General features: G+C 71.5%; 49 protein-coding genes and 2 pseudogenes (1 of these 51 cut by a window edge). 21 read left to right on the top strand and 30 right to left on the bottom strand.

The window, feature by feature from the left end; all coding sequences use genetic code 11:
* Positions 1-49 precede the first annotated feature (49 nt).
* The 3 genes from ABZT17_RS16435 to ABZT17_RS16425 form a co-directional block, all read right to left on the bottom strand.
* Entirely contained in the window at positions 50-1,837 is a 1,788-nt protein-coding gene (locus ABZT17_RS16435; RefSeq protein ID WP_356349071.1) for a hypothetical protein, read from the bottom strand.
* Between the two features lie 399 nt (positions 1,838-2,236).
* Positions 2,237-3,871, bottom strand: a complete 1,635-nt coding sequence (locus tag ABZT17_RS16430; protein WP_356349069.1) for an amidohydrolase — start codon at positions 3,869-3,871, stop codon at positions 2,237-2,239.
* A 10-nt stretch (positions 3,872-3,881) separates the two neighbouring features.
* The gene (locus tag ABZT17_RS16425; protein ID WP_356349067.1) at positions 3,882-5,384 is read right to left on the bottom strand and encodes an APC family permease; all 1,503 of its coding nucleotides are present in this window, start codon (positions 5,382-5,384) and stop codon (positions 3,882-3,884) included.
* Between the two features lie 126 nt (positions 5,385-5,510).
* Between ABZT17_RS16425 and ABZT17_RS16420 the strand changes: the two genes are divergently transcribed.
* A complete protein-coding gene (locus ABZT17_RS16420) occupies positions 5,511-6,254 on the top strand; it encodes a TetR/AcrR family transcriptional regulator (protein WP_356349064.1) in 744 nt (247 codons plus the stop codon).
* Between the two features lie 100 nt (positions 6,255-6,354).
* Positions 6,355-6,747 (top strand): VOC family protein, encoded by a 393-nt coding sequence (locus ABZT17_RS16415; RefSeq protein ID WP_356349062.1) that lies wholly within the window; start codon positions 6,355-6,357, stop codon positions 6,745-6,747.
* Positions 6,748-6,836: 89 nt separating this feature from the next.
* On the opposite strand, the gene ABZT17_RS16410 is transcribed toward ABZT17_RS16415, so the two are convergent.
* Both ABZT17_RS16410 and ABZT17_RS16405 read right to left on the bottom strand, forming a co-directional pair.
* Positions 6,837-7,145, bottom strand: coding sequence for a DUF4235 domain-containing protein (locus tag ABZT17_RS16410; RefSeq protein ID WP_356349060.1), 309 nt, complete (start codon positions 7,143-7,145; stop codon positions 6,837-6,839).
* Between the two features lie 42 nt (positions 7,146-7,187).
* The gene (locus tag ABZT17_RS16405; RefSeq protein WP_356349057.1) at positions 7,188-8,201 is read right to left on the bottom strand and encodes a glutathione S-transferase C-terminal domain-containing protein; all 1,014 of its coding nucleotides are present in this window, start codon (positions 8,199-8,201) and stop codon (positions 7,188-7,190) included.
* A gap of 258 nt (positions 8,202-8,459) precedes the next feature.
* Here ABZT17_RS16405 and ABZT17_RS16400 point away from each other — a divergent pair, with 258 nt between their 5' ends.
* Positions 8,460-9,371 carry a cation diffusion facilitator family transporter gene (locus ABZT17_RS16400; RefSeq protein WP_356349089.1) on the top strand — a complete coding sequence of 304 codons (912 nt, stop codon included), beginning with the start codon at positions 8,460-8,462 and terminating at the stop codon, positions 9,369-9,371.
* Positions 9,372-9,530: 159 nt separating this feature from the next.
* On the opposite strand, the gene ABZT17_RS16395 is transcribed toward ABZT17_RS16400, so the two are convergent.
* Positions 9,531-9,983, bottom strand: a complete 453-nt coding sequence (locus ABZT17_RS16395; protein WP_356349055.1) for a nitroreductase family deazaflavin-dependent oxidoreductase — start codon at positions 9,981-9,983, stop codon at positions 9,531-9,533.
* Between the two features lie 216 nt (positions 9,984-10,199).
* Here ABZT17_RS16395 and ABZT17_RS16390 point away from each other — a divergent pair, with 216 nt between their 5' ends.
* From ABZT17_RS16390 to ABZT17_RS16370, 5 genes and pseudogenes are all read left to right on the top strand, one after another.
* Positions 10,200-11,399, top strand: a complete 1,200-nt coding sequence (locus ABZT17_RS16390; RefSeq protein WP_356349053.1) for a cytochrome P450 — start codon at positions 10,200-10,202, stop codon at positions 11,397-11,399.
* Between the two features lie 14 nt (positions 11,400-11,413).
* The gene (locus ABZT17_RS16385; RefSeq protein WP_356349051.1) at positions 11,414-11,608 is read left to right on the top strand and encodes a ferredoxin; all 195 of its coding nucleotides are present in this window, start codon (positions 11,414-11,416) and stop codon (positions 11,606-11,608) included.
* Between the two features lie 67 nt (positions 11,609-11,675).
* A pseudogene (locus ABZT17_RS16380) lies at positions 11,676-11,909 on the top strand (DUF1348 family protein); the annotation flags it as partial.
* Positions 11,910-11,918: 9 nt separating this feature from the next.
* Complete coding sequence (locus ABZT17_RS16375; protein WP_356349049.1) at positions 11,919-12,461, top strand: flavoprotein; 543 nt, start codon at positions 11,919-11,921, stop codon at positions 12,459-12,461.
* A 70-nt stretch (positions 12,462-12,531) separates the two neighbouring features.
* A pseudogene (locus tag ABZT17_RS16370) lies at positions 12,532-13,005 on the top strand (aldo/keto reductase); the annotation flags it as partial.
* Positions 13,006-13,027: 22 nt separating this feature from the next.
* On the opposite strand, the gene ABZT17_RS16365 reads toward ABZT17_RS16370, so the two are convergent.
* Genes ABZT17_RS16365 through ABZT17_RS16350 form a run of 4 tightly spaced genes read right to left on the bottom strand, consistent with a single transcriptional unit; the run spans position 13,028 to position 16,616 of the window.
* Positions 13,028-13,783 (bottom strand): SDR family oxidoreductase, encoded by a 756-nt coding sequence (locus tag ABZT17_RS16365; protein ID WP_356349046.1) that lies wholly within the window; start codon positions 13,781-13,783, stop codon positions 13,028-13,030.
* Positions 13,783-14,295 carry a nuclear transport factor 2 family protein gene (locus ABZT17_RS16360; RefSeq protein WP_356349044.1) on the bottom strand — a complete coding sequence of 171 codons (513 nt, stop codon included), beginning with the start codon at positions 14,293-14,295 and terminating at the stop codon, positions 13,783-13,785. Before ABZT17_RS16360 ends, ABZT17_RS16365 begins: the two co-directional genes overlap by 1 nt.
* On the bottom strand, positions 14,292-15,470 hold the full coding sequence (locus ABZT17_RS16355) for an acyl-CoA dehydrogenase family protein (RefSeq protein ID WP_356349041.1): 1,179 nt from the start codon (positions 15,468-15,470) through the stop codon (positions 14,292-14,294). Before ABZT17_RS16355 ends, ABZT17_RS16360 begins: the two co-directional genes overlap by 4 nt.
* Before the next feature lie 27 nt (positions 15,471-15,497).
* Positions 15,498-16,616, bottom strand: a complete 1,119-nt coding sequence (locus tag ABZT17_RS16350; protein WP_356349039.1) for an acyl-CoA dehydrogenase family protein — start codon at positions 16,614-16,616, stop codon at positions 15,498-15,500.
* Between the two features lie 108 nt (positions 16,617-16,724).
* Here ABZT17_RS16350 and ABZT17_RS16345 point away from each other — a divergent pair, with 108 nt between their 5' ends.
* Positions 16,725-17,546 carry an enoyl-CoA hydratase/isomerase family protein gene (locus tag ABZT17_RS16345; protein WP_356349036.1) on the top strand — a complete coding sequence of 274 codons (822 nt, stop codon included), beginning with the start codon at positions 16,725-16,727 and terminating at the stop codon, positions 17,544-17,546.
* 24 nt (positions 17,547-17,570) lie between these two features.
* Positions 17,571-18,071, top strand: coding sequence for a MaoC/PaaZ C-terminal domain-containing protein (locus ABZT17_RS16340; protein WP_356349034.1), 501 nt, complete (start codon positions 17,571-17,573; stop codon positions 18,069-18,071).
* Here ABZT17_RS16340 and ABZT17_RS16335 read toward each other — a convergent pair.
* A complete protein-coding gene (locus ABZT17_RS16335) occupies positions 18,050-19,450 on the bottom strand; it encodes a family 1 glycosylhydrolase (protein WP_356349032.1) in 1,401 nt (466 codons plus the stop codon). The two genes, ABZT17_RS16340 and ABZT17_RS16335, sit on opposite strands and share 22 nt — an antisense overlap.
* Positions 19,451-19,582: 132 nt before the next feature.
* Complete coding sequence (locus tag ABZT17_RS16330; RefSeq protein ID WP_356349029.1) at positions 19,583-20,449, bottom strand: crotonase/enoyl-CoA hydratase family protein; 867 nt, start codon at positions 20,447-20,449, stop codon at positions 19,583-19,585.
* Between the two features lie 95 nt (positions 20,450-20,544).
* On the opposite strand from ABZT17_RS16330, the gene ABZT17_RS16325 reads away from it, so the two are divergent.
* Genes ABZT17_RS16325 through ABZT17_RS16315 form a run of 3 tightly spaced genes read left to right on the top strand, consistent with a single transcriptional unit; the run spans position 20,545 to position 23,486 of the window.
* On the top strand, positions 20,545-21,312 hold the full coding sequence (locus ABZT17_RS16325) for an enoyl-CoA hydratase/isomerase family protein (protein WP_356349027.1): 768 nt from the start codon (positions 20,545-20,547) through the stop codon (positions 21,310-21,312).
* Between the two features lie 18 nt (positions 21,313-21,330).
* Positions 21,331-22,467 carry an acyl-CoA dehydrogenase family protein gene (locus ABZT17_RS16320; RefSeq protein ID WP_356349025.1) on the top strand — a complete coding sequence of 379 codons (1,137 nt, stop codon included), beginning with the start codon at positions 21,331-21,333 and terminating at the stop codon, positions 22,465-22,467.
* Positions 22,464-23,486, top strand: a complete 1,023-nt coding sequence (locus ABZT17_RS16315; protein WP_356349023.1) for an LLM class F420-dependent oxidoreductase — start codon at positions 22,464-22,466, stop codon at positions 23,484-23,486. Before ABZT17_RS16320 ends, ABZT17_RS16315 begins: the two co-directional genes overlap by 4 nt.
* Before the next feature lie 3 nt (positions 23,487-23,489).
* On the opposite strand, the gene ABZT17_RS16310 is transcribed toward ABZT17_RS16315, so the two are convergent.
* The 10 genes from ABZT17_RS16310 to ABZT17_RS16265 all read right to left on the bottom strand — a co-directional run bounded on the left by ABZT17_RS16310 (position 23,490) and on the right by ABZT17_RS16265 (position 34,446).
* Positions 23,490-24,266 carry an FCD domain-containing protein gene (locus ABZT17_RS16310; protein WP_356349019.1) on the bottom strand — a complete coding sequence of 259 codons (777 nt, stop codon included), beginning with the start codon at positions 24,264-24,266 and terminating at the stop codon, positions 23,490-23,492.
* 85 nt (positions 24,267-24,351) lie between these two features.
* Positions 24,352-24,945 carry an ATP/GTP-binding protein gene (locus tag ABZT17_RS16305; RefSeq protein ID WP_356349016.1) on the bottom strand — a complete coding sequence of 198 codons (594 nt, stop codon included), beginning with the start codon at positions 24,943-24,945 and terminating at the stop codon, positions 24,352-24,354.
* Positions 24,926-25,294 carry a DUF742 domain-containing protein gene (locus tag ABZT17_RS16300; RefSeq protein ID WP_356349086.1) on the bottom strand — a complete coding sequence of 123 codons (369 nt, stop codon included), beginning with the start codon at positions 25,292-25,294 and terminating at the stop codon, positions 24,926-24,928. Before ABZT17_RS16300 ends, ABZT17_RS16305 begins: the two co-directional genes overlap by 20 nt.
* 17 nt (positions 25,295-25,311) lie before the next feature.
* Complete coding sequence (locus ABZT17_RS16295; RefSeq protein WP_356349014.1) at positions 25,312-25,746, bottom strand: roadblock/LC7 domain-containing protein; 435 nt, start codon at positions 25,744-25,746, stop codon at positions 25,312-25,314.
* A gap of 2 nt (positions 25,747-25,748) precedes the next feature.
* Positions 25,749-28,397 (bottom strand): nitrate- and nitrite sensing domain-containing protein, encoded by a 2,649-nt coding sequence (locus ABZT17_RS16290; protein ID WP_356349011.1) that lies wholly within the window; start codon positions 28,395-28,397, stop codon positions 25,749-25,751.
* A 117-nt stretch (positions 28,398-28,514) separates the two neighbouring features.
* Positions 28,515-28,964 carry an OB-fold domain-containing protein gene (locus ABZT17_RS16285; protein WP_356349009.1) on the bottom strand — a complete coding sequence of 150 codons (450 nt, stop codon included), beginning with the start codon at positions 28,962-28,964 and terminating at the stop codon, positions 28,515-28,517.
* Complete coding sequence (locus tag ABZT17_RS16280) at positions 28,961-30,121, bottom strand: thiolase family protein (protein WP_356349006.1); 1,161 nt, start codon at positions 30,119-30,121, stop codon at positions 28,961-28,963. The genes ABZT17_RS16285 and ABZT17_RS16280 overlap by 4 nt, the downstream gene beginning before the upstream one ends.
* Positions 30,118-31,692 carry an AMP-binding protein gene (locus tag ABZT17_RS16275; RefSeq protein WP_356349004.1) on the bottom strand — a complete coding sequence of 525 codons (1,575 nt, stop codon included), beginning with the start codon at positions 31,690-31,692 and terminating at the stop codon, positions 30,118-30,120. The genes ABZT17_RS16280 and ABZT17_RS16275 overlap by 4 nt, the downstream gene beginning before the upstream one ends.
* 25 nt (positions 31,693-31,717) lie before the next feature.
* Positions 31,718-33,229 carry an aldehyde dehydrogenase family protein gene (locus ABZT17_RS16270; protein WP_356349002.1) on the bottom strand — a complete coding sequence of 504 codons (1,512 nt, stop codon included), beginning with the start codon at positions 33,227-33,229 and terminating at the stop codon, positions 31,718-31,720.
* Positions 33,230-33,303: 74 nt separating this feature from the next.
* Positions 33,304-34,446, bottom strand: coding sequence for an acyl-CoA dehydrogenase family protein (locus ABZT17_RS16265; RefSeq protein ID WP_356349000.1), 1,143 nt, complete (start codon positions 34,444-34,446; stop codon positions 33,304-33,306).
* A 101-nt stretch (positions 34,447-34,547) separates the two neighbouring features.
* On the opposite strand from ABZT17_RS16265, the gene ABZT17_RS16260 reads away from it, so the two are divergent.
* The 6 genes from ABZT17_RS16260 to ABZT17_RS16235 are packed head-to-tail and all read left to right on the top strand — an operon-like array spanning position 34,548 to position 39,916.
* Positions 34,548-35,303 (top strand): glucose 1-dehydrogenase, encoded by a 756-nt coding sequence (locus ABZT17_RS16260; protein WP_356348998.1) that lies wholly within the window; start codon positions 34,548-34,550, stop codon positions 35,301-35,303.
* A gap of 1 nt (position 35,304) precedes the next feature.
* The gene (locus ABZT17_RS16255) at positions 35,305-36,084 is read left to right on the top strand and encodes an enoyl-CoA hydratase/isomerase family protein (protein WP_356348996.1); all 780 of its coding nucleotides are present in this window, start codon (positions 35,305-35,307) and stop codon (positions 36,082-36,084) included.
* A gap of 27 nt (positions 36,085-36,111) precedes the next feature.
* Entirely contained in the window at positions 36,112-37,266 is a 1,155-nt protein-coding gene (locus tag ABZT17_RS16250; protein ID WP_356348994.1) for a CoA transferase, read from the top strand.
* A 31-nt stretch (positions 37,267-37,297) separates the two neighbouring features.
* Positions 37,298-38,209: an SDR family NAD(P)-dependent oxidoreductase gene (locus tag ABZT17_RS16245; protein WP_356348991.1), complete on the top strand. Its 912-nt coding sequence runs from the start codon at positions 37,298-37,300 to the stop codon at positions 38,207-38,209.
* Positions 38,206-38,739, top strand: coding sequence for a DoxX family protein (locus tag ABZT17_RS16240; RefSeq protein WP_356348989.1), 534 nt, complete (start codon positions 38,206-38,208; stop codon positions 38,737-38,739). Before ABZT17_RS16245 ends, ABZT17_RS16240 begins: the two co-directional genes overlap by 4 nt.
* 19 nt (positions 38,740-38,758) lie before the next feature.
* Positions 38,759-39,916 carry an acyl-CoA dehydrogenase family protein gene (locus tag ABZT17_RS16235; protein ID WP_356348986.1) on the top strand — a complete coding sequence of 386 codons (1,158 nt, stop codon included), beginning with the start codon at positions 38,759-38,761 and terminating at the stop codon, positions 39,914-39,916.
* A 46-nt stretch (positions 39,917-39,962) separates the two neighbouring features.
* On the opposite strand, the gene ABZT17_RS16230 is transcribed toward ABZT17_RS16235, so the two are convergent.
* The 8 genes from ABZT17_RS16230 to ABZT17_RS16195 all read right to left on the bottom strand — a co-directional run bounded on the left by ABZT17_RS16230 (position 39,963) and on the right by ABZT17_RS16195 (position 47,436).
* Positions 39,963-40,400, bottom strand: coding sequence for a glutaredoxin domain-containing protein (locus ABZT17_RS16230; RefSeq protein WP_356348983.1), 438 nt, complete (start codon positions 40,398-40,400; stop codon positions 39,963-39,965).
* Between the two features lie 103 nt (positions 40,401-40,503).
* A complete protein-coding gene (locus ABZT17_RS16225) occupies positions 40,504-41,619 on the bottom strand; it encodes an acyl-CoA dehydrogenase family protein (RefSeq protein WP_356348980.1) in 1,116 nt (371 codons plus the stop codon).
* Entirely contained in the window at positions 41,616-42,839 is a 1,224-nt protein-coding gene (locus tag ABZT17_RS16220; RefSeq protein WP_356348978.1) for an acyl-CoA dehydrogenase family protein, read from the bottom strand. Before ABZT17_RS16220 ends, ABZT17_RS16225 begins: the two co-directional genes overlap by 4 nt.
* Positions 42,840-42,855: 16 nt before the next feature.
* Positions 42,856-44,004, bottom strand: a complete 1,149-nt coding sequence (locus tag ABZT17_RS16215) for a thiolase family protein (RefSeq protein ID WP_356348976.1) — start codon at positions 44,002-44,004, stop codon at positions 42,856-42,858.
* Entirely contained in the window at positions 44,001-44,450 is a 450-nt protein-coding gene (locus tag ABZT17_RS16210; protein WP_356348973.1) for an OB-fold domain-containing protein, read from the bottom strand. The genes ABZT17_RS16215 and ABZT17_RS16210 overlap by 4 nt, the downstream gene beginning before the upstream one ends.
* A 1-nt stretch (position 44,451) precedes the next feature.
* Positions 44,452-45,363 carry an SDR family oxidoreductase gene (locus ABZT17_RS16205; RefSeq protein ID WP_356348971.1) on the bottom strand — a complete coding sequence of 304 codons (912 nt, stop codon included), beginning with the start codon at positions 45,361-45,363 and terminating at the stop codon, positions 44,452-44,454.
* Positions 45,364-45,394: 31 nt separating this feature from the next.
* A complete protein-coding gene (locus tag ABZT17_RS16200; RefSeq protein WP_356348969.1) occupies positions 45,395-46,114 on the bottom strand; it encodes a hypothetical protein in 720 nt (239 codons plus the stop codon).
* Entirely contained in the window at positions 46,114-47,436 is a 1,323-nt protein-coding gene (locus ABZT17_RS16195; RefSeq protein ID WP_356348967.1) for a phenylacetate--CoA ligase family protein, read from the bottom strand. The genes ABZT17_RS16200 and ABZT17_RS16195 overlap by 1 nt, the downstream gene beginning before the upstream one ends.
* Positions 47,437-47,595: 159 nt before the next feature.
* Here ABZT17_RS16195 and ABZT17_RS16190 point away from each other — a divergent pair, with 159 nt between their 5' ends.
* Together ABZT17_RS16190 and ABZT17_RS16185 are read left to right on the top strand one after the other, a co-directional pair.
* The gene (locus ABZT17_RS16190) at positions 47,596-48,675 is read left to right on the top strand and encodes an amidohydrolase family protein (protein ID WP_356348962.1); all 1,080 of its coding nucleotides are present in this window, start codon (positions 47,596-47,598) and stop codon (positions 48,673-48,675) included.
* A gap of 14 nt (positions 48,676-48,689) precedes the next feature.
* Positions 48,690-49,096, top strand: the beginning of a protein-coding gene (locus ABZT17_RS16185) for a GNAT family N-acetyltransferase (protein ID WP_356348960.1). Its footprint extends 2,044 nt past the window's final position; only the first 407 of its 2,451 coding nucleotides appear in the window; the start codon lies at positions 48,690-48,692; the stop codon falls past the right edge of the window.

Genomic DNA, 49,096 nt, shown 5'->3' with positions numbered 1-49,096 from the left:
GACCTCAGGCCGATCGAGAACTCCTGCACCCTCACGCCCTTCCCGAGGTCTACCTGTCCAAGGTGGCCACGGACGACGACCGCTTGAGGCTCGTCCCGTAGCACCGAAGAACCAGATCCGGACGACCTGTGACGCTCGTGGGACGGTAACCCGTGGCGTTCCAGATGAAATGCGGGTGGGCGCAGCCGAACATGTAGGAGAGCAGCGCGGTGTCCTCCCGCCCGGTCCGGGCGTCGTACAGCGTGTAGAACATCTCGGATCCGACGGCGCCGGCGTCCTGCTGGACCTCCCGGGCGCGGTCGGGGGACGCCGCGTCCATGGATGCCTCGACGGCGGCGATGTAGGTGCGTCGCAGGATCTCCCATGTGCTGTCGGTCCTGCCCAGCCAGGGGCCGTGCAGGGCTTCGAAGGCATGGAGTTCGGCGTCGAAGAGGGGCCATGTCCGGGGGAACTGGGCACGGCAGAGTGCGGACAGCTCGGCGGTCCGGGAGCTCAGTGCCGGTGCGGTGGGCCGCGGGCCGATGCTCAGGGTGGTGCCGTGGGTGAGGATGCCGGTGCACGGGTCGGGTTGCAGTTCGCACAGCGGGCAGTCCTCGGCCGGGGACAGGCCCTCGGTGATGCCGTCGAACCACAGGGCGTGCCGGCCCGTGAGTCCCATCCAGACGATGGTGCTGGTCATCAGCCAGGTGTTCCACATCGGTTCATGCGCCTCGGGCGTGCAGCCGTACTTGATGAGGGCGATGGTGCAGGCGGCGTAGAGCGCCTTGGTGTGGGTGGCCATGTCGGAGAGCCAGAAGTTGCTGATCTCGCCGGTGAGGGAGTCGACGCGTACGTCGGCCATGTCGTCGATGACGCGGCACAGCAGCAGGGAGGCGAGATGTTCCTCCTGCCAGAGTTCCGTGTCGGGTGAGACGTGCCAGAACAGGCAGTCCAGCATCTGCAGGGCTGAATAGGTGCTCTGGCTCAGCGGGTTGGTCTGGGGGAGCGTGACGCCACCCGCGTGGTGCTGTTGGAGCCAGTGCTCGTCGACGGACCGCTTGTGGGCCGCGTAGAGTCCGCCGACCAGGGCCCGTGCGCTGTTGGTGCTGAAATCCTCGGCCAGGCGGCCTTCCACGAGCTGGGTGATGTGCGCGGTGTCGATGGTGTCGATGACGCGCTTGTACTCGTGGAAGACGAGGATGTCGTCCTCGAAACGGTGGCGGAGGCCGAGGTCTCGTTCGAGGTCGTTCAGCTGCCGGACCCAGATCCATCCAGCGGTCAGGACGCTGTCGAGCTCCCGGCGGTAGGGCCAGGCCTTGACGGTGAGGGGACGCCCCGCGCTCTGCCGCCAGCCGTAGTCCTCCAGCGTGCGGGCCGGCGGTGTGGGCAGCCGGCGGCACAGCGGGCAGGTGCAGGAGGCCGCCTGCTCCTCCTCGCGCGGCGGGGTCGAGGCCCGGGTCCGCCAGGCTCCCTCCAGCATCACGCAGGTCAGCCGGCAGATCTCGACATCGGTGCTGACCTGGGGGAAGGCCGCTTCTATCAGGCCGAGGGCGGTCTCGAGCCGTTTCAGCCTGGCGTAGCCCTCCTCGTCGGGCGGGAGGAAGGCGGGTTGTGCCAGGTGGAGGGCTCCCTCCACCCGCAGTGTGGTGCCCCCGTCGCCGGAGCCGGGGGTGCCCAGCCGCTGCCGAGCGGCGTCGTGGGAGCTTCGGAACGGCTCCGCGGTCCCCTGGACGCGCTTCACCATGAGCCGGGCCAGAGCGTTTCCCGCCTCCGTGGGCTGGAGCTGGGCGCCGGGCTGCGCCGGAAGCAGGCTGTTGGCGGACGCCGCAGGAACAGCCCCCACGATTCGCGATCTCATGCTGGTCTCCCATTTAGCCGTGGTCATGACAACAAGTCGATCAACCGTGGTTGTCGACCGGTGTGTCCGAGTACTTCAGTACTTTCCGCGAGGGCCTCTCACGGCCCGTCAGGTGTGCGCGCTCGCCACCGGGGCCAGGGGGCCGGCGGTTGGCGTCGACCAGGGAGATGTCTGCTGATGGGGGGTGCGGACCGTGAGGTCGAGCGTGACGTCCTGAGGCATGCGCTTCCTTTCGGGAGACGGCGACACAGAGTCCCCGTCCTGCGCACGGGTGGCCGAAACGGCCACCCGCGCCCTCGAACTCAGCTTCTATGGCCGAAAGTTGAACCGAGAAGTGATACGAGGCTGCCCAGAGCGTAAATGATCTACGCGTGACCTCACCGTGATGTCCGTTACTGCCTAAGCCTCTTGAGCTGCGTATACTGCCTCCCCGCCCACATACGTCAGCGCGACACCCGTCTCCGCGATCGACTCGGGCGGCCCGTCGAAGGGGTCGCGGTCCAGCACCACGAGGTCCGCGAGCGCGCCCACCCGCACCGTGCCGGTGTCGTCGAGATGGTTCACCTGCGCCGATCCCGCGGTGTACGCGGTCAACGCCTCGGCGAGATTGATGCGTTCGCCGGGCAGGAAGACCGGGGCGCCGCTGTTCCCGGGGACCCTGCGGTTGACGGCGACATGGATGCCCTGGAGCGGATCGGGGCTGCTGACCGGCCAGTCGCTGCCGGCCGCGAGCCGGGCGCCGGAGCGCAGCAGCGCACCGAACGGGTACTGCCACGCGGCCCGTTCGGACCCCAGGAAGGGGATCGTCAGCTCGTCCATCTGCGGTTCGTGCGCGGCCCACAGCGGCTGGATGTTCGCCGTTGCCCCCAATCGCGAGAAGCGCGGCACGTCTTCGGGATGCACGACCTGAAGGTGCGCCAGATGCGGCCGGGTGTCACTCGGCCCGTTCGCCGCTCGCGCCGCCTCGATCGCGTCCAGGGCGTCGCGTACGGCCCGGTCGCCCAGCGCGTGGAAGTGGCACTGGAAGCCGAGCGCGTCCAACTCGGTGACGTACTTGGGGAGTTGGCCCGCGTCGATGAAGCTCTTGCCCCGGTTGGCGGTGGCGCAGCCGCATCGGTCCAGGTAGGGGTCCAGCAGCGCGGCCGTGCCGTTCTCGGCGACACCGTCCAGCATCAGCTTCACGCTGGTGGCGCGGAACCGGCCGTGGCTCAACCCGGCCCGCTTCTCGACGAGTTCGGGGATCTGCTCGGCGCCGTGCTCCCGGTCCCACCACAGCGCCCCCACCACCCGCGCGGTCAGGGAACCGTCCCGCGCGGCCGCCAGATACGCCCCCGACGGATCGTCCATGCCGAGGAAGTCCCCGACGAGCGCGTCCTGCCAGGCCGTGATGCCGAGCGCGTGCAGATGCCGCTGGGCGTGCAGCAGCGCCGCCAGCCGGTCGGCCGCCGTGGCCGGGGGAGTGAGCCGCCCGACCAACTGCATCGCCCCCTCCTGCAGTGTCCCGCTCGGCTCACCGGCCGCGTTCCGCTCGATCCGCCCGTCCGCCGGGTCGGGCGTGTCGCGGGTGACGCCGGCCAGTTCCAGGGCGCGGCTGTTGACCCAGGCGCCGTGGTGGTCGCGGTTGGGCAGATACACCGGCCGGTCGGGTACGACGGCGTCCAGCAGCTCCTTGGCCGGTGTGCCGCCCTCGAATGCTTCCATGGACCAGCCGCCGCCGAGGATCCACTCCCGTTCCTGATGCGCCTCGGCGTAGGCGCGCACGAGTGCCACCGTCTCCGCCGACGATGTCGCCTCCGTCAGATCGCACTGGCCGAGTTCCAGCCCCGCCGGTATCGGATGGACATGCGCGTCCTGGAAGCCCGGCAGCAGCAACCGGCCCGCCAGGTCGACGACTTGGGTGCGCGGCCCGGAGAGGCCGAGCACCTCGTCGCCTCCGACGGCGGTGATCCGGTCGCCGGTTACGGCCACGGCGGTCGCGGTCCGGCCCTCGGGAGTGAGGACCGGACCGCCGCTGAAGAGAAGGTCTGCGTGCATGTTCCGTTTCCTAGCCGGCGGTCGTCAGGAGGGCGGGTGCGTCGGCGTCCGTGCCCCGGCCGGTGCGGAAGTACGGCGATCTGCGCACCCACTTGGCCCAGGCAGCGGCCACGAACCCGGAGGCGATCATCGCCACGGGGGCCAGGAGCAGGAACCACCCGTTGTCCGCGCGGAGTTCGAGATGGTCGGTGGAGGAGTAGAAGGACCAGCCGAGATAACCGCCGAGTCCGAGCAGCGCGGCGGCGCTGAGCGCCGGCAGCACCACCGCCCGCAGCCCCTCCCGCCGGTTCTCCCGCAGTAGCGAACGGAAGCGTACGGCCGCCGCCAGCGCGGTCAGCGCGTACGACAGGGCGACCACGATGCCGACCGCGTTCACCGTGGCCATGATCATGTCGGCGAGCCGTGGAATCACCAGGGCGAGGGCCGCGACCGCCGCCGCCAGCACGCCGATCAGCAGGGTGCCGACGGCCGGAGTGCCGTAGCGGGCGCTGACCTTGGACCACACCGGTCCGAGCGTACGGTCCCGGCTCATCGCGAACATGCCCCGGGCCGTCGGGATCACCCCGGCCTGCAGGGAAGCCACCGCCGAGAACATCAGCGCGACCAGCGGCAGGGCGGCCAGTGGCTGCGAGGCCAGCCGGTCCCCGAAGTACGCGAGCCCCTGGGCGCCGTGACCCGCCAACTCCGGCTCGGACAGGACCCGTTGGAAGGCGATCGAGCCGAGCAGGAACAGGGCCAGCATGGTGAGCAGGGTGATGAAACCGGCGCGGGAGGCGTCCCGGGGCTCCCGCACCTCCTCGTTGACGCTGAACGCGGCCTCGAAACCCCAGTAGCAGAACACCGACAGGATCAGCCCCTGTGCGAGGGCCGACGCGGAGGGGATCGCGAACGGGTCGAACCAGCTCAGGCTGAAGGCGTGCGGGCCGGTGACGATGCCGTATCCGCAGAACCCGAGCAGGACGACGTACTCGAAGACCAGCAGCCCGGTCTGGAGGCGGGCGGCCGTGCGGACGCCGGTGACCGCGGTGACGGTGACCGCGACCAGCACGACGATGCCGACGGTGGTCGTCTGCGCCGTCGAACCCGGATCCAGGGCGAGTCCGGCGATCCGGTGCAGGCCCGCCTCCCCGGCCAGCTGGATCAGCGCCGATCCGGTGACCGCGGTGGTGTACGCGAGGAAGGCCACCGTCGCGACGATGTTCACCCAGCCGGTCATGAAGCCGAGCCAGGGGCTGAGCGAACGGCCCACCCACACATAGCCGTTGCCGGCGTTCGGCTCCACGCGGTTGAGGCGGGAGTAGGCGCCCGCGATGCCCAGCACCGGCAGGAACGCCAGCAGCATGATCGCGGGCAGATGGAGCCCGACCACGCCCGCCGTGACGCCGAGCCCGATGCCGATACTGGTGGTCGCGGCCGTGCTGGACGCGGCGATGGCGACGCCGTCGAGGACGCCGAGGGACTTGCGCAGCGCGGGGCGCGCCGGAGGGCCCGCGGTGAGGGGCTGGTCGGACATGGGCGGTTCTCCGCTCGCACCAGGGGGCCAGGCAGGCCCCGGTGAACGCACATGAAACTGCCCGGGCACTTAACAGGTCAACACTGTTGTCATAAGGTGCGGGCACCGGCCCCGAGGAGGCAGTCCATGAGCGAGCGAGTCGTCCCGCCCGACGCACGGCGGCGCAGGCGGCCCACCAAACAGGGCGTCGTCCTGTCCGACGAACTGATCGTCGCCACGGCCCTGCGACTGATCGAGGAACACGGCACCGAGGCGCTGTCCGTGCGCCGCCTCGGCCGCGCCCTGGGCGCCGACCCGAGCTCCCTGTACCGCTACTTCCGGCACACCGACGACCTGATGCTCGCCGTCGCCGACGAGCTGATCGGCCGCACCCTGCGCGTCTGGCGGCCCACCGGGGACTGGCGGGCCGATCTGCGCGAGCTCGGCCTGCGCATGCACGCGGGCGCGCTCGCCCACCCGCGCGCGGCGGTGCTCAGCTCCTACCGTGTCACCGGGCGGGCGTACGAGATCCAGGCCGTGGAGACGATCCTCGGCGTCCTGCGCGGAGCCGGTTTCCCCGGCCCCGAGGCCGTCCGCATCTACCACGTCTTCGTCGACCAGGCCCTCGCCTACGGCGCCCTGGACTCGGCGAGCATCGCCCTGCCCAGGGCGGCACAGGAGGCCGAGACGGCCGTATGGCAGGCGACGTACGCCGGACTGCCCGCCGAGACCCACCCGAACATCGCCGCGACGGCCCGCCACCTCGTCACCGACATGGGCGGCAGCTCCTATCCGGCCGCCCTGGACCTCCTCCTCACGGCCGCGGCGACGCGCCTGACGGAAATCCGGTCACGGGCCCAGGACAACAGCCGGACCGATCAAGCCGGTTGACCGGGGTACCGCCCGGCGAGTGAATCGGGCGGAGCGGGATATCCGAGGGGAGTGGGCGGCGGGGTACGGGCCCCGCGCCCCCCGACCGTTCGGAGGAGACATGCCGCTGGTTGAAGCGGGCTTCGTGGTGCTCGACTGCGCCGAGCCCGAGAAGCTCGCCGTGTTCTACAAGGAGCTGCTGGAGGCCGAGGAGACGGACGCGACCGCCAACCGCGTGGAGATCAGGGGCGCGGACGGCACCCGCATGGCCTTCCGCCGCGATGTGAACGCGACCCCGCCGAGCTGGCCGCGCCCCGAGAACTCCCTCCAGGCCCACCTGGACTTCGTGGTGGAGGACCTGGACGCGGTGGAGCGCAAGGTGGTGGAGCTCGGCGGACGCCCGCTGGAGACGAAGGACGCGTCCGGCCCGTTCGAGGAGCGTGGCTACGCCGACCCGGCCGGCCACTCCTTCACCGTGCGCCGCACCACCCCGACGGCACCCAAGCAGGGCTGAGCCGGAGGGGGCGTCCGGCGGATCGGCCCGGCGTCCGGGGACACGGTGTGTCCAGCCCGCCGGCCCGCTGCGCCGGACGCCCCCCGCCGTCAGTCCCGGCCCTCAGGATCGGCGGTCGGCCAGACGCCCGTGGAGCGCTCGATGGCCTTGGCGCCGCCCCGGTCCACCGCGCTGCGCACCACGGCGAAGATCGCCCCCTGCACCGCGGCGGCCAGCAGGATCTCCCCCCAGCCGCGGTCCCGGTCCAGGGCGTCGGGCGCGTCCTCCTCATGCCGGATCGCCATCCATGTCTTACGGAAGGCGAGCCCCGCCACGGACCCGCTCACCCAGCCCATCGCGAACCCCAGCGGCTTGTAGGCGAGGGGCAGTTTCAGCTTCTTCTTCTTGGTCTTGGCCACGTGGTCTCCTCGGTCGCACGGTCCGGTTGCTCACTCGCTCGGTCAGGGGCGCCCCCGCGCCGGCACCTCCTCACCCGCCGGCACCGGCCCGGGCGCCGTACCGTCGCCGAACGGCCGCCCGCCCAGCTCCTCGCGGTGATGCGGCGCGAGCCAGCCCGACAGATCGGGCCCGAGCGGCACGATACGGGTCGGGTTGATGCCCGTGTGGACCTGGTGGTAGTGCCGCTTGATGTGGTCGAAGTCGACGGTGTCACCGAACCCGGGCGTCTGGTACAGATCGCGGGTGTACGCCCACAGCACCGGGTGCTCCGCCAGCTTCCAGCGGTTGCACTTGAAGTGGCCGTGGTAGACGGCGTCGAAGCGCACCAGCGTGGTGAAGAGCCGGATGTCCGCCTCGGTGATGGTGTCACCGACGAGATAGCGCTGCCGCTCCAGCCGCGGAGCGAGCAGTTCCAGCCGCCGGAAGACACCGGCGCACGCGGCCTCGTACTCCTCCTGGTCCGTGGCGAACCCCGCCCGGTACACACCGTTGTTGACGTCCTCGTAGACGTCCGCCATCACCGTGTCGATCTCGTCGCGCAGGGTGTGCGGGTACAGCTCGGGAGCGCTGTCGCGGTGCAGGGCCGTCCACTCGGTGGCGAGGTCGAGGGTGAGCTGCTGGTAGTCGTTGGTGACCAGCTCACCGCTGGGTATGTCGACGATCGCGGGCACGCTCACCCCGCCCGGGTGACCGTTCTCCCGCCGCTCGTAGGCCTCGGCGAGGTAGCGGATGCCGAGGACCGGGTCGCGGCCGTCCGGGTCGAGGGTGAAGCGCCAGCTGCGGTCGTCCTGGACGGGGTCGGCGATCCCCATGGTCAGCGCGTCCTCCAGGCCCAGCAGCCGCCGGGAGATCACCGCCCGGCTCGCCCACGGACAGGCACGGCTCACCACCAGCCGGTAGCGGCCCGCCTCCACCGGCCACCCGTCCCGCGAGTCCGCGGTGATCCGGTCCGTGAAGTGGCTCTTGGACCGCTTGAACGGCTTCGTGCCGTACGTGTCGTTGCCCCCGCCGCCCATGGTTCCTCCCTGCGATGCACGAGCACTGACTACCGCGTTCCCCGAATTCCGTACCCCGCACGGTGTGAGCCGACCGCGGAGGGGCAGTCGGCGAAGGTGAGCGGGACATCGCAGACAGGCTCGGACACGAAGCCCACGACGACCTCGGCCCAGGAGCCGACGACCACCTCGGCCCAGGAGCCGACCACAGCCCCGGCCAGGGAGCCGACGAGCACCTCGGACCCGAAGGCCGACCGGCGCACACGCGTCACCGTCCTCGTGGCCCTCGCGGCGAATCTGGTGATAGCCGCCGCCAAGGCCGTCGGCGGCCTGGTCGCGGGGTCACCGGCGCTGCTGTCGGAGGCCGCGCACTCGGTGGCGGACAGCCTCAACGAGGTGTTCCTGCTGGCCGCCCTGCGCCGCAGCCGCCGCCCCGCCGACCAACGCCATCCCTTCGGCTACGGCAAGGAACGCTTCTTCTGGTCCTTGCTCGCGGCCGTCGGGATCTTCGTCATGGGCGGCTGCTTCTCCTTCTTCCAGGGCTTCGAGGCCTTCAGGAACGGCGCCGAGGAGAAGTTCAGCGGCTATGTGGTCGGCCTGATCGTGCTCGGCGTCTCCTTCCTCGCCGAGGCCACCTCCCTGCTGCGGGCCCTGCACCAGGTGCGCCGCCAGGGGGGCAGCGCCGGCCTGCGCGACCCGGCGCTGCGCACCGTGGTCGCCGAGGACGGCACCGCGGTGCTCGGCGTGACCCTGGCCGCCGTCGGCATGGCCCTGCACATGGTCACCGGGCAGGTCGCCTGGGAGGCCTCGGCCTCGCTCGCGATCGGCGGTCTGCTCGTCTACGTCGCCTACCGCCTCGGCCGCGAGGCCCGCGACCAGCTCATCGGGGAGGCCGCCGACCCCGCGGCGGCCGACCGGATCCGGGAGTTGCTGGAGGACCAGCCGGAGATCGACAGCGTGGAGGCGCTGTTCACGATGAAAACCGGCCTGGACCAGGCCCTGGTGGCCGCCCGCGTCGACCTGGTGCCGGGCCTGGACAGCGAGCGGGTCGAGGAGGTCGCCGACCGGATCAAGCGGACCGTCGCGGACAGCGTCCCGGAGGTGGACCAGATCTTCCTGGACATCACCGACCGGCCCGCCCGCGAGGCACGGGAAAGCCCCGCCGCGACGGGGGAGCGCGGCGGGGCCTGACGCACGCGTGCCCGGCGGATCCGGGTTCATGCGTACCTCGACGAAGATTTTTTTCCGAGCCCGCGCCGAGCCCGCGTCCGGCCCGCGCCGAGCTTGCTTCCGGGCCCGCGCACGAGCCGGTTGCGCGGGCCCGGGACACGGCTCTTCGGCCGGCCGGGGTCAGCCCTTCGCGGCGACCGGCTCCAGCACGAACACCGGGATCTGCCGGTCCGTCTTCTCCTGGTACTCGGCGTACGGCGGGTACGCCGCGACCGCCCGCTCCCACCACGCGGCCTTCTCCGCGCCGGTGACCTCACGCGCGGTCAGTTCCTGCTTGACCGGGCCGTCCTGCAGCTCCACCCGCGGCTCGCTCTTGATGTTGTGGTACCAGACCGGGTGCTTGGGCGCGCCGCCCTGCGAGGCGACGACGGCGTAACGGCCCTCGTGCTCCACCCGCATCAGCGGTGTCTTGCGGATCTTGCCGCTCTTGGCCCCGCGGGTCGTGAGCACGATGACGGGCATACCGGTGTCCAGCAGCGTCGTCCCCTTCGTGCCGCCGGAGCTCTCGTACAGCTCCACCTGGTCGCGCACCCACTGCTGCGGGCTGGGTTCGTACTCGCCCTCAAGAGGCATGGCATCCGTCCCATCGTCGGGTCGTCGGCTGACTGACACCCTCCCTCAACACCTCGGCGACGCGGAATCATCCATGTCCGGTTCGCTCGTGGTGAACGGCCATCTCCGGCCAGAATGCCCGCGCCACCGATCTGGCCGAACTTGTCGTCGTTCCTTAGGTGCCTGGGGCATCTAATGAAGATCTGTACGACGCACCCTTCGTCTGCGAGGTCTGCCATGACGGAAACGGAACCGGTCGCCTTCCCCCAGGACCGGACCTGTCCCTACCACCCGCCGACCGCCTACGACCCCCTGCGCGCCGACCGCCCGCTGACCCGGATCACCCTCTACGACGGGCGTAAGGCCTGGCTGGTGACCGGTCATGCCCTCGCCCGCGAACTCCTCGCCGACCAGCGTCTGTCCACGGACCGGGGGCACCCCGACTTCCCGGCGCCCACCGAGCGGTTCGCCGCGGTGAAGAACCGGAGGGTGGCGCTGCTCGGCGTCGACGACCCCCGGCACCGGGTCCAGCGGCGGATGATGGTCCCCAGCTTCACCCTGCGCCGGGCGGTCGAGCTGCGTCCGCGGATCCAGCGGATCGTGGACGGACTGCTGGACGCGATGATCGAGAAGGGGCCGCCGGCCGAGCTGGTGGGCGCCTTCGCGCTGCCGGTGCCCTCGATGGTGATCTGCGCGCTGCTCGGCGTCCCCTACGCCGACCACGACTTCTTCGAGGGCCAGTCGCGCCGGCTGCTGCGCGGTCCCGAGGTCGAGGACGTCCACGACGCCCGCGACCGACTCGACGCCTATTTCGAGGAGTTGATCGACCGCAAGCTGGGCGACTCCGAGCCCGGCGACGGCGTGCTCGACGAACTCGTCCACCACCAGCTGCGCGAGGGGGTGCTGGACCGGAGCGAGGTCATCGCCTTCGCCACCATCCTGCTGATCGCCGGCCATGAGACGACCGCCAACATGATCTCGCTGGGCACCTTCGCCCTGCTCCAACACCCGGAGAAACTGGCCGAGTTGCGTGCCGACCCGGAGCTGATGCCGTCCGCGGTCGAGGAGCTCATGCGCATGCTGTCCATCGCGGACGGGCTGCTGCGCAGGGCGACCGAGGACATCGAGACGGGCGGCGCGACCATCCGCGCGGGCGACGGCGTGGTCTTCTCCACCTCGGTCATCAACCGCGACGAGGACGTCTACGCCGACGCCGACACCCTCGACTGGCACCGGCCGACCCGCCACCATGTCGCCTTCGGCTTCGGCATCCACCAGTGCCTCGGCCAGAACCTGGCCCGTGCCGAACTCGACATCGCCCTGCGCACCCTCTTCGACCGGCTGCCCGGCCTCCGGCTCGCCGCCCCGGCCGACGAGATCCCCTTCAAGCCCGGCGACACCATCCAGGGGATGCTGGAACTCCCCGTGACCTGGTAAGAGGCCCGACGCCCATGCGCATCGACATCGACAAGGACGTCTGTATCGGCGCCGGCCAGTGTGCCCTGGCCGCGCCGAACGTCTTCACCCAGGACGACGACGGCTTCAGCACCCTGCTCCCCGGCCAGGAGGACGGCGCCGGCGACCCGATGATCCGAGAGGCGGCCAGAGCCTGCCCGGTCACCGCAATCACCGTGACCGACACCTGAGTCCGGTTCGCGGCCGGCGGCCGGCCTTCCGTGTCGCGTCCGGCCCTCCGGGGCCGCCTGGCAACGGGACCTCCGGGCGTACGACGGCAACCGCATCGCCGTCCGCTCCCGGTACGAGTGCCGGGACGCCGACGGCCAGTGGTGACGCTCCTACGGCAACGAGCTGGGGGAGTTCGACGAGCACGGCCTGATGACCCGCCGCGAGGCCGGCATCGACGACGTGCCGATCGAGGAGGGGGAGCGCCGCATCCACGGCCCCCGGCCGGACTCCGAGCGAGGCGAGTCCTTCCCGCTCGCATAGGGTTTCGGGGTGACCGACCAGGCGGAGCATCCCGGGAGCCCCTTCCTCTACGTCGTCGTCTGCGCCGCCGGCATCGCCGCGGACGTCGGCGAGCTGATCACCGCCGCGCAGGAGCGGGACTGGGAGGTCGGGGTCATCGCCACGCCCGTCGCCATGAACGGGTTCTTCGACACCGACGCGGTGCGGGCACAGACCGGCCGCCCCATACGCTCGGCCTGGCGCACCCCCGGCGATCCGCGCCCCTTTCCGCCGCCGGACGCGGTCGTGGTCGCGCCGGCCACGTTCAACACCGTCAACAAGTGGGCGGCCGGCCTCGCCGACACCCTCGCCGTGGCCACCCTCTGCGAGTCCTGCGGCCTCGGTGTCCCGGTCGCCGTCCTGCCGTGCGTGGCCGACGCGCTGGCGGCCCATCCCGCCTATCAGGACAGCCTGATCCGGCTGCGGGGCATGGGCGTGCGGTTCGGCGAGCCCTACTCCGGCGAGCCCGGGGAGGACGGCACACGGCCGGAGTTCGGATGGCGGACGGCGCTGGACCTGCTCGGGCGGCGATGACCTTCAGCCCTCCGGCACGACGACGTACGCTCCCCTCTGGTACCCCATACCGAAGGCAGGAGCGGCAACGATGCAGTACGTGAAGCTCGGTTCGACGGGCCTGGACGTCTCGAGGATCTGTCTGGGCTGCATGACCTACGGCCTGCCCGACCGAGGCACGCACGAGTGGACGCTCGACGAGGAGGCCTCCCGCCCGCTGATCCGGCAGGCGCTGGAGGCGGGGATCAACTTCTTCGACACGGCGAACGTCTACTCGGACGGCACCAGCGAGGAGATCGTCGGCAAGGCCCTGCGCGACTTCGCCGACCGCGACGAGATCGTGCTCGCGACCAAGGTGCACGGCCGGATGCGGCCCGGGCCCAACGGAGCGGGCCTGTCCCGCAAGGCGATCCTGACCGAGATCGACCACAGCCTGAGCCGGCTGGGCACCGACTACGTCGACCTGTACCAGATCCACCGCTTCGACCCGCACACCCCGGTCGAGGAGACCATGGAGGCCCTGCACGACGTGGTGAAGGCGGGCAAGGTCCGCTACATCGGGGCCCAGCTGACTTTCGCAACACGCCCTAGCCGATCAGGGTCCGACCGCCCTCCAACATCAGCGTGGCACCGGTCAGATAGGCCATGTCGTCGCTGACCAGCGCGGCCACCGCACGCCCGATGTCGGTCTCCGGGTCGCCCATCCGGCCCAGCGGGATGCCGGCCACCACCTGCTCGGCCTTCTCCGGATGGGCGGCGAAGTACTCCTCGGCCGCCGGGCTCAGCGCGGCCGGGCAGACGACGTTCACCCGGATCCCGTACGGTCCCCACTCCCGCGCGGCGACGCGGCTCAGCCCCCGGATCGCCTCCTTGGCCATCGCGTAGGACGCGAACCCCGTCTCGCCCAGCACGGCGGCCGACGAACCGAGGTTGACGACACTGCCGCGGCTCGCCCTCAGGTGCGGCAGCGCTGCCCGCATCGCGTGGAAGGCCGCCAACGGCCCGCTGCGGTAGGCGAGTTCGACGTCGTCGTACGACGTCTGCTCCAGACGGCGCTGTACGGAGCTCTGCGCGTTGTTGACGAGCACGTCCAGGCCGCCGAACTCCCGGACGGTCTCCGCCACCATGCGCTCGACGTCGGCTTGTTCGCCCACGTCCCCGACGACGGTGTGCACCCGCCCGCCGCGCTCGACGATCACCTGCGCGGTGTCCTTGAGTCTGCCCTCGGTCCGGCCCGTGATCACCACGGCCGCCCCCTCGGCCGCCAGCGCGAGCGCGATGCCCCGGCCCACGCCCTGTCCGCCACCGGTGACCAGTGCGGTCTTCCCTGCCAGCCGCCGCATCACGACTCCTTCCAGAAGGGTCCCCAAGTGGGGAAGGCGTCCGGCAGCGCCGGTTCCCCGGCGCCCTCCCAGCCGGCGAATCCCACCCGCTGGGGGCGTTCGGTCACGTCGGCCGCGTACCAGTGCTGCTCGCGGCGGCGGGAGAAGTACCACTCGCCGTCCACGCGCGCGTAGTCGTCGAGGTAGCGGATGGCCATGACGATCCACCGCTCCCCCACCTCGTGCTCGGCGCGGCAGTAGACGGAGCCGGTGGCCGTGTCGCGGCCGGTGAACTCGATCCGGTGGCCGCAGATCTGGTGGACGGACCGGCGAAAGCCCCGGACGAGGGGCTCGATGTACGCCCGCAGCGCCTCCCGCCCGTGACCGTGCCGGCCCATGTCCACGTCGGGCCGGAAGCAGCCCGTCCAGGCGTCGAGGTCGCGGGCGTCCACGGCGAGCGCGTACCGCACGGGCAGCTGCTGGATGGCGAGGTGGGACTCGACCCGGTCGAGTCGGTCCTCGATCGGGGTCATGGCCTCGGCTCCTTCGGCAGGCCCAGGATCTGCTCGCCGATGATGTTGCGCTGGATCTCGCTGGACCCGCCGTAGATCGTCTCGGCCAGGGACAGCAGGAAGGAGCGCTGCCGGGTGTCCAGGTCGTAGTCCGCGCCCACGATCTGTCCGGCGGGGCCCGCCAGTTCCTGTGCCAGGTGGCCGAGTTGCTGGTGCCGGGTCGAGGCGTACAGCTTGGCCGTGGTGGCCTGGGCGCCCGGGGTGCGGCCCGCGGTGAGCTCGGCGAGGGTGCGCAGATTGGTGGTGCGCATGACGCGCACGGAGATCCAGGCGTCGACGATGCGGCGGCGCAGCATCGGGTCGTCGAGCGCGCCGCGTTCCCGGGCCAGCTCGATCAGCGACTCGGCCTCGCGCTCGAAGGTGAGCTGCTGGGGCAGGAGCGTGGTGCCGCGTTCGATGCCGAGCGTGGCCATCGCGGTGCGCCAGCCCTGACCGACCTCGCCGACGACCATGTCGGCGCCGGTGCGGGCGTCGGAAAGGAACACCTCGGCGAACTCGTCCTGGCCGGCGAGGTTGCGGATGGGGCGGATCTCCACGCCGGGCTGGTCGGTGGGCACCAGCAGCATGCTCAGCCCCCTGTGCCGGACGGAGTCCGGGTCGGTGCGGGTGAGGACGTAGAGCCAGTCGGCGTGCATGCCGAAGGACGTCCACACCTTCTGGCCGCTCACCACCCACTCCTCGCCGTCGCGCTCGGCGCGGGTGCGGACCGAGGCGAGGTCGGAGCCGGCGCCGGGTTCGCTGAAGCCCTGGCCCCAGAGTTCCTCGACGGCGAGGATCGGCGGGAGGAACCGCTTCTTCTGCTCCTCGGCGCCCACCTTGAGCAGCATGGGGCCGAGCAGGTCGAGGGCGTTGCCGGTGGCCCGGTAGGGGGCGTTCGCGCGGGCGTACTCGTACTCGAAGACGATCTCCTCCAGGAGTCCGAGCCCTCGGCCGCCGTACTCCCGCGGCCAGCCCACGCCCAGCCATCCCCCGGCGGACAGTTCGCGGTCCCAGGCCAGGCGGACGTCCCAGGCCGCGCCGTCGGTGGGGCCGCCGACGCCCCGGTGCTCGGCGAACTCCCCCACCAGATGGTCCGCCAGCCAGTCCCGCAGTTCCTCGCGGAAGTCACGCACCGCGGGTCCGAAGTCCAGCTCCATGTCTGCTTCTCCCTGCTCTCGGAGGTCTCAGATGCCGAGCCGGGCGGCCAGCAGCTCCCGGTGGTACGACGGTGTGCCGAGCAGCACCTCGGAACTCTTGGCGCGCTTGAAGTACAGGTGCGCGGGGTGCTCCCAGGTGAAGCCGATGCCGCCGTGGACCTGGATGCTGTCGCCGGCCACCTTGGTGAACGCCTCCGAGCAGAAGGCCTGCGCCAGGGCGGCGGCGACGGCGGTCTCCGTGTCGTCCCCGGCGTCCAGCGCCCACAGCCCGGCGTACGCGGCCGAGCGGGCGGACTCGATCTCCACCAGCATGTCGGCGCACTTGTGCTTGATCCCCTGGAAGGAGCCGATGGGCCGCCCGTACTGCACCCGGATGCGCGCGTAGTCCACGGCGGCGTCGAGAGCGGCGGCCGCTCCCCCGACCTGTTCGGCGGCGAGCAGGACGGAGGCGGTGGCGAGGGCGCGTTCGAGAACGGGCCAGGCGGTGCCCTCGGCGCCGATCAGCCGGGCCGGGGTGTCGGCGAACTCCAGGCGGGCCTGCTTGCGGGTCTGGTCGAGGGTGGGGAGAGAGGTGCGGGTGAGGCCCGGCGCGTCGGCGGCGACAGCGAAGAGGCTGACGCCCGATGCAGTGCGGGCGGCGACCAGGATCAGGTCGGCGAGGAGGCCGTCGGGGACGTAGGTCTTGGCGCCGGTCAGCCGCCAGCCGCCGGGGGTGTCGTCGGCGGTGAGGCGGATGGCGGGCTCGTCCCAGCGGCCGCCGTCCTCGGTGAGGGCGAGGGTGGCGATCGTCGCGCCGGAGGCGATGCCCGGCAGGAGGTCGGCCCGTGCCTGGTCGTCGGGGCAGCGCAGCAGGGTCTCGGCGGCCAGGGCGACGGTGGCGAAGTACGGCTCGCACAGCAGCGCGCGGCCCGCCTCCTCGAAGACGACCCCGAGCTCGACATAGCCGAAGCCCGAGCCGCCGTACTCCTCCGGTACGGCGAGCCCCTGCAGGCCCAGCTCGCCGGCCATCCGCCGCCAGACGACGGTGTCGTGGCCGCGCGGGTCGGCCGCCAGCCGGCGCACGGCCGCCTCGTCGGAGTACTTGGCCAGGAAGGACCGTACGACCGTGCGCAGTTCGTCCTGTTCCGGGCTGAAGGTGAGATCCATGCCGGGCTTCCCGTCCTCGCTGCGACGCGGCTGCCGAACGCTTGCCGCTCCCCGCTCCATACAGTTAGATAATTATAGTATCCGCACTGATTGCACCAGGAGCGCGACGTGACCGATCCCTATGCCCCGTTCACGAGCCTGACCTTCGAGCGGCCCGCGCCCGGCGTGCTGCGCGTCGTGCTCGACGCCCCGAACCTCAACGCGGTGGACCCGCGGATGCACGGCGAACTGGCCGACGTCTGGCCGGTGATCGACCGGGACGAGCTGACCCGGGCGGTGCTGGTCCAGGGGGCGGGCCGGGCGTTCTCGGCGGGCGGGACCTTCGACTCGATCCAGGCCCTGACCGAGGACCACGCGGTGCGCGCCCGGGTGATGCGCGAGGCGCGGGACATGGTGTACGGCGTGATGAACTGCTCCAAGCCGGTGGTCTCCGCGATCCACGGGCCGGCTGTCGGGGCCGGGCTGGTCATCGGCATGCTGGCGGACATCTCGATCGCGGCCCGCACGGCGAAGATCGTCGACGGCCACACCCGTCTCGGGGTCGCGGCCGGGGACCACGCGGCCATCTGCTGGCCCCTGCTGTGCGGCATGGCCAAGGCCAAGTACTACCTGCTGACCTGCGAGGCGCTCACGGGTGAGGAGGCCGAGCGGATCGGTCTCGTGTCGAAGTGCGTGGCCGACGAGGAGGTGCACGCCGAGGCGCTGCGCGTGGCGAAGGTCCTGGCCGCCGGTCCCGCGAGCGCCATCAGCTGGACCAAGCGGTCCCTCAACCACTGGTACCGCACCGCCCAGCCCGCCTTCGAGGCCTCGCTGGGACTTGAGTTCTTCGGGTTCGCGGGCCACGAGGTCGTGGAGGGCCTGGCGGCCCATCGCGACAAGCGCGCACCGGACTTCACGGCCGTGGCCGAGAAGCACCCGCTCGACCTGTGACGACGCCACCGAAAGGACCGACACATGACCACGCAGGACACCACGACCGAAATCCCGCCACTGGTGAAGGGGCTGACCTATGAGCAGATGCCGGTCGGGCAGGTCTTCCGGACCGCCCGCCGGACCGTCACCGAGACCGACCTGGTCAACTTCGTCACCTGGGGCGGCTTCACCGAGCCGCTGTTCTGGGACGCCACGCACGCGGCCGAGGGCGGTTACACGGGCCGGCTGGTCCCGGGCGGCCTGACGTACTGCCTCGCCGAGGGCCTGGTCCTGCAGACGAACGTCCTGCACGGCACCGGCCTCGCCTTCCTGCACATGGAACTGACCGTGCACGGTCCGGTGTACGTCGGCGACACGCTGTACGCCGTCGTGGAGACCACCGGCTCGCGCCCCTCCAGCAAGCCCGGCCGGGGCGTGGTGACCAGCAGGATCACCGTGCGCAACCAGCGGGACGAGGACGTGCTGGTCTACCGCCCGGTACGGCTGATCCGCGGCCGGGACTACGAGGCGCCGGCGCCCTGAGCGGGGCTCACCAGGGTCAGGCCGGTGCGCGGGCCGTCGGCGGGCGGGGCGGCGAAGGCTCCCCCGCGCACCCAGTCGGAGGGCATCGCGGGCCGGGGCGCGAGGTCGTGGTCGGGGACGGCCATCGCGTACAGGCGGGTGTAGCGGAACTTGGCCTCCAGGTTGTCCAGGACCGACCAGTACTCGTAGCCGCACACCTCCACCCCGGCGTCGACGAGCCCCGCCAGCCAGGAGAGCCGGGCGCGCAGCAGGGCCCGGCGTCGGGCGTCGTCGCGGTGTCCCGACTCGTCGACCAGGTCCAGGTCGCCCATGCCGTTGTCGACGACGGACAGCGGGGGCAGCAGGTCCCCGTACAGGTCGCACAGGCCCGCGACGGCGTCGGCGAGCCCCTCGGGGATGATCGGCCAGCCGTAGGCGGTGGTCTCCACGTCGTCGAAGGGGACGATCGCGAAGCCGAGGCCGACGAGCAGCCGGTTGACCTCGTTGAGGGCGCTGCGGCACTTCGTACTCGGCAGCACCCGGGGCAGGTTCTCGGGCGCGGTGACGCGGAACGGCGTGTGCCAGGACACGGCCAGCAGGTCCTGTGCGGTGGTGATGACGTCCAGGTCGCCGGGGCGGACGCAGCCGGTGGCCGCGACGGGCGCGACGTCGTCCTCGGTCACCATGTGCTCGCCGAGCAGCAGCGGGTCGAGGAAGACGCGGTTGGTCCAGCTCTCCAGGCGCTCCAGGGCGAGCCGGTCGTAGGGGTCGTCGGTGGCCGGGTAGCCGCCCACGAGGGTGACCGTGGTCCCGATCCGGCCGACGGCTCCCGTGGCACGCAGTGCCTGGGTGGCGAGTCCGTTGGCGAGGAGGATGTGGTGGACGGCGGGGAGCCCGGCGCGGCCCGCGCCACGGCCCGGTGAGTACATTCCGGCCACATGGTCGGCGAGGGTGGGCCCGGCCAGGTCGGTGGAGGTGACCCAGCGTTCCACCCGGTCGCCGAAGCGGCGGCCCAGCTCGGCCGCGTACACGGCGAAGTGCTCGGCGGTGTCGCGGGCGAGCCAGCCTCCGGCGCCGTCCAGCCATGGCGGCAGCGTGCGGTCGACGAGGGTGAGAGCGGGCCGCTTCCCTTGGGCGAGCCGGGCGTCGAGCGCGCGCTCGCAGCGGTCCAGTGCCCGCCGGTCCCAGCTGCCCGGGCCGTCGGGCTGGAGCAGGGGCCAGCCGGCGACCATGCGGTGCGTGTCCGCGGTGACGCCGAGCAGCTGCCGGATGTCGTCGGTCCACTGCCCGAAGTGCCCGCCCCGCTCCTGAGCGGGCGGCGGCGGGGCCGCGACGGCGTCCGCGGTGGCGACCCCCCAGTCGACTCCGCGCAGCGATTCATGCAGGAAACCATCGCTCATGGTTACCGTCCAGGCGGTCAATGGTTTAGCGCATTCAACTGAATGTCCGCCGACCGGACGCTAACACTTCACGCAAAGCACGACAATGTTTCGGCCATATCTCGTCGGTATGTAAAGCCCGTGCCCGACGGGCTACTCCCCGAACGGCCGGAACTCCTCCTCCCGCCACCAGGGGTATACGGCCGGCAGGTCCTTGCTCACCAGGCCGGGGAAGGCGGGCGGTCGCTTGGCGAGAAACGACTCGACGCCCTCGACGGGGTCCGGGCCGCCGCCGATCTGGCTCATGATCCGCGAGTCCAGCCGGTGCGCGGTCATGGGATGGGACTCGCCGAGCATGCGCCACATCATCTGGCGGGACAGGGCGACGGAGACCGCGGAGGTGTTCCCGGCGATCTCCCGGGCGAGTTCGTACGCCGCCGGGAGCAGTTCCTGCGGCGGGTGGACGGAGCGGACCAGCCCGGCCGCCAGCGCCTCCTCGGGGCCGAAGACGCGGCCCGTGGCCACCCACTCCATGGCCCGCTGCATGCCCACCGCCCGGGGCAGGAACCAGCTCGCGGCGGACTCCGGCACGATCCCGCGACGGGCGAAGACGAAGCCGAACTTCGCCGTCGTCGACGCCAGCCGGATGTCCATGGGCAGCGTCATGCTCGCCCCGACACCCGCCGCCGGGCCGTTGATCGCCGCGATGACCGGCTTGGTGCTGGCGAAGATCCGCAGCGCCACCCGGCCGCCGGTGTCCCGGTGCCAGGCGCCCGCCTTGCGGTGGTCGAACGACGTACCGCCGGAGCTGACGTCTGCGCCCGCGCAGAAGCCGCGTCCGGCGCCGGTCACCACGATCACCCGCACCTCGTCGTCCGCGTCGGCCGCGTCCAGGACGTCGAGCAGGTCCTGCATCATGCGCGGGTTGAAGGCGTTGAGCTTCTCGGGCCGGTCGAGGGTGACCGTGAGGATCCGGTCGGCCAGTTCTGCCCGTACGGTCTCGTACTCCTGCTGCGGCATGCGCGTCCTCCGTCACTCCGCGACCCGGTTTCCAGAAAGCTTAATTAGTTATAGCATTCAACTCTAACGAGGATCCCTGGACGAGGGCGGCGAAGATGACGGATCTGGTGGTGACGGCCGTCGGGCCCATCCGGCTGGTCGAGTTGAACCGGCCCGAGCAGCTGAACGCGATGAGCGACGAACTGCACACCGGCCTCGCGTCGCTGTGGGGCGACCTCGCCGCCGATCCGGAGGCACGCGTGATCGTCCTGACGGGGCGCGGCCGGGCGTTCAGCGCCGGCGGCAACCTCGACACCATGACCCGGGTCCAGCGCGACGCCGCCTTCCGGCAGCGACAGGTCGACGAGGCGCGCGGGATCATCACCGGACTGGTCCGCTGCCCGCTGCCCGTGATCGCGGCCGTCAACGGCCCCGCCGTGGGCCTCGGTTGCAGTCTCGCCCTGCTCAGCGACCTCGTGCTGATCGCCGACGACACCTATGTCGCCGACCCGCACGTCCAGGTCGGCCTCGTCGCGGGCGACGGCGGCGCGTACGTGCTGCCACTGCTCGTGGGCCTCACCCGGGCGAAGGAACTGCTCTTCCTGGGCGACCGGGTGAGCGCCGAGGACGCGGTCCGGCTGGGCATCGCCAACCGCGCCGTGCCCGGGGACAAGCTCATGGACGAGGCCATGGACCTGGCCGGACGGCTGGCGGCCCTGCCCGCACAGGCACTGCAGGAGACCAAGCGCGCCGTCAACCGGCATCTGGAGCAGGCCCTCGGCACGGTGATGGAGCCGGCCCTGCTCGCCGAGCGGGAGACCATGCACGGACCGGACCACATCGCCGCCGTCGAGCGGATCATCGCCGCGCGCGGCCGCCGCTGAACCGCAGAGGAGCACGGGATGGACTTCGCGTTCAGCGAGGAGCAGGAGGAACTCGGCCGCACGGTACGGGCGTTCCTCGCGGACACCTCGCCGGAGACCGAGGTACGGCGTCTGATGGAGACCCCCGAGGGCTTCGACCGGGCGCTGTGGCGCCGGATGGGCACGGAGCTGGGCCTGCAGGGGCTCGCCGTGCCCGAGGAGTACGGCGGTGCCGGGTGCGGGCCGGTCGAAGTGGGCGTGGTGATGGAGGAGACGGGCCGTGCGCTGCTGTGCGCGCCCTTCCTGTCCTCGGCCGTCCTGGCGACGACCGCGCTGCTGCGCTGCGCCGACGAGGAGGCCCGCAAGCGCCTGCTGCCGGGGCTGGCGGCGGGAGAGCTGGTCGCGACCCTGGCCCTGACCGAGGACTCGGCACGCTGGGACGCGGCGGGGATCGGGCTCACCGCCCGTGAGTCCGGCGGGAGTTGGCTGCTGACCGGGCACAAGACGTTCGTGCTCGACGGTGCGGCCGCCGACGTCGTGCTCACCGTGGCGCGCGCCGCCGACGGGATCGGCGTCTTCGTGGTGGACGGCGACGCGCCCGGTCTGACGCGCGCGCCGCTGCCCACCCTGGACCCGACCCGCCGGCAGGCCCGCCTGGAGTACCGCGAGGTACCCGCGACCCGGCTGCGGACGCACGGCGACGGCTGGGACCTGGTCGCCCAGGTCCTCGACCGGGCCGCCGTCCAACTCGCCGCCGAGCAGGTCGGGGTGGCGTCCCGCGCGCTCGACATGGCGGTGGGGTACGCCAAGGTCCGCCATCAGTTCGGGCGGGCGATCGGCTCCTTCCAGGCCGTCAAGCATCTGCTGGCCGACGTCCTCCTGGAGGTCGAGTCGGCGCGGGCCGCCGCGCACTACGCCCTGCTCGCCGCCGAGAACGACGCCCCGGACCTGCCCGCCGTGGCGAGCCTGGCCAAGGCGTTCTGCTCGGACGCGTGTGTGCAGGCGACGGCGCAGAACATCCAGGTCCACGGCGGTATCGGCTTCACCTGGGAACACCCGGCCCACCTCTATCTGAAGCGGGCCAAGACGTCACAGCTGCTGTTCGGCGATCCCGCGTACCATCGCGAACTGCTCGCACAGCGCATCGGCATGGAAGCGGGCGAGGGAGCGGCATGAAGGTCGACGGCAAGCTCAACGTGTGGAGCACCGCGGAGGTCGTGGAGGAGGCCCGCCATCACGAGAAGGCGGGCTACGACGGGCTGTGGGCCTCGGAGTCCAAACACGACCCGTTCCTGCCCCTGCTGCTGGCAGCCGAGCACACCGACCGGCTGGAGGTCGGCACCGCCATCGCGGTGGCCTTCGCCCGCTCCCCCATGCAACTGGCTTACACGGCACACGACTTGCAGACGTACTCGGGCGGGCGGTTCTCGCTCGGACTGGGCAGCCAGATCAAGCCGCACATCGAGCGACGCTTCGCGATGCCGTGGAGCCGGCCCGCCGCCCGTATGCGGGAGTATGTCAGCGCGCTGCGCGCCATCTGGGCCGCCTGGAACGAGGGCGAACGGCTCAACTTCCGGGGCGACTTCTACTCGCACACGCTGATGTCCCCGTTCTTCTCCCCGCCGCCCGCCACCGGCGGCGCGCCCAGGGTGTTCGTGGCCGCCGTCGGGGAGGCGATGACACGGGTCGCGGGCGAGGTGGCCGACGGCCTGCTGGCGCACGGCTTCACCACCGAGCGGTATCTACGCGAGGTCACCCTGCCGACCGTCGAGGCGGGCCTCGCGTCCTCGGGCCGCACCCGCGCCGACTTCTCCGTCTCCCATCTGCTGCTGACCGCGACCGGCGGCACGGAGGAGGAGATGGCCCGCGCCATCGACGGAACGCGTGCCCAGGTCGCCTTCTACGGCAGCACGCCCGCCTATCGCGGGGTCCTCGACCTGCACGGCTGGGGCGAACTCGGCGACGAGCTGCACGCGTTGTCGACGTCCCGGCGCGAGGACAAGTGGGAGGCGATGACCGGGCTCGTCGAGGACGAGGTCCTCCACACCTTCGCCGTGGTCGCGGAGCCGGACCGGGTGGCGGGCGAGATCAGGCGCCGCTACGGGGCGCTGGTGGACCGGGTGTCCTTCTACACCGCCTACGAGACCCGTGCCGAGGTGTGGGAGCCGATCGTGGCGGAGCTGCGCGAGAGCTGACCGTCAGCCGAGCAGGTCCAGGACCGTGGTCATGGACCTGCTCTGCAGCAGATAGTCCTCCGCCTCCTGCAGATGCAGGTGCCACAGCTCCTCGGCGGCCTCGGCGCGGCGCGCGGCCACCAGGTCCACGAGCGCGCCGTGGGCCCGGAAGCCCCGGCGGTTGGCGCGGATGTTCTCCGGGCTGCCGGCGTCGAGGTCGACGTGGGACCAGTTCGCCTGGTCGATGATGTGGCGGACCATGCCGTTGAGGACACCGAGCGTCTCGTTGCCCGCGAGTTCGACGACCAGGGCGTGGAACTCCATGTGGGCGCGGATGAAGGCCGACGGGTCGTCCATCAGCCCCTCGGCCTCGGCGACGGCGGCCCGCAGCCTGCGCAGGTCCTCGTCGGTGCGCCGCTCGGCCAGCAGCCCGGCGCACGGCGCCTCGATGACCGTACGGGCGTCGTACACGTCCTTGAGGGTCGTACCCCGGTACTCCAGCACCAGACCGGCGTAGCGGGCGGCCACGGTGCCCTCGGGGACCTGGACCCGCGCCCCGCCACGGGCGCCCCGGCGCACGTCGATGAGCGACTCCGACTCCAGCACTCGGAACGCCTCGCGCAGGGTGGGCCGGGAGACGGCGAACTCCTCCATCAGCGCCGTCTCGGACGGCAGCGCGTCCCCCTCCACCAGCTCACCGCGCACGATCATGCGGCGCAGCCGTGCCGCGACCAGTTCCGCCATCTTGGGGACCCGGACCTGGGCGCCGCCGATCCCGCCGCGTCTCCCGGTCTCACTCATCGCGGGGACCACCTCCGTCCGGCCGGCAGGCGCGCGGCGCGCCTCAACCCGGTGGCCCCATACTAGAACTAGATAACTATTTAAGCTAGGTAATCGAGTTCGTCCGAATGAGGTGATCGGCCAGCATCACCAACAGATCGCGGCCGACCGACCGTTCGCGCATGTCACCCATCATCAGCGGGACGTCGGGATCGAGGTCGAGCGCCTCGCGTACCTCCCGCTCACCGCGGTCCCGACGCCCGTGGAAACAGTTGACACCGACCACGAAGGGGATACGGCGGCTCTCGAAGAAGTCGATGGAGGCGAAGCTGGTCTCCAGTCTGCGGGTGTCGGCGAGGACGACGGCGCCCAGGGCGCCGTGCACCAGGTCGTTCCACATGAACCAGAAACGCTCCTGGCCCGGCGTGCCGAAGAGGTAGACCACCAGCCGGGGACTGACCATGATGCGGCCGAAGTCCATGGCCACGGTGGTGGTCGACTTGCGCTCGACACCCTCGACGTCGTCGACGCCGACGCTGGCCACGGTGAGGTACTCCTCGGTCCGCAGCGGCGCCACCTCGCTCACCGCGCCGACCAGGGTCGTCTTGCCGACGCCGAAGCCGCCGGCCACGAGGATCTTGACGGCGGCGGGAGCCGCGCCCAGGGTGCGTGGGGCGAGGTCAGAGTCTGCGGAGGCCATCCCTCACCGCCCGAAGTAGGTTCATGTCCATGGTGCTTCCTGCCGCGACTGCGAGCGGCGGACGGGTGGCGACCCTGCCGAGGGCCACCAGGTCGTCTATCAGGATCTTCGCCACCGAGATCGGCAGGTCCAGAGCGGAGGCGATCTCGGCCACCGCCGCCGGCGCGCGGCACTGCCGGAGGATGGCGCGGTGCTCGGGTTGCAGGCCGCGCGAGGACCGGCCGGGAACCTCCGGCTCGACGGTGGTCACGAGGGTGATCAGGGTGAGGTCGTCACGGGCGGGGGCGGTGCGGCCCTGCGTGATCGTGTAGGGCCGGACGGACTGGGTGTCCGCGTCGTCCGCCTCCATGCCGTCCGTCCAGTGGCTCACTCACGTACACCGCCCTCGACGCCCGGCAGGACGACACGGGCCTCCGTGCCGAGGCGTCGGCCCACCTGCTGCATGAGGGTGTGCATGGCCACGGCCATCAGCTCGGCGTCCACCTCCTGGGAGGCGACGACGGCCAGGTGCGTGCCCCGGCCCGCGGCGGAGATGAACAGCCACAGGTCGGCCAGCTCGACGATCACCTGGTGCACCGGCCCGCCGTCGAAGAGGGTCCCGACCCCGCGGGCCAGGCTCTGCTGGCCGGTGGCCACGGCGGCGAGGCGCTCCGCGTCGCCACGGGCGATGGTGCTGGACTGGCTCACCACCAGACCGTCGTCGGACAGCACGATGGCGTGCCGGGTGCCCGGGACCTGTTCGACCAGGCCGTCCAGCAGCCAGTCGAGATCCTGATGAGTGGCGGTCGTGCGCAGTGTCATGGTCAGTCTTCCGTCGGGAAACTTCTGCGGGTCGGCAAGGTGTCGGCGGGGTCGTGGGCCGGGGTGGGAGTCGTACTCCTGGCCATGCGGGACTGGCGTTGGAAGGCGCCGACGGTGGCGCCGGAACGGGCCGGCGCGGGCCGGGGGACGGTCTCCCGCTCGTCGGGTCGCGTCCGCGTGACCGCGCCCGGGTCGCGCAGCTCGTCGACGAGGCTGGCCTGGCGCACGCGTTTGGGCAGCGGTTGCACCGTTCCGGGAGCCTCGGTCCACGGCTGCGCGCCGACGGCGTCCGGTGCCGTGCGGGTCGGCGGCGGGCCGAACGGCTGGGAGGGCAGACGCCTGCGCGGTGCGCCGGCGGCCCCCGGTGCGCCACTCGTCTCCGGCCCACCGCGCACGCCAGAACCGCCGCCCGTGCCCGGCCCACCGCCTGTGTCCGGCCCACCACCCGTGCCCGGCCAACCGCCCGTGTCCGGTGCCCCCCTCGTGCCCGGTACGCCCGGAGCGCCCGGCCGCCGGCCTGCGGGATGAGCACGCGGCCCGTCCCGCAGGACGGCCGGGGCGGACGGTACGCCGTCCGCGACCGGCCGGTGCGCCCCCGGGTCCGGGCCCCGCGCCGGATCCAGTACGACTGCGGAGGCCGACGCGACCGGGACGGGCGCCGGCGGCCAGGAACCCACGGTCTCCTCCGCGGGCCCGGAGGCGTCGACGACGACCAGTTCGTCGGGGATGAGGACGACCACCCGGGTCCCGCCGAACGCCGAGGGCCGCAGCTCCACCTGGATGCCGAGGCCCTGCGCCAGCCGGGCGACGACGTACAGCCCGAGCCTGACGTCGTCGGCCCGGGACATCACGTCCATGCGGGGCGGGTCGGCCATCAGCCGGTTGACCGCCACGTACTGCCCGTCGTCCATGCCCACCCCGCGGTCCTCGATCTCCACCGCGAGACCGCGCCCCACCTGTGCGGCGTACACCTCCACCGGGGTCGGCGGCCGGGAGAACCCCACCGCGTTCTCCATGAGTTCGGCCAGCACGTGGATGACGAGACCGACGGCACGCTCGGACAGCCAGACCCGGCCCTGCACCTCGATCTGGATCCGCCGGTAGTCCTGCACCTCGCTCTGGGCGGAGCGCAGCACGTCCAGCACCAGCACCGGCTTGCGCCAGCGCCGTTGGGGCTGGCCGCCGCCGAGGATGACCAGGTTCTCCTCGTAGCGGCGCAGCCTCGCGGTGAGGTGGTCGAGGTCGAACAGGTCCTCCAGCACCTCGGGGTCCTCGTGCTTGCGCTCCAGTTCGCTGAGTTTCTTCATCTGCAGACCGATGAGCAGCTGGGTACGGCGGGCGATGCGCTGCAGCAGCTTCTCGAATCCGTGGAGCTGGCCCACCTGGGCCACCGTGGTGTCGAGGGCGGTGTGACGGGCGAGGTTGAGGGCCTGACCCAGCTGGCCGAGTTCGTCCCCGCTGTGCGGGATCGCCGGGAGTTCGGCGTCCGGGTCGACGACCTCGCCCCGGCGCATGCGGTCCACCACGTCGGGCAGCCTGCTCTGCAGGTCCAGGGCCGCGGTGCGCAGGGCGGAGATCCGGCGGCGCAGCACGCGGGTGAACAAGGCCGTGATCAGGGCGACCACGAACACGGCGACAGCGTTGCTGACGCTGGTGACGATCAGCCGGGTCTCCATGGACCGCAACTGCTTGTCCGTGGCGGCCGTCAGGGTCTTGGCGTAGGCGGCGTTGCGCTGCTGAAGCCCCGCGGTGACCTGCTGGACGCCGTCGCGCCAGGACCGGCCGAGCGACTTGGAGAACGGGTCCGAGTCCTTTCCGGAGGCGGACCCCGCGAGCACGGCCTGTTCGACGGCGGTCTTCTTCTTCCACGCGCCGCCCGCCATGAGTGCGCGGAACTGCCGCGCCTCGTCGGCCGAGAGCAGCGGCACGACCTTGTCGTCGAAGATGAACTGCTGGGCGCCGACCAAGGCGGAGAGCTGTCCCCGGTCGGTCCCGGAGAGCCTGCCGGTGACCGAGGCGCGGGTGAGCAGCGCGTCCTCGCGCGAGATCATCTCCATGCCCCAGTCCTCGTCGATGACCGGGCGGACGAGGTGGTCGATGCCGGGCAGACCGACGGTGCTGAGCGTGTTGAACACCTTCAGGTGCAGGGAGATCAGCCCCGTGTAGCGGTCGAAGGTCTGCTGCGGCGAGGACGTCCGCCCGTCCACGCCCGCGCGGTAGCCGGCCAGGCTCCGCAGGGCCCTGCCCAGGTCGACGACGTCGTGGCGGATGTCGGCCGGCGCGTTCCACCCGCTGCCGGGCAGCGCCTCGACGGCCTTGACGGCCGCGTCGGTGCGGGCCCGCTGTGCGCGCAGTCGCTGCTGGAACGCGGCGGGGTCGGCCAGGTCCGCCTCGCTGAGCCGGCGTTCCTCCTGCAGGGTGAAGAAGGCGCCCAGGACCGGCCGGGCGGCCTGGGTGGACACGTCGTTGCGGTCCTGCTGGCGCCGCCAGTCGGTGTAGAGCTGCGTGGAGTCGACCGCCCACAGCGCCACCAGGGTCACGATGGGGACCAGGGCCAGGACGAGCAGAACGGTACGCAGCGCCGGCTGCCGTCCGGCTCCGGGTTCCCGCCTCTCGCCCTGTCTCTTCGACGCTCGCGCATGCACTGCCACTTCGGATCCTCAGCGATGCTCACAGGGGCGGGCCACCCCGTCGGTGCCCGCGCGATGCGGGTGATGCTATCGCCGGAAACCGCTAACTAAATACACTGAGAGCAATCAGTGTTTAAATTATGATGAGGTGGTGGCCAACCTGTGGCGGTCGTCCTGTGCGGACGGGGACGGCCGGTTCTCGGGTATGAAGTACGGCAGCGTGATCTCGTCGGTGAGGACTCGGAAGTCCACGCGGACGCGCAGCCCGATGACGACCTCCTCGGGATCGCCCGCGTCCACGTGCGCCAGCAGGGCGGCCCCGTCGTCGAGGTCGATGACGGCCAGCGCGTAGGGGGTGTCGAAGCCGGGGCCCGGGGCCCGGTGCACGACGGTCACCGAGTAGACGGTTCCCCGGCCCGCGCTGGGCGCGTACCGCCAGTCGCGCGCCATGCAGCCGGGACAGGCGGGTTCGGGGACGAAGAAGCGCAGACCGCAGGCCGGGCAGTGCGGGACGACCAGTTCGCCGCGTCGGGCCGCCTCCCAGAACGGCCGGGACAGCTGTGTGGGGACGGGTACGGGCCGGCTCATCGCATTCTCCCCAGCACGCTCATCTCGTAGTGTTGCGCCCCCGAACCCGCGTTGCCGACGACCGCCAGCTCCGCGCCCTCGACCTGATGCACGGCCGTGCCGCGCAACTGCCGTACCGCTTCGACGACTTTGAGGGTCATCTGCTGGGTGCCGTTCCAGGCGTACGCGAGACAGCCGCCGTCCGGGTTGACCGGGTGCTTGCCGCCGACGGCGATGGCGCCGCTCGCGGCCAGCGGACCGCCCTCGCCCTCGCCGCACAGCCCGAGGATCTCCAACTGACGGATGATCTCGAAGGAGTTGGGGTCGTAGAGGGAGAACACGTCCACGTCGTGCGGGCCGATGCCGGCCATCGCGTAGGCGCGCTCGGCGGCCTCCCGCCCGAGCCCGCCGACCTCCCGGTACAGCGCCGGGTTGGCGTACGCGGCCTGGTGGTACTGCATCCCGCCGCCGAGGACGGCGACGGGCGGGTGCGGCAGGTCCCGGGCGCGCTCGGCGGTGGTCACGACGAGCGCCGCGCCGCCCTCGCCCACGATGCAGCAGTCCAGCAGATGGAAGGGCGTGGCCACCATGCGGGAGGCGAGCACGTCGTCGGCGGTGTACGGGCCGCGCCCGTACATCATCGCCTCCGGGTTGGTGGTGCCGTTGTTGCGGATGGTGGCGGCGACCTCCGCGAGCTGGCGGGAGGTCGTGCCGTACTCGTGCATGTGCCGGGCTGCCACCAGGGCGAACTGGGCGACGACATAGCTGCCCCACACGTCCGCGAACTCCAGCGCCACCCCGGCTCCGACGGGGCCCGTGCCCCGCGAGACCAGCTTGCAGCCGCCGACGACGACGGTGTCGGCGAACCCCGCCCGTACGGCCGCCGCCGCCTTCAGCAGGCCGCGCGAGCCCGCGTTGTCGAGCATCGAGTCGCTGGTCCAGCGCAGGTCCCGGCCGAGCATGCGCGCCCAGGAGCTGCCCTCGCCCGGCACCCCGCCGGGGCCGGGCCAGTCGACCTGGGCGCCGTCGACGTCCGAGGGCGCCAGTCCGGCGTCCGCGACCGCGCCGCTCACCGCTTCGAGCGCGAGGTCCATGGCGTCCCGGTCCGGGAGGGACAGCGCCTGCTCGGTGGCATACACCCCGACGACGACCGGCAGACGGCGGTCCGCGGGGTTCACCTTCCCGCGCCGAGCGTGTCGCCGCCGGGGTAACCGCCCCCGCCGAAGCGCTCGTCGAGCGCCTCGTAGTCCTTCGCGAAGTCCTTCGTGCGAGGCAGCGCGTCCACGAACTCGACCGTCTTGGGCTTCTTGTACGAGGCGATCCGCGCCCGGCAGTGCTCGATCACGTCCTCCGCGGTGACCGGCCCGGCGTCGGCGTGCAGCACCACGACGGCCTTGACGTCCTGCGCCCAGCGCTCGTTGGGCACGCCGATCACGGCCGCCTCCTTCACCGCCGGATGGGACTCGATGCAGTTCTCCACCTCGGCCGGGAAGATGTTCTCGGCGGCCGACTTCAGCATGCGGGTGGTCGTGCCGAGGAAGCTGATCGTGCCGTCGGCCTCACGGCGCCCGAGGTCGGTGGTGTGCCACCAGCCGGAGCGGAAGCGCTCCTCGTTGATCTCGGGCCGGTTCCAGTAGCCGAGGTGCACGAGGTCCCCGCGGACGCAGATCTCACCGGCCACTCCGACCGCGCATTCCTGCCCACCGCTGTCGAGTATGCGTACGGCGGTGAAGGGGCCGGGGCGTCCCGCGTTGCCGGTGCCCGTGCCGCCGTAGGCGCCCGTGACGGCGAAGCCGGTCACCTCGGTCTGTCCGTAACCGCGGCCCTCGCCGCCGCCGTTGCGGGTGAAGCGGCTGGTGTCGGTGGGCACGGTGCCCTGCCACAGAGGGGCGGCGACGCTCGCCTTCAGGTGGGAGAGGTCGTGTCCGGCCTCGCGGTTCAGTGCGACGAGCTGCGCGATGGTCGGCGGCATCAGGTAGGCGTGGGTGCACCGCTCCGCCGCCAGCAGCGGCAGCAGCTCCTCGGCGACGACCCGGCGCACGATGACGTTCTTGCCGCCGTGGACGAAGGCGGGGACGCCCCAGAACTGGTAGTTGCCGATGTGGAACATCGGGCCGGCGCCCAGGAAGGCGGTCTCGGTGCCGATGTCCCCCATCCACGCCGAACTCACGCCCATGGCGAGGAGGTTGCGGTGCGAGAGCATCGATCCGGACTGCCGTCCGGAGATAGCCGCCGTGTAGATGACCAGCAGCGCGGAGTCGGGGTCGATGTCGGCGGCCGGGTCCTCGGGCGAACCGGCGGCCAGGAAGGATTCGTAGGAATCGGGGCCCTCGGTGTCGTGCCGCAGCCACAACGCCCGGTGGTCGGTGCCCAGTTCGGCCCGGGCTTTGGCGACGGTGTCGCCGATCTCCTCGTCCTGCCAGACCACGACCTTGGGGTCGAAGTCCTCGACGGCGAAGGCCATTTCGGGGGCGGCCCAGCGCCAGTACCCGGGGCAGACCATGGCGCCGGTCTTCGCGGCGGCGCCGAGCAGCTCCCAGATGCGGAAGGAGTTCTGGCCCAGCCACAGGACGCGGTCGCCGGGGCCGACTCCCGCCTCGGTGAGGGCGTTGGCCAGGCGGTTGGTGCGCTCGTCGAGCTGCGGCCAGGTCAGCCGGGTGTCGCCGTCGACGAGGGCGACGCCGTCGGGGTAGGACCTGCGGTGCTCGCGGATGAGGTCGCCGAACGTCAGGCGGCGGGCGGGATTCACGGTGGTTCGCTCCTGTGGGATCTCGTCAGACGCGGCCGACGCCGACGCCCTTGACGTGGATGAACTCCTCCAGTCCGGCCCTGCCGCCCTCCCGGCCGAACCCGCTGAGGCCGACGCCCCCGAAGGGCGTGGCCGGTGAGGTGATCGGGTTCGGGCCGGGGTTGACGTACACCGTGCCGGCCTTCAGGCGCGGTATCAGGCGGTTCACGCGGCCGATGTCACGGGACTGGACGTAGGCGGACAGGCCGTACTCGGTGTCGTTGGCGAGGGCGACGGCCTCGTCCTCGGTGTCGAACGGAGTGAGGGCGAGAACGGGGCCGAAGATCTCCCGCTGGGCGAGGTCGCTGCGGTTGTCGACGTCGGCGAAGACGGTCGGTGTCACGAACCAGCCGTCGGCGTCGATGCGTTCACCGCCGTACACCAGCCGTCCCGCGCCGTCCTTCTCCGCCTTGTCGATCACGCCCTGGACGCGGTCGCGGGCGGCTTCGTCGATCAGGGGCCCGATGTAGGTCGCCGGGTCGAGCGGGTCGCCCACGGGGAGGTGGGCGACGACCCCGGTGACCCGGGCGACCACCTCGTCGTAGATCGGTCGCTCCACCAGCAGGCGGGTGGGCAGTGCGCAGCCCTGGCCGGTGTTGCTCATGGCGAAGGCCGCGCAGTACGGCACGACGGTGTCGAGGTCGGTGTCGGCGAAGAGCAGGTTGGCGGACTTGCCGCCGAGTTCGAACAGGACGGGCTTGAGGCTGACCGCCGCGTCGGCCATGATGCGGCGCGCGGTCGCGGGACCGCCGGTGAAGGAGATCTTGTCCACACCGGGGTGGGTGACCAGGGCCGATCCCGCGTCACCGAGGCCGGTGACGACGTTGATCACACCGTCGGGGATGCCCGCCTCGCGGGCCAGGTCCGCGAAGAGCAGCGCGGAGAACGGGGTGGACTCGGCCGGTTTGATCACCACGGTGTTGCCGGCGGCGAGCGAGGGCGGGATCTTCATCGCCAGGGACAGCGCGGGAGAGTTCCAGGTGATGATGTGGCCGATCACGCCGTACGGCTCGGCGAGGGTGTACTCGACGTTCTCGTGCGGGCTGTGGCCCGCGCCGACCATGCCCTCGATCTTGTCGGCCCAGCCGGCGTAGTACTCGGTCCACTCGGCGATGTGCGTTCCGACGTTCTCGGCCCAGCCGCCGACGCACACGCCGTTCTCCAGCGGGCTGATCGCCGCGAAGTCGGGGATGTGGTCGCGGATCAGCTGGGCGAAGCGGGTGAGCAGCCGCCGCCGCTCGGCCGGCCGCATGGACCCCCAGACCTCGAAGGCCTGGCGGGCGGCGGCCACCGCCCGGTCCACCTCAGCGGGCCCGGCGAGCGGGACGAGCGCCTGGACCAGTCCGGTGGCGGGGTCGACATGCTCGTACAGCCCCCCGCTGGTGTCATGCAGGTCCTTGCCGCCGATGACGAGCCGGGGGTGCGGCAGGTCCCGCTCGGCCCGTTCCTGGTGCAGTTTCACGTCGACCGTGACCACGATGCCTCCTGGGTCCGCCACGCCCACTTCGTACCGCTTAAATAGATAACCTATTTAGCCGAACCAATCAATAAACAGCGCAGTTCTCGCGAGGCTCACAGTCCCAGCGACCGGCCGACGATCTCCTGCATGATCTCCGAGGTGCCGCCGAACACCCGCTGGACGCGGCTGTCCCGCCAGATGCGGGCGATCTCGTACTCGTTGATGTAGCCGTAGCCTCCGAAGAGCTGCATGCAGCGGTCGATGACCTCCCAGCCGGTCTCCGTGGTCCAGTACTTGGCCGCGGCGGCCTCCTCGGCCGTCAGCTCGCCCTGGACCAGCGCCATGATGCAGCCGTCGAGGAAGACCCTGGCCACGCCGAGCTTGGCCTTGATGTCGGCGAGCGCGAACCTGTTCGCCTGGAACTGCCCGATGGGCCGGCCGAAGGCGGTGCGGTCCTTGGCGTACTCCAGCGCGAAGCCGAAGGCCCGCTCGGCGGAGGCGAGCGCGGCCACCGCGATGGCGAGCCGCTCGGTGGGGAGGTTGCCCATCATGTGGTAGAAACCGCGCCCCTCCTGACCGAGGAGGTTCTCGGCGGGCACGCGCACCTCGCGGAAGAAGAGTTCGGCGGTGTCCTGGGCCTTCATGCCGACCTTGTCGAGCTTGCGTCCGCGCTCGAAGCCCTCGGCACCGCGTTCCACGACGAGCAGGCTGATCCCCTTGTGCCCGGCCTCGGGATCGGTCTTGCAGGCGACGACGACCAGGTCGGCCAGGATTCCGTTGGTGATGAAGGTCTTCGAGCCGTCGATCACCCACTCGTCGCCGTCGCGGCGGGCGGTGGTGCGGATGCCCTTGAGGTCGGATCCGGCGGCGGGCTCGGACAGCGCGAGCGCGCAGATCGTCTCGCCCGCGATCACTCCGGGGAGCCAACGGGCCTTCTGTTCCGGGGTGGTGAGGTTCATGAGGTAGGGCGGGAGAACGTCGTTCTGCAGGCCGAGCCCGATGCCGACCGCGCCGGTGGCGGCCATCTCCTCCGCCATGATGGCGTTGTACCGGAAGTCCCGGATGCCCTGCCCGCCGTACTCCTCCGGGAACTCCCAGCCGATGAGCCCGGCCTTGCCCGCCGCCGCCCACGCGGCCCGGCCGACCTGCCCCTCACGCTCCCACTCCTCGGTGTGCGGGACGCATTCCCGCAGGTAGTAGGAGCGGGCGGTCTCCCGGAACAGCTCGTGCTCCTCGGTGAAGATCGTACGGCGCATGCTCGGCTCCACTCCCGCATCTCACGTGCTCGGCATCTCGCTTATTCAGCTGAAGTAGTTATACGATAGCGCTGTTTCAGGACCTGGGCGAGGGAGGGCGCGTGAGCGTACGGGACAAGGTGGCGCTCGTCACCGGGGCGGGGCGGGGCATCGGCGAGGCGATCGCCGACACACTGGCCGCCCACGGCGCCTCGGTCGCCGTCTGCGACGTGGACGCCCAGGCAGCGGCCAAGGTCGCGGCCGGGCTCACGGAGCGGCACGGGGTGGCCGCCGCGGGGGTCGGCGCCGACATCTCCGACAGCGCGGCCGTGCGTGCGGCGGTGCGGCGGGTGACGTCCGAACTCGGCCCGGTGGACGTGCTGGTCAACAACGCGGCCGTCGATGTCATCGGCCGGTTCGTCGACAGCGACGAGGAGACCTGGGACCGGATCATCGCCGTCAACCTGCGCGGGACGATCACTGTGACCCGGGCGGTGCTCGACTCGATGATCGAGCGCGGCGGCGGCCGGATCGTGCACATCGCCTCGGACGCCGGCCGGGTCGGCTCCTCGGGTGAGGTCGTGTACTCCGCGACGAAGGGCGGGGTCATCGCCTTCGGCAAGGCCCTCGCCCGCGAGGTCGCGCGGCACGCCGTCACCGTGAACACCGTCTGTCCCGGGCCGACCGACACCGCGCTGCTCGGCCAGGTCGCCGACTACAGCCAGAAGATGTACGACGCGACCGTACGGGCGATCCCGCTGCGCCGCGTCGCCCGGCCCGCCGAGATCGCCGGTGTGGTGGCCTTCCTCGCCTCCGACGACGCCGCCTACATGACCGGGCAGACGCTCTCGGTCAGCGGCGGCCTGACGATGGTCTGAGGTGAGCACCGTGCTGCGTGTCGAACTCCGCGACCGGATCGCCGTGTTGACCCTCGACCGGCCGGAACGGCTCAACGCGATCGGCTCCGAGACCGTGGACCGGCTCACCCGCGCGCTCGACGGCATACGCGACAACGACGACGTACGCGCCCTGGTCGTGGCCGGAGCGGGCCGGGCCTTCTCGGCCGGCGCCGACCTGGGCGAGATCGAGGCGTGCACCTCCCCCGGGCAGTTCCGGGCCTTCGTGGGGCGGCTGACGACGGTGTACGCGCTGCTGGAGGACTTCCCCAAGCCTTCGGTGGCGGCGGTGCACGGCTTCGCCTTCGGCGGCGGCCTGGAACTGGCGCTCGCCTGCGATCTGCGGGTGGCGGAACGGGGTGCGAGGCTCGGCCTGCCCGAGATGAAGCTGGGCGTCCTGCCGGGAGCGGGCGGTACGCAACGGCTTCCGCGCCTTCTGCCGCCCGCGATCGCCAGACAGATGATCCTCACCGGCGAGCCGATCGAGGCCGAACGCGCCTGGCAGCTCGGGCTGGTCAACGAACTGGCCGAACCCGGCGGAGCACTCGCCGCCGCCGAGGAACTGGCCGGCGCCCTGACGGCCGGGGCCCCGCTCGCCCTCGCCGCGGGCAAGCGGCTGATCGGCCACGGGCTCGGCATGGACCTGGAGACGGCGATCGCCTACGAGAGGGAGACCGTCGCGGTGCTGTTCGCCACCGAGGACCGGGCCGAGGGACTCAAGGCCTTCCGCGAGCGCCGCCCGGGCGAGTTCCGCGGCGTGTAGGCGTCTCTACGTAACTGGAGGTGGGCCGTGCGGCCACTGGAAGGCATATCCGTCGTCGAGCTGGGCATGTGGGTGGCCGCCCCGGCGGCGGCCACCATGCTCGCGGACTGGGGTGCGGACGTCGTCAAGGTGGAGGCGCCGACCGGCGACCCCAACCGGTACACGCTCCGGCACGTCGGCCAGGACATCGACAGCGCGCCCCCGTTCGAGACCGACAACCGCGGCAAGCGCGGGATCGTCCTCGACCTGCGCTCCCAGGACGGCAAGGACGTACTGGAGCGGCTGCTGGAACGCGCCGACGTGTTCGTCACGAACCTCCGCCCGGGCGCGCTGGAGCGGCTGGGGCTGGACCCGGACGAGCTGCGGGAGCGTCACCCCCGGCTGGTCGTCGGCACGCTGACCGGCTACGGCTGGACGGGTGCCGAGCGCGACCGCGCCGGATACGACGTCTCCGCCTTCTGGGCGCGGCCCGGCATCGCCGGCATGCTCAACCCGGCCGGGGAGCCGCCGCCCGGTATCCGCCCCGGGCTCGGCGACCGCACGGCCGCCGCCAACCTGGTGGCCGGGGTGCTGGCCGCGCTGCTCCGGCGCGAACGCACCGGGGAGGGCGGCGTCGTCGACGTGTCCCTGCTGCGCTCCGGGACGTACGCCAACGGCAACGACCTCGCCCTGCAGAACTTCTTCGGAAAGCGCGGCCGTACCCGTCACCGCACCGAGCACGAGTCCCCGCTCTACAACAGCTACCGGGCCGCGGACGACCGCTGGTTCTGGCTGGTCGGCCTGGAGGGCAACCGGCACTGGCCGGGCGTCGTCAAGGCGCTCGGCCGCGAGGACCTCGCGGACGACGAGCGGTTCGCGACCGGTAAGGCCCGGCGCGGCCACGTCCGCGAGCTGATCGCCGTGTTCGACGAGGAGTTCGCCAAACGGCCGCTGGACGAGTGGGCGGCACGGTTCGACGCAGAGGGCGTGTGGTGGGCCCCCGTGCAGACCCTGGCGGAGGTGTCCGCCGATCCACAGGCGGAGGCCGTGGGCGCGTTCGTCGAACAGCCCGGGATGGGCGACGCGCCGCCGCTGAGGACCGTGGCGACCCCGGTGCGCTTCTGGGGCGTGGACGAGAAGCCGCGGACCGGCGCGCCGACGCTCGGCGAGCACACCGACGACATCCTGCGCGAACTCAACTGACCTGACACATCTGCTGCTTTGGAGGTACGGCGTGGGCATCCTCGACGACAAGGTCGCCATCGTGACCGGCGGTGGCCGGGGCCTGGGCCGGGCGCACTGTCTGGCGCTCGCCGAGGCCGGTGCGACCGTGGTCGTGAACGATCTCGGCTCGGGCGTACACGGCGAGCGCACCGGGGACTCCCCCGCCGACGACGTGGTGGCGGAGATCACCAAGCTCGGTGGCCGGGCCGTCGCCAACCACGCGTCGGTCACCGACTGGGCGGCCACCGAGACGATGGTGGCGGACACGGTCGCCGAGTTCGGCCGCCTGGACGTCGTCGTCAACAACGCGGGCATCGTGCGGGACCGCATGCTGTTCTCGATGAGCGAGGCCGAGTTCGACTCGGTGATCGCGGTCCATCTCAAGGGCACCTTCGCACTCACCCGGCACGCGTGCGCGTACTGGCGCGAGGCCGCCAAGCGCGGTGAGCGCGTCACCGGGCGCGTCATCAACACGACGTCCGGGACAGGCCTGTTCGGCAACCAGGGCCAGTCCAACTACGGTGCCGCGAAAGCCGGAATCGCCGGGCTCACCGTCCTGACCGCCCTGGAGATGAGCAAGTACGGCGTCACCGCCAACGCCATCTCGCCGATCGCGGCCACCCGGATGACGGACGGGCTGGCCGTCGGCGAGAACCTCCGGGCCACCGGCGACTTCGATCCGCGCGATCCCGCCAACGCCTCGGGAGTCGTCGTCTACCTCGCCTCCGACAGCGCGGCCTGGCTGACCGGCCAGGTCCTGCGGATCGAGGGCAACCGACTGAACCGGCTGCAGGGCTGGACTGTCGCCGCGGTCCACCCGAGCGAGTCAGGACAGGCCCTCACCTACGACGAACTCGTGGACGCCGTACCGCGGTTGTACGGCGTCGCACCGACAGGCCGGGCCACCGGAGTCGGCCAGTGAAGGGCCATGACGCCGCCGCGCTCGTCCTGCGGGGCACGCTCGGCCCGATGCTCTTCGCCCACGGCTGGAACAAGGTCACGGGGCCGGGCGGCCTCAAGGGCACGACGGGCTGGTTCGAGGCGCTCGGCCTCAGACCGGCCGAGGTGCACGCGCGGATGGCGGCCGGGACCGAGATGGCGGCCGGGATCGGCATCACCCTGGGTGCGGCCAACCCCCTCCCCGCGGCCGCCGCGGTCGGCCTGATGGCCGTGGCCGCGCGCACCGACCACCGGGGCAAGGGCTTCTTCGTCTTCAAGGGCGGCTGGGAGTACGTCGGTGTGGTGGGCGGCGCGGCCGTCGCGCTGGCGGGACTGGGCCACGGCAGGTACTCCCTCGACGGGCTGCTGCGCCGGCAACGCGCGGGCGTGGGGCCCGCGTTGCTGGCGGCGGGACTCGGTACGGCGAGCGCGGCGGCACTGCTGGCCGTGTGCTACCGGCCCGAGCGCACGCCGGACGCGGCCCCGCCGGACGAGACACAAACGGATCACTAGGTTGAGTAAGGGAGTCGACATGGACGCGGCTGACTTCAGCGACGTGCTGTACGAGGTCCGGCGGTTCGTCCGGGACCGAGTCGTGCCGCTCGAGGCGGAGATCGACGAGAAGGACGAGATGCCCGCGGACATCCGCGAGGCGGCGAAGAAGATGGGCCTGTTCGGCTTCGCGCTGCCCGAGGAGTACGGCGGCCTTGGGCTCTCGATGTACGAAGAGACCCAGCTGATGTTCGAACTCGGCTACACGACACCGTCGTTGCGCTCGATGTTCGGGACGAACAACGGCATCGCCGGGCACGTCCTGATGGTGGGCGGGACGGAGGACCAGAAGGTGAAGTGGCTGCCGAGGATCGCCTCGGGCGAGGTACTGGCGTCGTTCGCTCTCACCGAGCCTGACGCGGGCTCCGACCCCTCGACACTCACCACGAAGGCGTATCTCGACGGCGACGAGTGGGTGATAAACGGCGCCAAGCGGTACATCACCAACGCCCCGCTCGCCGACGTCTTCATGGTCTTCGCCCGCACCGACCCCGACGCCCCTCGCACCCGCGGCATCTCGACCTTCCTGGTCCCGGCCGGCACACCGGGCCTGACCGTGGCTCCCCGGGACCACAAGATGGGCCAGTTCGGCGCCTGGACCGCGGACGTGTTCTTCGACGACGTCCGCGTCCCGGCCACCGCGCTGGTCGGCGGCGAGTCCGGGCTCAACCGGGGCTTCTCCACCGCGATGGGCTGCATCGCGCACGGGCGGGTGCACATCTCCGCGCTGATGGTCGGCATGGCCGAGCGACTGGTCGACGAGTCGGTGGCGTACGCGAGCACCCGCCGGCAGTCCGGACAGCTCATCGGCTCCTTCCAGCTCGTCCAGGGCCTCATCGCCGACTCGCAGACCGACTACTACGCGGGCCGGGCCACCGTGCTGGAGGCCGCCCGCGCCTTCGACGCGGGTACCGACACCAAGATCGGCCCGTCCTGTGCGAAGTACTTCGCGAGCGAGATGGTGTGCCGGGTCGCCGACCGCGCGGTCCAGGTCCACGGCGGCGCGGGCTACATGCGCGGAGTCGCCGTCGAGCGCTTCTACCGCGACGCCCGGCTGTTCCGCATCTACGAGGGCACCAGCCAGATCCAGCAGGTCATCATCGCGAAGGCGCTCCTGGGGGAGGCGGCGCGCGGCTGAGCTCGTCCTCGCGGACTCGCGGTCACGCGGTCACGCGGTCACGCGGTCACGCGGATCGGGAGAGCCGTTCGCGCACCCACGCGGGATCGGGGTTGACGTGGGGCCGGCCGGCCACGACGACGGTCGGCACGGTCTCGTCGCCGTCGTTGACCGCCCGCACCGCCGCCGCGCCTTCGGGGTCGCGCCAGATGTCGACCCAGTGCGCCCGGCGGGCTCGGCGGCCCAACCGCATGCGCAGCCGGAGGCAGTACGGACAGCCCGGCCGCCAGAACACGATCGGCCGACCGTCGGCCGCGCTACGGCGTCGCGCCTCCGCAGCATCGATCGACCTGGGGAAGACCAGGGGCGAGTTCACCGCCGCGAGCAGCATGAACAGCAGCAGGATTACCGAGGCGGTGCCGACGTCTCCGTCGAGGAGCAGCGCGACCGCGAGTCCTGTGCCGCAGAGCAGGAACAGGATCGAGGGGAGCCAGACGCGCGTCATGAGCACGAAGGCTAGGCCACGCGCCGGAACATCCGACGGACGGGGTCACCGAGAGGGCCCCGGGGACGTCCGAAGCCCCGGGGCCCTCTCGACGGCTCGGTCGTCAGATGCCCAGCCGGTCCAGCAGCCGTTCGTGATAGACCGCCGGGCCGCCGAAGAGCAGCTGGGAGGACTTGGCCCGCCGGAAGTAGAGGTGGGCCGGGTGCTCCCAGGTGAAGCCGATGCCGCCGTGGACCTGGATGTTCTCCATGGCGGCGAACATGTACGCCTTGGAACAGCTCGCGTGCGCGACCGCCGAGGCGACCGGGAAGCCGGCGGAGCCCTCGGCGGCCAGCAGCGCGGCCTCTCGTGAGGCGGCCTCGGCGAGTTCGGTCTGGACCAACATGTCCGCGCACTTGTGCTTGACGGCCTGGAAGGAGCCGATGGGCCGGCCGAACTGGTGCCGGGTGCGGGCGTACTCCGCGCTCATCTCCAGGCACCGGCGCGCCCCGCCCGACTGCTCGGCGGCGAGCCCCACGGAGGCGATGTCAAGGACGTCGGCCATGATGCGCCCGCCCGCGCCTTCCGCGCCGAGAGCCATCGCGGGCACGGCGTCGAACGTGAGCCGGGCCATCGCCCTGGTGGCGTCCAGGGTCCGCATCGCCTCGGCCGTCACTCCGGGAGCCGTTCGGTCCACCGCGAAGAACGTGGGTCCGGCGACGGTGCGGGCGACGACGAGGATCAGGTCGGCCGTGGTGCCGTCGATGACGAAGGTCTTGTGGCCGCTTATCCTCCAGCCGCCTTCCCCGTCCGGGACCGCGCGGGCGGAGATCAGGGCGGGGTCCCAGGAGCCGGTCTCCTCCGTGACCGCGAGGGTGGCGGTGGTCAGCCCGGCGGCGATCCCGGGCAGATGGCGTGCGCAGGCCTCGCGGTCACCCGTGGCCAGCAGTGCCTGGACGGCAAGGACGACGGTGGCGAAGAAGGGGGAGCAGAACAGGGCGCGGCCCATCTCCTCCAGTACGACGCCGAGTTCGACCGGTCCGAAGCCGTCGCCGCCGTACTCCTCGGGGACTGCCAGGGCCGGCAGGCGCAGCTGTTCGGCGGCCTGCGCCCACACGTCCGGGTCGAAGCGGGGCTCGCTGTCGAGGAGTTTGCGTACGGCCTCCTCGGAGGACTTCGCTTCGAGGAACTCCCTGACGGACGTGCGGAGTTCTTGCAGTCCGCTCTCGTCGGCGCTCATGCGCGTGCCTCCTTGGGCAGACCGAGGACCCGCTCGGCGAGGATGTTCTTCATGATCTCCTCGGTGCCGCCGAGGATGCGCAACGCCGGTGTGGCCAGCAGGAGTTCGGACCAGGAGTACATGCCCCAGCGGCCGGTGTCGGCGATGATGCGCGGGCCGAGGCACTCGGACACGAAGTGGGCGGCGCGGGTGAGGTTCTGGCCGTACATCAGCTTGGCTACGGACCTCTCGGGGCCGGGGGCGATCCCCGCCCGAAGGGTGCGCTGGGCGCGGTCGTTGAGGTAGCCCGTGGCCATCGCGTCCACGAGGAGTTCGGCGAGGCGTCCGCGCAGGGCGCGGTCGTCCCAGGTCCAGGTGGCGCGCATGAGGGCCGAGAGGTGGTCCGGGGACAGAGCGGCGGCCACGGGGCCCGCGCCTTCGCTGCCGACCGTGTTGCGCTCGTTCATCAGGGTGGTCAGGGCGACCGTCCAGCCGCCGTCGACCTCACCGAGGCGGTGGTCGTCGGGGATGCGGACGTCGGTGAGGAAGACCTCGTTGAAGTCGGCGCCGCCGGTCATCTGACGCAGCGGGCGGACCTCGACGCCGGGGGCGTCCATGGGGACCAGGAAGGCGGTGATGCCGCGGTGCTTGGGCGCGTCGGGGTCGGTGCGGGTCAGCGCGAGGCCGATCTGGCTGTGCTGGGCGACCGACGTCCACACCTTCTGCCCGTTGAGCACCCAGTCCTCGCCCTCGCGGACGGCCCGGGTCGCCACGGCCGCCAGGTCGGATCCGGCGCCGGGTTCGCTGAACAGCTGGCAGGCGATGGCGTCGCCGCGGTACATCGCGGGCAACCAGCGTTCACGCAGGGCGGGTTGGGCGTGGGCGAGGATCGTCGGTCCGATCATGCCGAGGCCGACCACGCCGAGCACTCCGGTGTCCGGGACGTCGTACTCGGACTCGATGCTGTCGTAGAGCAGGTCGTGGACGGGGGTCAGGCCCCGGCCGCCGTACTCGGGCGGGCCGGTGATCCAGCCGAAGCCGTTCTCGTGGCGGGTTCGCTGCCACGCGCGCGCCCGCCGCACCTGCTCCGCCTCCTCCTCGGGCGGCAGACTGCTGAAGTACGCCATCGAATCGTCGCCCTCACCCCAGGTGACGGCGGCCCCGTCGACGGCCTTCGCCGCGTGGGCGTCGAGGAAGCGGCGCGCCTCGGCGGCGAAGTCCTGCATGTCGTCGGATGTCATCGCGTTCGCTCCGCTGTCAGGTCGACAGGATCGTCACCGCCGACGCGCCCGGCGCGCCGTACAGGTGGGTGTAGCCGACACGGGGAGTGCCGGGGATCTGCCGGTCCCCCGCCGTGCCGCGCAGTTGGACGACGATCTCGTGGATCTGCCGGAGACCGGAGGCACCGATGGGTTCGCCGTTGCCGAGCAGTCCGCCGTCGGTGTTGACGGGGAGCCGGCCGCCGATCGCGGTGGCGCCCTCGGCGATGAGGCGTTCCTGCTCGCCGTCCTTGCAGAGGCCGTTCTCCGCCATGTGGATGACCTCCGACCCGGCGTCGGTGTCCTGGAGCTGGGCGACGTCGACGTCCTCCGGGCCGATGCCCGCGCTTTCGTAGGCCGCCCGGGAGGCGTCCACCGTCGGGCTGTCGACGACCTCGCCGACCGGGAACGAGGGGCTCTGCACCTCGAAGGCGCCGAGTCTGCGGCTGCGCAACGCGGTGGCACGGACGCGTACCGGCTTCCCGGTGTACTTGTGGGCCTGGTCGGCGCGGCACAGCACGATCGCCGCGGCGCCCTCGTTCGGACCGCAGTACATGAACTGGCGCAGCGGGTAGTTGAGCACCGGGGAGGCCAGGACCTCCTCCGGGGTGAGGGGGGTGCGGCGCCAGGCCTTCTCGTTGGCGGCCGCGTTGCCGAAGTTCTTGGAGGCGACCCGGGCGAGCGTCTCGTGCGAGATGCCGTGCTCGTGCATATAGCGGTTGATCTTCATGCCGAAGAAGTGGGTGGTGAGGAAGAGGCCGGTCTGCCCGTACCAGGAGGGGATGCCGGCCACGGACGGGTCGGCGGCGAAGGCGCCGCGCGGGTGTTTGTCGAGGCCGATCGCGATGGTGAGGTCGTGTTCGCCGGTCTCGATGGCGCGGGCGGCCAGCGCGACGGCCGTACCGGCCGTGGCACAGCCGTTGAACACTCCGCGCAGCGGGAGGCCGGTCAGGCCGAGCCGTCCCACGATGGCGTCGGGGTTGGCGACCTCGTAGCTGCCGATGTAACCGCCCTGGATCTGCGGCCAGTCGACGCCCGCGTCGGCGAGGGCGAGGCGTACCGCGTCCGCGCCCATGTCCAGCGCCGGTTTCCCGGGGAAGCGCCCGAAGGGGTGGAGCCCCACTCCGATGATGACGGCCTCGGTCACGGTGTCTCCTCCTCAGCCGGGGTGAACGCGAACGTGACGACCTCGGTGCCGTCGTCGCGGACGGTGTAGGGCACGAGCGTCAGCCGCATGGGCTGACCGATGCGCAGCCTGTCCGGGTCGGGTTCGGTGAGCCGGGCCTCGACGAGCAGTTCGCCGGGGAGTTCGACGTAGCCGACCGCGTAGGGCTCGAAGGCCTCGGGTCCGTCGTACGGCGGTGACGGTGGGCGGAAGTCCTGGGTGGTGTACGTCCACAGGGTGCCGTGGTCGGCGAGCAGCCGCCGTTTGGACTCCGTGCTCGCACACTGGACACAGGTGGGGGCGGCCGGGAAGCTGACCAGGGCGCAGTCCGCGCATTCGGAGCCGATGAGCCGCAGCGGGTTGTCGTCCCCGGGCGGCCAGGTGAACAGGCCCTCGGCGACCGGGAGTTGTTCCGTACGAGTGCTCATCTCAGGCCCCGTTCCGGTTGCCGAGGGCGTCGGCGTTGGGTGCCGCCTTCGCCACCAGGTTCGGGACGACGGAGGACAGTTCCTCGGGGGTCCACCGGTTCTCGGAACCCACACCGGGGCCGTTGACCCAGCCCTCCAGCACGGTGATCCGGTTGCCGACGACGCCGAACACCCGGCCGGTCACCTCGCGCGACGCAGCCGAGCCCAGCCACACCACGAGCGGTGAGATGGCCTCGGGGGTGAGGTCCTGGCTCCGAGCGGCCCGCCGCATCATCTCGATGTCCTCGGTCAGCCGGGTCAACGCGGTGGGCGCGATGGCGTTCACGGTGACGCCGTAGCGGGCGAGTTCGGCGGCGGCGATGATCGTGAGGCTCGCGATGCCCGCCTTGGCCGACCCGTAGTTGGACTGTCCGGAGTTGCCGAAGACGCCGGACGGGGAGGTCGTGTTGATCACTCTGGCGTCGTTGGTGTGACCGGACTTGGCGCGCTCGCGCCAGTACGCGGCCGCGTGGTGCAGGGTGGCGAAACTGCCCTTGAGGTGGACGGCGAGCACGCCGTCCCAGTCCTGCTCGGTCATCGACACGATCATCCGGTCGCGCAGGATACCGGCGTTGTTCACCAGCACGTCGAGGCCGCCGTAGGTGTCCACGGCCTGCCGGACGAGGCGACCGGCGCCGTCCCAGGCGGAGATGTCGTCGGTGTTGGCCACGGCCTCACCACCGGCCGCGACGATCTCGTCCACCACGGTCTGCGCGGGTCCGGACGAGGCGCCGGCGCCGTCCCGCCCGCCTCCCAGGTCGTTGACCACGACCTTCGCTCCGTGCGCGGCGAACGCCAGGGCGTGTGCCCGGCCGATGCCGTTGCCGGCTCCGGTGACGACCACGACACGGCCGTCGACCACTCCTTCGGACATCCTCAACTCCTCGATGACAGCGACTGGTCGGTCAGACGTGGGCTTGGGCCTCGGCGAGCAGCACGCGCGGGTCGTCGCTGCCGCAGGCGCACCGCCCGGCGACGACCCGGCCCGCCATGCCGAGCGGGGTCCGGGGCAGGGCCGACGTGCGCTGCTCGCCGGCCGCCACGAACAACTCCCCGTCCTGCTCGCCGACGCGCCACTCGGCCGCGTTGACGTGCGCGCCGCCGCGCTCGGGACACTCCAGCGCGAGGGCCGGCCCGACGGCCGAGAAGAGGTGGGCGGCCACACCGACCGCCCGCAGCATCGGTACGGCGGCGGGCCGGGCCAGCACGACCGACGTGGACCGGAACATCTCGCCGATGTCCGCGGAGCCGGCCAGTCCCTCCACGGTTTCGGCGGACAGCCCGATCACCGCCTGGGGCCGCAGTTCGCGGTGGAAGACCGCGGTACGGCGGTGGTCCCAGCCCATCGCCTCGGCGATGCCGTACGTCACCTTCAGCGTCCGCAGCGCGTCGATGACCGCGTGTCCCCAGAAGCCCTCGAAGCCGGACGCGGTCAGCAGCGCCCGCTGCCCGGCGGCGAGGCCGTGCTCCCGCAGACGTGCGGTGACCCATGCGGTGTCCCGGGCGAGTTCGGCCCAGGTCAGTTCCGTCTCCCGGATGCCGTCGGCGGCGGGGAAGCGCACCAGGTAGGCGAGTGCGGGGCGATCGAGTTCCCCGGCCCGGGCCAGGGTGTCGGCGCGGGCCATCAGCTCTTCACCACCCGCGGGAACTTGGCGACGCTGGTCATGGTCTTCAACAGATCCTCCTCGGTGCGCATCTCCAGCACCGGCTTGACTCCGGTCCGGGTCCGCACGGCCTCGGCCAGCCGGCCGGCCAGGGCGTCGACATCGCCGGTGAGCGCGGGGTCGTAGCCGACGCGCAGGCGCAGTTCGTCGACCTCGCGGCGGTCCCGGACGATCTGGAACACCCCGGCCACCGTCTCCGGTTGGTCCTCCACGGCCTGCCAGATGTCCCGCAGCACCACGGACCGCCCCTGGACCAGCGTCTCGTCGCCGCGCCGTCCGGCCACCCACATCCGGGCATGTGTACGGCCGCAGCCGCAGGTGTCACGGGAGAGGCGGACGAGGTCCTCGCTGCGGTAACGGATCAGCGGGGCGGCCCGGTTGTCCAGGTCGGTGGCGACCAGCTCGCCGAGGTCGCCGTCGGGGACGTCGCGCCAGCCGTCCTGCGTCACCTCCACGCACTCCGCGAAGACGGTGTCCTCCCAGAGGTGGAAGCCGTCGTGCTCGCGGCACTCCCAGGCGGTGCCGGTGTCGGCGGCGCTGGTGTACTCGTAGACGTCGATGCCCCAGTCGTCGTGGATCCGCCGGCGCATCTTCCGGCTCAGCGGCTGCCCGGCACAGGAGGCGCCCTTGAGGGAGGAGAACGCCTCCCTCAGGTCCGTCTTCTCGGCCAGGTGCTCCAGCTCCACCATCTGCGGATACATCATCTGCAGATAGGCGGGCCGGTAGGTGCGCAGCGCCTCGACGACCTCGTGCATCTTCCCCATCCAGGTGTCGACCTCGATCACCACGGCGCCCAGCGCCTGGTAGCCGGGGTCCATCAGGTTGCGGAAGGTGCCGGGCGGACTCAGCACCCGGTCGCCGGGCCTGAGGCCGAGTTCCCACAGGTCGCGCACCTGCGCGGTGACCAGGGGCGGGGCGTCCTGCCAGATCTCGGCGAAGAACTCCGGGTCGCCGGTGGTGCCCGAGCTGGACGACACGGAGGTCAGCTCCTCGGTCGGGACACAGAGAAGGCCGCCGAAGGGGTCGCCGGTGCGGGCCCGGTGGGCGCGCACCATGTCCTTGGTGATGAACGGGACGCGCGCCCGGAAGTCCTCCAGCGACCGGATGTCGGCGGGACGGACCCCGTGCTCGTCCCAGAGTTCGCGGTAGAAGCCCGAGTTGGCGTAGGCGTACTCGACCAGCTCCAGGATGCGTTCCTCCTGCCGCGCCCGCAGTTCCTCGCGGGGCATGGTCTCCACCTGGGGCTCGAAGTACCTGTCAGCGGTGTCCCTGTCACCGGCCATGGCGCCTCCTTGCGGCTCAGTGCCCAGATCTTCCAGCTATCAGCGCAATCAGTCAACTATTTCTACGGATTGAAGTCGAGGACCGGCACCGCCTTCCCTTCCGCCTCCGATACAACTAAAATCGCTAACTGATTGCATCCATTGACTCAAAGGGGTGTCATGTCGAAGATCTGGGTCAACTCGGGCGACTCCCATGTGATGGAACCCGCCGACGTGTGGACCGAGAGGCTGCCGGCCCGGCTCGGCGCCCGGGCTCCGCGCAGTGAGCGCGGCGAGAAGTACGAGATGCTCTACATCGACGGCGAGCGCATCGACCGCCAGCTCGGCGACTTCATGGACGCCATGCGCCCGCCGGGTGCCTGGGATCTGCCGGTCCGGCTCAAGGACCTCGACCAGGAGGGCGTGTGGTCCCAACTCGCCTTCCCCTCCATGGGGTTCTGGCTGGTGTCGATCACTGATCGCGAGCTCGCCCGGGAGACCGTACGAGCCTGGAACGACTGGGCGTACGAGGAGATCCTCAGCAAGAACAAGCGGGTGATCACCACCGCCTGTGTCTCGACGGCCGACATCGGCGACGCGGTCGCGGAGCTGGAGCGGGCGGCCGAGCTCGGCTTCAAGGCGGTCTTCCTGCCCTGCTCGACCCGGGAGGGCGAGGAGTACGCCCTCGACCGCTGGGAACCGCTGTGGACCGCGGCCGAGCGGGCGGGCATGGTGCTCGGCTTCCATATCGGCACCGGCGGACAGAACGTCGTCTTCCGCGGTCCCGGCGGCGCGGTCGTGAACTACATGGAGACGACCTACCCGGGCATGCGCGTGGTGTCCCACCTGGTCGCGGGCGGTGCCCTCGACCGTCACCCGGACCTGAGGATCCTCATCGCGGAGGGCGGCGCGGGCTGGGTGCCGGCCATCGGCGACCGGATGGACGAGGCCTACCGCCAGCACGGCATGTTCGTCCGCCCGAAGCTGAGCCGGCTGCCCAGCGAGATCATCCGGCAGCAGGTGTACGCGTCGTTCCAGCACGACAAGAGCTCGGTGGAGATCGTCGAGGCGACCGGCTACCGCAACGTGATGTGGGGCGACGACTACCCCCATCTGGAGGGCACCTACGGCCACACCCAGGCCACGCTGCACGACCTGTTCGACGGCGTGCCGGACGACATCCGGGACCGCGTCACACGCGGCACCTTCAACGAGCTGTTCAAGCTGCCCGAGCAGACCCCCCGGGAAGCGGCCGTCTGAGCGGGCACACCACCGTGACCACTCCCCCGTACGCCTCGAATCCCCCGTATCCCTCGTATCCCGAGGATCTGGAGCGGCCCGGGCTCGTCAGGACCGGACGGTCGACCTTCATCCGGCCGATCCGGCCCGAGGACGCCGACCGGCTCGTCGCCTTCGTCGGCAGCCTGTCCCGGGCCACTTTGGCCTACCGCTCCCTCGGACCGGTGGTCCGCGTCCGCGACGACGTCATCCGGCGCGGCGCGCACGTGGACTACCTCGACGAACTGGCACTCGTCGCCCTGGCCGGCGAGGAGATAGCCGGCCTGGTCCGCTACGTCCGCGACCCCGAGGAGCCGGAGCACGCGGAGGTCACCTTCACCATCCGGGACGACCACCAGAGCGAGGGGCTGGGCCGGCTGCTCCTGGAGCACATCGCGGCCGC

Origin of the sequence: Streptomyces sp. NPDC005648, assembly GCF_040605395.1 — a bacterium.
In the GTDB taxonomy this organism is placed as follows: Bacteria; Actinomycetota; Actinomycetes; order Streptomycetales; family Streptomycetaceae; genus Streptomyces.
This window is presented reverse-complemented; position numbering and strand designations above follow the sequence as displayed.

Excerpts from the sequence above, each read along its gene's own strand:
- ABZT17_RS16435 (WP_356349071.1), bottom strand. The coding sequence starts at position 1,837 with ATGAGATCGCGAATCGTGGGGGCTGTTCCTGCGGCGTCCGCCAACAGC.
- ABZT17_RS16430 (WP_356349069.1), bottom strand. The coding sequence starts at position 3,871 with ATGCACGCAGACCTTCTCTTCAGCGGCGGTCCGGTCCTCACTCCCGAG.
- ABZT17_RS16425 (WP_356349067.1), bottom strand. The coding sequence starts at position 5,384 with ATGTCCGACCAGCCCCTCACCGCGGGCCCTCCGGCGCGCCCCGCGCTG.
- ABZT17_RS16420 (WP_356349064.1), top strand. The coding sequence starts at position 5,511 with ATGAGCGAGCGAGTCGTCCCGCCCGACGCACGGCGGCGCAGGCGGCCC.
- ABZT17_RS16415 (WP_356349062.1), top strand. The coding sequence starts at position 6,355 with ATGCCGCTGGTTGAAGCGGGCTTCGTGGTGCTCGACTGCGCCGAGCCC.
- ABZT17_RS16405 (WP_356349057.1), bottom strand. The coding sequence starts at position 8,201 with ATGGGCGGCGGGGGCAACGACACGTACGGCACGAAGCCGTTCAAGCGG.
- ABZT17_RS16395 (WP_356349055.1), bottom strand. The coding sequence starts at position 9,983 with ATGCCTCTTGAGGGCGAGTACGAACCCAGCCCGCAGCAGTGGGTGCGC.
- ABZT17_RS16390 (WP_356349053.1), top strand. The coding sequence starts at position 10,200 with ATGACGGAAACGGAACCGGTCGCCTTCCCCCAGGACCGGACCTGTCCC.
- ABZT17_RS16385 (WP_356349051.1), top strand. The coding sequence starts at position 11,414 with ATGCGCATCGACATCGACAAGGACGTCTGTATCGGCGCCGGCCAGTGT.
- ABZT17_RS16365 (WP_356349046.1), bottom strand. The coding sequence starts at position 13,783 with ATGCGGCGGCTGGCAGGGAAGACCGCACTGGTCACCGGTGGCGGACAG.
- ABZT17_RS16360 (WP_356349044.1), bottom strand. The coding sequence starts at position 14,295 with ATGACCCCGATCGAGGACCGACTCGACCGGGTCGAGTCCCACCTCGCC.
- ABZT17_RS16355 (WP_356349041.1), bottom strand. The coding sequence starts at position 15,470 with ATGGAGCTGGACTTCGGACCCGCGGTGCGTGACTTCCGCGAGGAACTG.
- ABZT17_RS16350 (WP_356349039.1), bottom strand. The coding sequence starts at position 16,616 with ATGGATCTCACCTTCAGCCCGGAACAGGACGAACTGCGCACGGTCGTA.
- ABZT17_RS16340 (WP_356349034.1), top strand. The coding sequence starts at position 17,571 with ATGACCACGCAGGACACCACGACCGAAATCCCGCCACTGGTGAAGGGG.
- ABZT17_RS16335 (WP_356349032.1), bottom strand. The coding sequence starts at position 19,450 with ATGAGCGATGGTTTCCTGCATGAATCGCTGCGCGGAGTCGACTGGGGG.
- ABZT17_RS16330 (WP_356349029.1), bottom strand. The coding sequence starts at position 20,449 with ATGCCGCAGCAGGAGTACGAGACCGTACGGGCAGAACTGGCCGACCGG.
- ABZT17_RS16325 (WP_356349027.1), top strand. The coding sequence starts at position 20,545 with ATGACGGATCTGGTGGTGACGGCCGTCGGGCCCATCCGGCTGGTCGAG.
- ABZT17_RS16320 (WP_356349025.1), top strand. The coding sequence starts at position 21,331 with ATGGACTTCGCGTTCAGCGAGGAGCAGGAGGAACTCGGCCGCACGGTA.
- ABZT17_RS16315 (WP_356349023.1), top strand. The coding sequence starts at position 22,464 with ATGAAGGTCGACGGCAAGCTCAACGTGTGGAGCACCGCGGAGGTCGTG.
- ABZT17_RS16310 (WP_356349019.1), bottom strand. The coding sequence starts at position 24,266 with ATGAGTGAGACCGGGAGACGCGGCGGGATCGGCGGCGCCCAGGTCCGG.
- ABZT17_RS16305 (WP_356349016.1), bottom strand. The coding sequence starts at position 24,945 with ATGGCCTCCGCAGACTCTGACCTCGCCCCACGCACCCTGGGCGCGGCT.
- ABZT17_RS16300 (WP_356349086.1), bottom strand. The coding sequence starts at position 25,294 with ATGGAGGCGGACGACGCGGACACCCAGTCCGTCCGGCCCTACACGATC.
- ABZT17_RS16295 (WP_356349014.1), bottom strand. The coding sequence starts at position 25,746 with ATGACACTGCGCACGACCGCCACTCATCAGGATCTCGACTGGCTGCTG.
- ABZT17_RS16285 (WP_356349009.1), bottom strand. The coding sequence starts at position 28,964 with ATGAGCCGGCCCGTACCCGTCCCCACACAGCTGTCCCGGCCGTTCTGG.
- ABZT17_RS16265 (WP_356349000.1), bottom strand. The coding sequence starts at position 34,446 with ATGCGCCGTACGATCTTCACCGAGGAGCACGAGCTGTTCCGGGAGACC.
- ABZT17_RS16235 (WP_356348986.1), top strand. The coding sequence starts at position 38,759 with ATGGACGCGGCTGACTTCAGCGACGTGCTGTACGAGGTCCGGCGGTTC.
- ABZT17_RS16230 (WP_356348983.1), bottom strand. The coding sequence starts at position 40,400 with ATGACGCGCGTCTGGCTCCCCTCGATCCTGTTCCTGCTCTGCGGCACA.
- ABZT17_RS16225 (WP_356348980.1), bottom strand. The coding sequence starts at position 41,619 with ATGAGCGCCGACGAGAGCGGACTGCAAGAACTCCGCACGTCCGTCAGG.
- ABZT17_RS16220 (WP_356348978.1), bottom strand. The coding sequence starts at position 42,839 with ATGACATCCGACGACATGCAGGACTTCGCCGCCGAGGCGCGCCGCTTC.
- ABZT17_RS16210 (WP_356348973.1), bottom strand. The coding sequence starts at position 44,450 with ATGAGCACTCGTACGGAACAACTCCCGGTCGCCGAGGGCCTGTTCACC.
- ABZT17_RS16205 (WP_356348971.1), bottom strand. The coding sequence starts at position 45,363 with ATGTCCGAAGGAGTGGTCGACGGCCGTGTCGTGGTCGTCACCGGAGCC.
- ABZT17_RS16200 (WP_356348969.1), bottom strand. The coding sequence starts at position 46,114 with ATGGCCCGCGCCGACACCCTGGCCCGGGCCGGGGAACTCGATCGCCCC.
- ABZT17_RS16195 (WP_356348967.1), bottom strand. The coding sequence starts at position 47,436 with ATGGCCGGTGACAGGGACACCGCTGACAGGTACTTCGAGCCCCAGGTG.
- ABZT17_RS16190 (WP_356348962.1), top strand. The coding sequence starts at position 47,596 with ATGTCGAAGATCTGGGTCAACTCGGGCGACTCCCATGTGATGGAACCC.